This is a genomic window from Pseudomonas sp. GOM6 (assembly GCF_029537485.1).
GTDB lineage: Bacteria > Pseudomonadota > Gammaproteobacteria > Pseudomonadales > Pseudomonadaceae > Aquipseudomonas.
The window spans coordinates 1-57671 of record NZ_JARPUS010000009.1 but is presented as its reverse complement, the minus strand read 5'-3'; the positions used below and the strand labels follow the sequence as shown (position 1 = coordinate 57671).

At 63.2% G+C, this 57671-nt stretch carries 47 protein-coding genes and 2 pseudogenes (1 of these 49 running past the window's edge); 24 read left to right on the top strand and 25 right to left on the bottom strand.

Annotated elements, in window-relative coordinates:
• From P7A97_RS12340 to msrB, 3 genes are all read right to left on the bottom strand, one after another.
• Positions 1-197: the 5' end (the start) of a MarR family transcriptional regulator gene (locus P7A97_RS12340; protein WP_277690250.1), read on the bottom strand. Its footprint begins 271 nt before the window's first position; 197 of the gene's 468 nt are visible here — the first part of the coding sequence; its start codon is at positions 195-197; its stop codon lies off the left edge, out of view.
• Positions 194-679 (bottom strand): glutathione peroxidase, encoded by a 486-nt coding sequence (locus P7A97_RS12335; RefSeq protein ID WP_277690249.1) that lies wholly within the window; start codon positions 677-679, stop codon positions 194-196. Before P7A97_RS12335 ends, P7A97_RS12340 begins: the two co-directional genes overlap by 4 nt.
• A gap of 110 nt (positions 680-789) precedes the next feature.
• Entirely contained in the window at positions 790-1182 is a 393-nt protein-coding gene (msrB, locus tag P7A97_RS12330) for a peptide-methionine (R)-S-oxide reductase MsrB (protein ID WP_277690354.1), read from the bottom strand.
• Between the two features lie 144 nt (positions 1183-1326).
• Between msrB and P7A97_RS12325 the strand changes: the two genes are divergently transcribed.
• The 5 genes from P7A97_RS12325 to P7A97_RS12305 all read left to right on the top strand — a co-directional run bounded on the left by P7A97_RS12325 (position 1327) and on the right by P7A97_RS12305 (position 6154).
• Complete coding sequence (locus P7A97_RS12325) at positions 1327-2538, top strand: pyridoxal phosphate-dependent aminotransferase (RefSeq protein WP_277690248.1); 1212 nt, start codon at positions 1327-1329, stop codon at positions 2536-2538.
• Between the two features lie 4 nt (positions 2539-2542).
• Positions 2543-2995, top strand: a complete 453-nt coding sequence (locus P7A97_RS12320) for a hypothetical protein (protein ID WP_277690247.1) — start codon at positions 2543-2545, stop codon at positions 2993-2995.
• An 88-nt stretch (positions 2996-3083) separates the two neighbouring features.
• A complete protein-coding gene (htpX, locus tag P7A97_RS12315) occupies positions 3084-3956 on the top strand; it encodes a protease HtpX (protein WP_277690246.1) in 873 nt (290 codons plus the stop codon).
• Between the two features lie 112 nt (positions 3957-4068).
• Complete coding sequence (locus P7A97_RS12310) at positions 4069-5289, top strand: hypothetical protein (RefSeq protein WP_277690245.1); 1221 nt, start codon at positions 4069-4071, stop codon at positions 5287-5289.
• Between the two features lie 97 nt (positions 5290-5386).
• Entirely contained in the window at positions 5387-6154 is a 768-nt protein-coding gene (locus P7A97_RS12305) for a class III extradiol ring-cleavage dioxygenase (RefSeq protein ID WP_277690244.1), read from the top strand.
• Positions 6155-6231: 77 nt separating this feature from the next.
• Here P7A97_RS12305 and P7A97_RS12300 read toward each other — a convergent pair.
• From P7A97_RS12300 to P7A97_RS12290, 3 genes and pseudogenes are all read right to left on the bottom strand, one after another.
• A pseudogene (locus P7A97_RS12300) lies at positions 6232-7966 on the bottom strand (DEAD/DEAH box helicase).
• Between the two features lie 242 nt (positions 7967-8208).
• Entirely contained in the window at positions 8209-8964 is a 756-nt protein-coding gene (locus tag P7A97_RS12295; RefSeq protein ID WP_277690243.1) for a spermidine synthase, read from the bottom strand.
• A complete protein-coding gene (locus P7A97_RS12290; RefSeq protein WP_277690242.1) occupies positions 8961-9929 on the bottom strand; it encodes an AraC family transcriptional regulator in 969 nt (322 codons plus the stop codon). Before P7A97_RS12290 ends, P7A97_RS12295 begins: the two co-directional genes overlap by 4 nt.
• A 105-nt stretch (positions 9930-10034) precedes the next feature.
• Here P7A97_RS12290 and P7A97_RS12285 point away from each other — a divergent pair, with 105 nt between their 5' ends.
• From P7A97_RS12285 to P7A97_RS12265, 5 genes are read left to right on the top strand one after another with little or no spacing between them, the layout of a single operon-like run.
• Positions 10035-11378 (top strand): NAD(P)/FAD-dependent oxidoreductase, encoded by a 1344-nt coding sequence (locus P7A97_RS12285; RefSeq protein ID WP_277690241.1) that lies wholly within the window; start codon positions 10035-10037, stop codon positions 11376-11378.
• Between the two features lies 1 nt (position 11379).
• On the top strand, positions 11380-12306 hold the full coding sequence (locus P7A97_RS12280; RefSeq protein WP_277690240.1) for a bile acid:sodium symporter family protein: 927 nt from the start codon (positions 11380-11382) through the stop codon (positions 12304-12306).
• On the top strand, positions 12306-13130 hold the full coding sequence (locus P7A97_RS12275; RefSeq protein WP_277690239.1) for an SDR family NAD(P)-dependent oxidoreductase: 825 nt from the start codon (positions 12306-12308) through the stop codon (positions 13128-13130). Before P7A97_RS12280 ends, P7A97_RS12275 begins: the two co-directional genes overlap by 1 nt.
• On the top strand, positions 13130-13870 hold the full coding sequence (locus P7A97_RS12270; RefSeq protein WP_277690353.1) for a sulfite exporter TauE/SafE family protein: 741 nt from the start codon (positions 13130-13132) through the stop codon (positions 13868-13870). The genes P7A97_RS12275 and P7A97_RS12270 overlap by 1 nt, the downstream gene beginning before the upstream one ends.
• Complete coding sequence (locus P7A97_RS12265; RefSeq protein ID WP_277690237.1) at positions 13867-15657, top strand: amidohydrolase family protein; 1791 nt, start codon at positions 13867-13869, stop codon at positions 15655-15657. The genes P7A97_RS12270 and P7A97_RS12265 overlap by 4 nt, the downstream gene beginning before the upstream one ends.
• Positions 15658-16001: 344 nt before the next feature.
• Here P7A97_RS12265 and P7A97_RS12260 read toward each other — a convergent pair whose 3' ends face one another.
• A complete protein-coding gene (locus P7A97_RS12260; RefSeq protein WP_277690236.1) occupies positions 16002-16967 on the bottom strand; it encodes a sensor domain-containing diguanylate cyclase in 966 nt (321 codons plus the stop codon).
• Between the two features lie 49 nt (positions 16968-17016).
• The gene (arfB, locus tag P7A97_RS12255) at positions 17017-17430 is read right to left on the bottom strand and encodes an alternative ribosome rescue aminoacyl-tRNA hydrolase ArfB (protein WP_277690235.1); all 414 of its coding nucleotides are present in this window, start codon (positions 17428-17430) and stop codon (positions 17017-17019) included.
• A gap of 182 nt (positions 17431-17612) precedes the next feature.
• On the opposite strand from arfB, the gene P7A97_RS12250 reads away from it, so the two are divergent.
• Both P7A97_RS12250 and ggpS read left to right on the top strand, forming a co-directional pair.
• Positions 17613-18860: an MFS transporter gene (locus P7A97_RS12250; RefSeq protein WP_277690234.1), complete on the top strand. Its 1248-nt coding sequence runs from the start codon at positions 17613-17615 to the stop codon at positions 18858-18860.
• An 84-nt stretch (positions 18861-18944) separates the two neighbouring features.
• Positions 18945-21209: a glucosylglycerol-phosphate synthase gene (gene ggpS / locus P7A97_RS12245; RefSeq protein ID WP_277690233.1), complete on the top strand. Its 2265-nt coding sequence runs from the start codon at positions 18945-18947 to the stop codon at positions 21207-21209.
• Between the two features lie 223 nt (positions 21210-21432).
• Here the strand turns inward: ggpS and pgl are convergent, their stop codons facing one another.
• Together pgl and edd are read right to left on the bottom strand one after the other, a co-directional pair.
• Positions 21433-22146: a 6-phosphogluconolactonase gene (gene pgl / locus P7A97_RS12240; RefSeq protein ID WP_277690232.1), complete on the bottom strand. Its 714-nt coding sequence runs from the start codon at positions 22144-22146 to the stop codon at positions 21433-21435.
• Entirely contained in the window at positions 22143-23966 is a 1824-nt protein-coding gene (gene edd / locus P7A97_RS12235; protein ID WP_277690231.1) for a phosphogluconate dehydratase, read from the bottom strand. The genes pgl and edd overlap by 4 nt, the downstream gene beginning before the upstream one ends.
• Before the next feature lie 138 nt (positions 23967-24104).
• Here edd and P7A97_RS12230 point away from each other — a divergent pair, with 138 nt between their 5' ends.
• Entirely contained in the window at positions 24105-25148 is a 1044-nt protein-coding gene (locus P7A97_RS12230; RefSeq protein ID WP_277690230.1) for a metal-dependent hydrolase, read from the top strand.
• Between the two features lie 35 nt (positions 25149-25183).
• Here P7A97_RS12230 and P7A97_RS12225 read toward each other — a convergent pair whose 3' ends face one another.
• Positions 25184-26584, bottom strand: coding sequence for an amino acid permease (locus P7A97_RS12225; protein ID WP_277690352.1), 1401 nt, complete (start codon positions 26582-26584; stop codon positions 25184-25186).
• A 335-nt stretch (positions 26585-26919) separates the two neighbouring features.
• Between P7A97_RS12225 and P7A97_RS12220 the strand changes: the two genes are divergently transcribed.
• Together P7A97_RS12220 and P7A97_RS12215 are read left to right on the top strand one after the other, a co-directional pair.
• A complete protein-coding gene (locus P7A97_RS12220) occupies positions 26920-27132 on the top strand; it encodes a DUF3820 family protein (protein WP_068829778.1) in 213 nt (70 codons plus the stop codon).
• Positions 27133-27222: 90 nt separating this feature from the next.
• Complete coding sequence (locus tag P7A97_RS12215) at positions 27223-27993, top strand: SDR family oxidoreductase (protein ID WP_277690229.1); 771 nt, start codon at positions 27223-27225, stop codon at positions 27991-27993.
• Between the two features lie 50 nt (positions 27994-28043).
• Here the strand turns inward: P7A97_RS12215 and P7A97_RS12210 are convergent, their stop codons facing one another.
• From P7A97_RS12210 to P7A97_RS12195, 4 genes are read right to left on the bottom strand one after another with little or no spacing between them, the layout of a single operon-like run.
• Positions 28044-28571 (bottom strand): SCP2 sterol-binding domain-containing protein, encoded by a 528-nt coding sequence (locus P7A97_RS12210; protein ID WP_277690228.1) that lies wholly within the window; start codon positions 28569-28571, stop codon positions 28044-28046.
• Between the two features lie 2 nt (positions 28572-28573).
• Positions 28574-30115, bottom strand: coding sequence for a long-chain-fatty-acid--CoA ligase (locus P7A97_RS12205; RefSeq protein WP_277690227.1), 1542 nt, complete (start codon positions 30113-30115; stop codon positions 28574-28576).
• Between the two features lie 53 nt (positions 30116-30168).
• Entirely contained in the window at positions 30169-32148 is a 1980-nt protein-coding gene (locus P7A97_RS12200) for an alkyl sulfatase dimerization domain-containing protein (protein ID WP_277690226.1), read from the bottom strand.
• Between the two features lie 34 nt (positions 32149-32182).
• Positions 32183-33766: a choline dehydrogenase gene (locus P7A97_RS12195; protein ID WP_277690225.1), complete on the bottom strand. Its 1584-nt coding sequence runs from the start codon at positions 33764-33766 to the stop codon at positions 32183-32185.
• 104 nt (positions 33767-33870) lie between these two features.
• On the opposite strand from P7A97_RS12195, the gene P7A97_RS12190 reads away from it, so the two are divergent.
• Entirely contained in the window at positions 33871-34872 is a 1002-nt protein-coding gene (locus P7A97_RS12190; protein ID WP_277690224.1) for an AraC family transcriptional regulator, read from the top strand.
• Here P7A97_RS12190 and P7A97_RS12185 read toward each other — a convergent pair.
• From P7A97_RS12185 to P7A97_RS12175, 3 genes are all read right to left on the bottom strand, one after another.
• Positions 34869-37355 (bottom strand): LuxR C-terminal-related transcriptional regulator, encoded by a 2487-nt coding sequence (locus tag P7A97_RS12185; RefSeq protein WP_277690223.1) that lies wholly within the window; start codon positions 37353-37355, stop codon positions 34869-34871. The genes P7A97_RS12190 and P7A97_RS12185 overlap by 4 nt on opposite strands.
• 189 nt (positions 37356-37544) lie before the next feature.
• On the bottom strand, positions 37545-38921 hold the full coding sequence (locus tag P7A97_RS12180) for a DUF1329 domain-containing protein (protein WP_277690222.1): 1377 nt from the start codon (positions 38919-38921) through the stop codon (positions 37545-37547).
• Positions 38922-38952: 31 nt separating this feature from the next.
• Positions 38953-40767 (bottom strand): DUF1302 domain-containing protein, encoded by a 1815-nt coding sequence (locus tag P7A97_RS12175; RefSeq protein ID WP_277690221.1) that lies wholly within the window; start codon positions 40765-40767, stop codon positions 38953-38955.
• Between the two features lie 227 nt (positions 40768-40994).
• On the opposite strand from P7A97_RS12175, the gene P7A97_RS12170 reads away from it, so the two are divergent.
• On the top strand, positions 40995-41786 hold the full coding sequence (locus tag P7A97_RS12170; protein ID WP_277690220.1) for a transporter substrate-binding domain-containing protein: 792 nt from the start codon (positions 40995-40997) through the stop codon (positions 41784-41786).
• Positions 41787-41794: 8 nt separating this feature from the next.
• Here P7A97_RS12170 and P7A97_RS12165 read toward each other — a convergent pair whose 3' ends face one another.
• From P7A97_RS12165 to P7A97_RS12155, 3 genes are all read right to left on the bottom strand, one after another.
• Complete coding sequence (locus tag P7A97_RS12165) at positions 41795-42328, bottom strand: hypothetical protein (protein WP_277690219.1); 534 nt, start codon at positions 42326-42328, stop codon at positions 41795-41797.
• Positions 42329-42538: 210 nt separating this feature from the next.
• On the bottom strand, positions 42539-43852 hold the full coding sequence (locus P7A97_RS12160; protein WP_277690218.1) for an FAD-binding oxidoreductase: 1314 nt from the start codon (positions 43850-43852) through the stop codon (positions 42539-42541).
• Between the two features lie 573 nt (positions 43853-44425).
• Positions 44426-45913 carry a PLP-dependent aminotransferase family protein gene (locus tag P7A97_RS12155; RefSeq protein ID WP_277690217.1) on the bottom strand — a complete coding sequence of 496 codons (1488 nt, stop codon included), beginning with the start codon at positions 45911-45913 and terminating at the stop codon, positions 44426-44428.
• A gap of 90 nt (positions 45914-46003) precedes the next feature.
• Between P7A97_RS12155 and P7A97_RS12150 the strand changes: the two genes are divergently transcribed.
• From P7A97_RS12150 to P7A97_RS12140, 3 genes are all read left to right on the top strand, one after another.
• Entirely contained in the window at positions 46004-46630 is a 627-nt protein-coding gene (locus tag P7A97_RS12150; RefSeq protein ID WP_277690216.1) for an FMN-binding negative transcriptional regulator, read from the top strand.
• Positions 46631-46648: 18 nt separating this feature from the next.
• Positions 46649-47095, top strand: a complete 447-nt coding sequence (locus P7A97_RS12145) for a GNAT family N-acetyltransferase (protein WP_277690215.1) — start codon at positions 46649-46651, stop codon at positions 47093-47095.
• Between the two features lie 197 nt (positions 47096-47292).
• Entirely contained in the window at positions 47293-48615 is a 1323-nt protein-coding gene (locus P7A97_RS12140; protein WP_277690214.1) for a methyl-accepting chemotaxis protein, read from the top strand.
• Between the two features lie 18 nt (positions 48616-48633).
• Here P7A97_RS12140 and P7A97_RS12135 read toward each other — a convergent pair whose 3' ends face one another.
• Genes P7A97_RS12135 through P7A97_RS12125 form a run of 3 tightly spaced genes read right to left on the bottom strand, consistent with a single transcriptional unit; the run spans position 48634 to position 51990 of the window.
• A complete protein-coding gene (locus P7A97_RS12135) occupies positions 48634-49398 on the bottom strand; it encodes a helix-turn-helix transcriptional regulator (protein ID WP_277690213.1) in 765 nt (254 codons plus the stop codon).
• A gap of 12 nt (positions 49399-49410) precedes the next feature.
• Positions 49411-50520 (bottom strand): class II histone deacetylase, encoded by a 1110-nt coding sequence (locus P7A97_RS12130; protein ID WP_277690212.1) that lies wholly within the window; start codon positions 50518-50520, stop codon positions 49411-49413.
• A gap of 9 nt (positions 50521-50529) precedes the next feature.
• On the bottom strand, positions 50530-51990 hold the full coding sequence (locus tag P7A97_RS12125) for a Na+/H+ antiporter NhaC family protein (protein WP_277690211.1): 1461 nt from the start codon (positions 51988-51990) through the stop codon (positions 50530-50532).
• A gap of 210 nt (positions 51991-52200) precedes the next feature.
• Between P7A97_RS12125 and rimO the strand changes: the two genes are divergently transcribed.
• Positions 52201-53523: a 30S ribosomal protein S12 methylthiotransferase RimO gene (gene rimO / locus P7A97_RS12120; RefSeq protein WP_277690210.1), complete on the top strand. Its 1323-nt coding sequence runs from the start codon at positions 52201-52203 to the stop codon at positions 53521-53523.
• Between the two features lie 250 nt (positions 53524-53773).
• On the opposite strand, the pseudogene P7A97_RS20565 reads toward rimO, so the two are convergent.
• Positions 53774-54284, bottom strand: a pseudogene (locus P7A97_RS20565) (phage integrase N-terminal SAM-like domain-containing protein).
• Positions 54285-54439: 155 nt separating this feature from the next.
• Between P7A97_RS20565 and P7A97_RS12105 the strand changes: the two are divergent.
• The 3 genes from P7A97_RS12105 (at position 54440) to P7A97_RS12095 (ending at position 57633) form a co-directional block, all read left to right on the top strand.
• Positions 54440-55570 (top strand): hypothetical protein, encoded by a 1131-nt coding sequence (locus P7A97_RS12105; RefSeq protein ID WP_277690208.1) that lies wholly within the window; start codon positions 54440-54442, stop codon positions 55568-55570.
• Between the two features lie 460 nt (positions 55571-56030).
• Positions 56031-56480, top strand: a complete 450-nt coding sequence (locus tag P7A97_RS12100; RefSeq protein ID WP_277690207.1) for a hypothetical protein — start codon at positions 56031-56033, stop codon at positions 56478-56480.
• A 457-nt stretch (positions 56481-56937) separates the two neighbouring features.
• A complete protein-coding gene (locus P7A97_RS12095) occupies positions 56938-57633 on the top strand; it encodes a hypothetical protein (RefSeq protein WP_277690206.1) in 696 nt (231 codons plus the stop codon).
• Positions 57634-57671: the final 38 nt, after the last annotated feature.

Below are 57671 nucleotides of genomic sequence, written 5' to 3'. Positions count from 1 at the left end.
TTGACGGTAGCCTGCTCGGGCGACTCGGCCTGCCACTCCCAGAGCACCAACATCACCAGGTACTGTGGATAGGTCAGCCCCAACTCATCGAGCATCGGCTTGTAGGCTCGGGTCACTGCACGCGAAGCGGCATAAAGCTTGAAGCACAGCTGATCATCCAGACGCAGTGACACGTCGTTATCAGCAAACAGACTCATTGCAGCAGCGCTTCGATCTCGCTGCTCAGCTCTTCCGGCTTGGTGGTCGGCGCGAAGCGCTTGACCTGACTGCCGTCGGCACTGATCAGGAACTTGGTGAAGTTCCATTTGATGCCCTGGCTACCCAGCAGACCTGGCGCGCGTTTTTTCAGCTGTACATAGAGCGGGTGTGCATCACTACCGTTGACGTCGATCTTCTTGAACAGCGGGAAACTGACACCAAAGTTCAGCTCGCAGAACTCGCTGATAGCCCCCTCATCGCCTGGTTCCTGCTTGCCGAACTGGTTGCAGGGAAAGCCCAGCACCACCAACCCCTTGTCCTTGTACTGCTGCCAGATGCTCTCCAGCCCTTTGTACTGTGGGGTAAAACCACACTTGCTGGCCGTGTTGACCACCAGCACGGCCTTGCCGCCGAAATCGGCCAGCGTCTTCTGCTCGCCCTTGATGGTGGTGACGGGAATATCGAAAAGCTTGTCGCTCATGGCCTGGGGCTCCGCTGTCAGTGAAGGCATAAAAATAGCGAGCAATTAAATTGCATGCAATTTAATTATTTGAAAAAGAGGCTCACCCACCGGCAAGCCTCACTCGATACTCAGCGTGGAACCAGTTTCAGCGACACCGAGTTGATGCAGTACCGCAGCCCGGTCGGCTGCGGGCCATCAGGAAAGACGTGCCCAAGGTGAGCATCGCACTTGGCGCACTTGACCTCGATACGGTGCATACCGTGGCTGAAGTCCTCCTTCTCGGCGATCACCTGATCGTTGACCGGCTGGAAATAACTGGGCCAGCCGCTGCCAGAGTCATACTTGGCATCGGAGTCAAACAACGCCTCACCACAGCAGGCGCAGTGATAAATACCCGGCACCTTGCTGTCGTGATACTCGCCCGTGAAGGCGCGCTCGGTGCCGCCCAGTCGGCAAACATGGTATTGCGCCTCGGAAAGCTCTTCACGCCAGGCTTCCAGAGGTTTGTCGATCTTTTCCACGGCATACTCCTCATCGGCAGAAAAATGCCCGGCCGGCACCTTTTCCGGGCACCGGGCCGCACGTATCATGCGTCCCTCTTTGGACGCCAGTCTGCCCGCAGCGTTACAGGCTGGCGCGCAGCATTCGCATCGGGATACAGGATCATGCAGGTCAGCAAATCGAACAAGCTCGCCAACGTCTGCTATGACATTCGCGGACCTGTGCTCAAGCACGCCAAGCGTCTGGAGGAAGAAGGCCAGCGCATCCTCAAGCTGAACATCGGCAACCCGGCACCGTTCGGCTTCGAGGCGCCGGAGGAAATCCTCCAGGACGTGATCCGCAACCTACCCACCGCGCAAGGTTACTGCGATTCCAAGGGCCTGTTCAGCGCGCGCAAGGCGGTGATGCAGTACTACCAGCAGAAGCAGGTGGAAGGCGTCGGCATCGAAGACATCTACCTCGGCAATGGCGTCTCCGAGCTGATCGTGATGTGCATGCAGGCCCTGCTCAACAATGGCGACGAAGTGCTGATCCCGGCACCGGATTACCCGCTGTGGACCGCCTCTGTCGCTCTCGGTGGCGGCAAGCCGGTGCACTACCTGTGCGATGAGCAGGCCGGCTGGTTCCCGGACATCGCCGATATCAAGGCCAAGATCACCCCGAACACCAAAGCCCTGGTGCTGATCAACCCGAACAACCCCACCGGCGCGGTGTACTCCAAAGAAGTGCTGGAAGAGCTGGTCGAGGTGGCACGCCAGCACAACCTGGTGCTGTTCTCCGACGAGATCTACGACAAGATCCTCTACGACGAAGCGGTGCACATCTCCACCGCCTCGCTGGCCCCGGACGTGCTGTGCCTGACCTTCAACGGCCTGTCCAAGAGCTACCGCGTGGCCGGATTCCGTTCCGGCTGGGTGGCCATCTCCGGGCCCAAGCACAAGGCCACAAGCTACATCGAAGGCCTGGATATCCTGGCCAACATGCGCCTGTGCGCCAACGTGCCGAGCCAGCACGCTATCCAAACCGCCCTCGGCGGCTACCAGAGCATCAATGACCTGGTCCTGCCCAATGGCCGCCTGCTGGAGCAGCGCAACCGCGCCTGGGAGCTGCTCAACGACATTCCTGGCGTCAGCTGCGTCAAGCCGATGGGCGCGCTGTATGCCTTCCCGAAGATCGACCCCAAGGTCTGCCCGATTCACAACGACGAGAAGTTCGTCCTCGACCTGCTGCTCTCCGAGAAGCTGCTGATCGTCCAGGGCACCGCCTTCAACTGGCCGTGGCCAGACCACTTCCGCGTAGTCACCCTGCCCCGCGTCGATGACCTGGAGCAGGCCATCGGGCGCATCGGCAACTTCCTCAAGACCTACCGTCAGTAAGCGCATGGATCTGCAGATCGACGAGTTCTACAAGGATGCCGCCGCCGGCATGCTGATGCTCTACCAGGCCTTCCCACGCAAGGTGGCGCTGTACGTGGAAGACCTGATCGGCCGCGAGGAGCCTGACGAATTCGGCCTGCCCAGCAAACGCCACCAGGCCTGCCTGGGTGCACTGCTGTGGCTGGCCGAGGAAGGTTATATCCGTTACGACTCGACCATCGCCTATGACGCGCTGGACCAAGCCGTGCTGACGGAAAAGGGCTTCATCCGTCTGTCCCGTGGCATTCCCCATGCCCTCCCGGAAGGCGAAGCACAGCCCGCCAGCGTGCGCAGGGTGCGTGCCACGCTGGCCTGGCAACTGCGTGAGGCCCTTGGCCAACACAACAGCGAAAAGGTTGCCCGCCTCACTCGGCTGCTATTCGAAAGCGCTCTAAATACGGCCAGCGACATAGTTTGAAATAGAGCCTTGGTTGAAGCTGGGACGGGCGCCCCCTATATAGCTCGCATACTTAGACCGTCTCTCGCCTGAGGAGAAACTTCCTACCATGATGCGCATCGTATTGTTCCTGGCCACCAACCTGGCGGTTCTGCTGATCGCCAGCGTCACCCTGAAGCTGCTCGGGGTCGACCGTTTTACCGGCCAGAACTACGGCAGCCTGCTGGCCTTCTGCGCCGTATTCGGCTTCGTCGGCTCCTTCATCTCGCTGTTCCTCTCCAAGTGGATGGCCAAGATGAGCACCGGCACCGAAATCATCACCCAGCCGCGCACTCGTCATGAACAGTGGCTGCTGCAGACCGTCGAAGAGCTGTCGCGCGATGCCGGCATCAAGATGCCGGAAGTCGGTATCTTCCCCGCCTACGAGTCCAACGCCTTCGCCACCGGCTGGAACAAGAACGACGCCCTGGTGGCCGTCAGCCAGGGCCTGCTGGAGCGATTCTCGCCGGATGAAGTGAAAGCCGTTCTGGCCCACGAAATCGGTCACGTAGCCAACGGCGACATGGTGACCCTGGCGATGATCCAAGGTGTGGTGAACACCTTCGTCATGTTCTTCGCGCGCATCTTCGGTAACTTCGTCGACAAGGTGATCCTGAAGAACGAAGAAGGTCACGGCATTGGCTATTTCGTCGCCACCATCTTCGCCGAGCTTGTTCTGGGGATACTGGCCAGCATCATCGTCATGTGGTTCTCGCGTAAACGCGAATTCAAGGCCGACGAAGCCGGCGCACGCCTGGCTGGCGCCGGCGCCATGATCGCCGCGCTGGAGCGACTGCGCGCCGAACAAGGCGTACCGGTGCAAATGCCTGACAGCCTGACCGCCTTCGGCATCAACGGCGGCCTGAAAAACGGCCTGGCCGGCCTGCTGATGAGCCACCCGCCGCTGGAAGACCGCATCGCGGCACTGCGCCAGCAGCGCTGATCGCCAGCAAACCACGCAAGGGCGGCCTCCGGGCCGCCCTTGTCGTTTCTGCAGTACGAGACTCTAGCGATTGCCTAGACTGGCTGAAGAACCTCATCCACAAGAGGCCGGCATGCCCAGACTTTCGCGTTTCTGCCTACTACTCCTCAGCCTTTTGCCAGTCACCAGCCAAGCGGCGACCATCCGCCTCGACACCAGCGCCGAAGAGCCCTACCAGGTCGTGGTCGACGGCGAACTGAGCGGCCTATCAGTAACCGTACTGGGCTGCATCTTCGAGCAGTTGCAGCAGCCCTACAGCATCCGCCTCACCTCTTTTAGCCGCGCCCGACAGAATGTCAGCAAACAGGTTGCAGATGGCTTCTTCAGCTCTGCCCCGGACAGCCAGGTCGATGGCTATGCCCAGCTTTCCGCCCCCCTGCTGATCGAGAAATGGTACTGGTATGCACTGGATCCACACGTACTCAACCGCCCCATCTGGGACAGCGAGTTGCGTATCGGCGGCGTCCTCGGCAGCAATAGCCTGACCTGGCTGGAATCCCGCGGGCTGCCGGTCACCCAGAAAGTGCCACGCCTGGAGCAGCTCCTGGCCTTGCTGGAACGCGGCCGCATCGACCTGCTGCTGGCCGACAGCACCGTGATGAGCAACCTCAGCGAAGTCAGCTCACGTGAGAAGCCTTTGCTGCAACGCTTTGTGCGCTACTCCCCGCTGGGCGTGTATTTTTCCCACGACTTTCTCAGTCAGCACCCGGACTTCCTGAAAGCCTTCAACCGCCACGTAGAGAACTGCGCGCCACAGGGCACGCCACTGAGCGCGGCTGAGCAAAGCTACCTGCGCAAACTGGTCAACCGTCACCTGACACGCTGGGGCAAACACCCGGACCTGCTGGCTGCCCTGCGCAGCGATGAGCGCGCCGGCAACAGTGAAGAGCGCATCCGCGAACTGGATCGTCAATGGATGCGCGAACGCCTGCTGGAGGAAAAACCCCTGATCAGACGCCTGCTCAAGGCTCAACCCTCTCGGCTGCTGAACAGCATCGCCTCCCAGTACTCCCCCTTGTTCAACGAAATATTCGTCAGTGACACCAGCGGTCAGCTGGTCGGTATTAGCGAAATCACCAGTGACTACTGGCAGGGAGATGAAGAGGATTTCCAGCAGGCCCTGCGCCTTCACCCTGAACAGGTGTATATCAGCGACATCGAGTACGACGGCTCAGCGCAGAGTTTTCAGAGCAAGGCATCCGCGCCTCTGTACGACCCCGAGGACGGGCGCCTGCTAGGCGTGATCAGCCTGGGGATCAATATTGAAAGCGCCTTCGGCGACAACTTACCCTGACCCGCAACATTGAATTTATCGATTAAAAAAGCGCAAAACATGCGTTATTCATCGAAGGTGTAAAACGAGAAAATGGCGCCATCCACAGGAGAACGCCATGCTACCCAGCCTCTTCATTTCCCACGGCTCCCCCATGCTCGCCCTGCAGCCCGGCGCCAGCGGCCCGGCACTGGCCAGACTGGGGCGCGAGCTGCCACGCCCACGGGCTGTGCTGGTGGTATCCGCGCACTGGGAAAGTGAAGAGCTGCGGATCACGAGTGCCGAGCGCCCCGCCACCTGGCACGATTTCGGCGGTTTTCCCGCCGAGCTCTATGCCGTGCAGTATCCGGCCCCCGGAAACCCTGCCCTGGCCGAACGGACCCGCCAGCTGCTCGTTGACGCCGGGTTCACGGCAAGCCTTGACCCGCAGCGCCCTCTGGACCATGGCGCCTGGGTACCACTGTCCCTGATGTATCCCGCAGCCGATATTCCACTCATCCAGCTCTCGCTCCCCAGCCGCCAGGGCCCTGCCCTGCAGGAGCGCGTTGGCCAGGCCCTGCGCTGCCTGCGCGAGCAGGGCGTGCTGCTGATCGGCTCCGGCAGCATCACCCACAACCTCGGCGAACTGGACTGGCGCGCCGGGCCCGAGGTCATCGAGCCGTGGGCCGGCGAGTTCCGCGACTGGATGGTGGCGAAGCTGCAGGCCGGCGACGATGCCGCCCTGCTCGATTACCGCACCCAGGCGCCCCATGCGCGGCGCAGCCACCCGAGCGACGAACACCTGCTGCCGCTGTACTTCGCCCGAGGTGCCGGCGAAGCCTTCCGCGTCGAGCACAGCGGCTTCACCTACGGCGCGCTAGGCATGGATATCTACAGCTTCGCCTGAATCCCAGTACAGCCGCAGGCCATCCGCGCACCCACAAAAAAGCCCCGCATCTGCGGGGCTTTTGCTCGTGCCGAGGATCAATCCTCGCGGTAGCGGCGCAGCTTCAAAGCCTTGCCGGCGACGCGGGTGTCCTTGAGCTTGCCGAGCAGGCGATCGATGCCGTCTTCCGGTAGTTCGATCAGACTGAAGGTCTCGCGGATCTGAATGCGGCCGATGGCGTCACGCTGCAGGCCACCTTCGTTGAGGATGGCGCCCAGCAGGTTCTTCGCAGCGATGCCGTCGCGGTTGCCCAGGGCAGTGCGGCAACGCACCTTGCCTTCGCTCGGCGCGGCCATCGGGCGACGCTCGCGGACTTCACCACGCTCGCCACGATCATAGGAACGCTCCGGACGATCGCCATCACGCTCACGGCGCTCACGCGGTTCGCGTACGGTCGGCACCAGCGGCTGCTCGCGCTCGACGCTAGCCAGATCCAGGGACTGGCCCTTGGTCAGCTTCTTCAGCAGCGCAGCCGCCAGGGCGCGCGGGCTGCAACCGATGTCGGCGATCAGCTGGTCGAGCAGCGCGCCATGGCTGGCTTCGGCCTCGGCGGTCAGCGGCGCCAGGCCAGTGGTGAGTTTCTTGATCCGGGCATCCAGCACCTGCTGCGGGCTGGGCAGCTTGACCTCGCCCACTTTCTGCCCGGTGACACGCTCGATGACTTGCAGCATGCGGCGCTCGCGTGGCGTCACCAGCAGCAGGGCACGGCCATCGCGACCGGCACGGCCGGTACGGCCGATACGGTGCACGTAGGACTCTGGGTCATACGGCATGTCGACGTTGAGCACGTGGGTGATGCGCGGCACGTCGATACCACGGGCGGCCACGTCGGTGGCGACCACGATGTCCAGGCGACCGTCCTTGAGCGAGTCGATCACGCGCTCACGCTGGTTCTGCGCGATATCGCCGTTCAGCGCCGCAGCCTTGTAGCCTTTGGCTTCCAGGGCAGCAGCCAGATCCAGGGTGGCTTGCTTGGTACGTACGAAGGCGATCAGCGCGTCGAATTCCTCGACTTCCAGCAGGCGGGTCACGGCGTTGATCTTCTGATCGGCGTGGATCATCAGGTGCGCCTGCTCGATGCGCGAGACGGTCTGGGTCTTGGCAGCGATCTTGACGTGCTTGGGTTCGCGCAGGTGCTTCTCGGCGATGGCGCGAATGGAATGCGGCAGGGTGGCGGAGAACAGCACGCTCTGGCGGCTTTCCGGCATGGCCTGGAAGATCACTTCCAGGTCGTCCATGAAGCCGAGCTTGAGCATCTCGTCGGCCTCGTCCAGCACCAGGTGGCGGATGGTCTTGAGCAGCTGGTCGTTGCGGCTCAGGTGGTCGACCAGGCGGCCGGGAGTCGCCACGATGATTTGCGCACCCATGCGCAGGGACTTCAGCTGCGGGCCCATGGGCGCGCCGCCATACACAGCCACCACGGAGACCCCGGTCAGCTGCTTGGAATAGGTTTCGAACGCGGTGGCCACCTGCAGGGCCAGCTCGCGGGTCGGCGCCAGGATCAGCGCCTGCGGCTCGCGCTTAGCCGGGTCGATCTTGGACAGGATCGGCAGGGCGAAGGCGGCGGTCTTGCCGGTACCGGTCTGGGCCTGGCCGATCATGTCGTGGCCGGCGAGGATCATCGGGATCGCCTGGGCCTGAATGGGGGACGGCTCTTCGTAACCCACTGCGGTCAGCGCAGCGAGAATGGAAGGATGAAGGCCGAGATCGGCGAAAGTGCCGGTTACTTCCTGAGTCATGGGACTGCCTCTATGTGCATCCGCAAAGACCCAGGAACAATGGCTGCGCGTGCCGTTGAAGGACCTTTTGGGTCACCCTGGCAGCCGATAGACGGGTAATTGCGAAAACGTGATGAATGAAACGTCAAGGGTAGTTCGCAGAGCGAACCCGCAGCGAAGCAAAGCTTTGTAAAAGTTGACGAGGCCGTTTTGGCCGGGCGCGGATCATACAGGAAAAAGCTGACGAAATGGCAGGATTTTTGCCGATGGCGGCTATGTAACCGACGACAGGCAGCCTCAACTGGCCGGTCGCAGCACCTCCAGCAGAGGCTGCAGCGAATAGCGCAGACGCGGTGCCAGTGCCGCGGCACGCGCCTGCAGCCCAGCCAAATCAAGCTCCTGATCGAGATCGGCCGGCACCAGCAGAATGACGTTGCCCTCCTTCACCGGGATTTCCCAGTAATGGCGATGGAACAGGCCGCGCAGCAGCGCCGCCCCCAGCGGCTTGCCGTCGTCATTGCCCCACTGGTTGATCACCAGCCAGCCGCCCGGGTTGAGGCGCTGCTGGCAGGCTTCGAGAAACTTCCAGGCCAGGTGCGCGGCAGCCGGGCCGGTGTCGGTGTAGAGATCGACAAACAGCAGGTCGCAGGTTTCCGCCGTACTCACCAGTTCCAGGGCATCGCCAATGCGGATGGTCAGGCGCGGATCATCCGCCAGGCCCAGGTGATCGATGGCCAGGCGCGGGACCTCGGGCCGCAGCTCGATCACCTCGACATCATCGAGTTCGAGAAACTCCAGGCAGGCCTGGGTCAACGTACCGCCTCCCAGGCCGAGAAACAGCGCGGATTCCGGTGCCGCATGGCACAGCGCGCCAACCAGCATGGCGCGGGTGTAGTCATATTCCAGCCAGCTGGGATCACGGGTATAGGTGCAACTCTGCTCGATGGCCTCGCCGAATTCGAGGAAGCGGTAGTCGCCCACCTCCAGCACGCGAATTACCCCCCAGGCGTCGCGCACTTCCTCCAGCAGCACTTCTTCCAGTTCCGGATTCATGCGCCCAGGCCCTGGCGGAACTGCCCTGGCGTGATGCCCGTCCAGCGGCGGAAGGCCTTGGCGAAGGCGCTCTCGTCGGAGAAGCCCAGCGCCTCGGCCACTTCGGCCAAACGCGACGAATCACGCAGCAACTGCTCGGCCATCTGGTGCAGTACCTGGTCGCGCAGCAGCTTGAAGCTGGTGCCTTCCTCGGCCAACTTGCGGTTGAGATGGCGACCGCTGAGGTCGAGCTGTTCGGCAATGCGCTCCTTGCCCCAGCGCGGCTGCTGGCGCAGCTGCTGCTGTACCTGCGCCGCCAGGCTCTGCTGGCCAAGCCGTTGCAACAGATCATCGGCCAGGCCGCGCAAATGCTCGCGCATCAGCGCGTTGGCCTGGATCAGCGGCGTGTTGAGCTCATCCCGCTCGAAGGCCAGGAAGTTCTCGCCGCAGGCAAACTGCAACGGGCAACCCAGCAACTCGATGTAGCGCGCCTCATCGGCCCGCGCCGGGTGGGCGAAATGCAGTTCCAGTGGCTGGGCACGCTCGCCGGTAATCCAGCGGGTCATGTGCGCCAGGCTGGCCAGGACTGCCTCGACCCGCTCCTCGCGGCGCACCGCATAACGCGGCTGATACACCAGGCGCAGCGCGTCACCCTCCTCATGCAGGCTGAACTCGCCCCCCTCGCCGACGATGGGGTAGTACTCCAGCAGGGCTTCCAGTGCTTCACCCAGGGTTTCGCAGCTCATCAGCAGCGCGCCGACCATGTCCAGATGCCCAACCTGCAGGGCATTACCCAGGCGCAGGCCGATCAGAGGATCGGCGGCAGCGACGCAGAAGGCTTCCCACAGTTCGTCCTGACGAACCAGGGGGATACGTCCCTCGCGTGCCAGATCGCGCAGCGTCTCGGGCAACGGCAGGGCCAGGCGCTCGGCGGCCTGGAGGATGGCCTGGGCGTAATGAACGGTGACAGAAGGCGTGTTGCTCATGAGGTCCTAAATTAACCGGGAAGCGTCCTGATTGAGCCGTTACGACCCGGACGGAGCTGCATATGCTTGCGGAACAACTATAGAAACACAATCGAGACGCCTTGCATGCATGCCATTATCGGAGCCGGACCCATGGGTCTGGCAGCTGCCCGCCAGCTACAACGCTACGGTATCCCCTTCGTCGGCTTTGAGCTGAACGCCGATGTCGGTGGCCTGTGGGACATCAACAATCCACACAGCACCATGTATGAGTCGGCTCACCTGATTTCCTCCAAGGGCACCACGGCCTTTGCCGAGTTCCCCATGGCCGATTCAGTGCCGCCCTACCCACACCATAGCCAGATCGGCCAGTACTTTCGCGACTACGCCGAGCACTTCGGTCTGCGCCAGCATTATCAATTCAACACCCGCGTAGTTCGGGTCGAGCGCCTCGACCGCGGCTGGCGGCTGGTCAGCGAGCATGAAGGACGCCAGCGCGAGTGGCAGTTCGATGGCGTACTGATCGCCAACGGTACCCTGCATCGTCCCAACCAGCCAGAATTACCTGGCCAGTTCGCTGGCGAACTGATGCACTCCAGCGCCTACAAGAGCGCCGATATCTTTGCCGGCAAGCGCGTGCTGGTGGTCGGCTGCGGCAACTCGGCCTGCGACATCGCCGTCGATGCCGTGCACCGTGCCAAGTCGGTAGACCTCTCGGTCCGTCGTGGCTACCACTTCCTGCCCAAATTTATCCTCGGCAAGCCCACCGACACCTTCGGCGGAGCGGTGAAACTGCCGCGCAAACTCAAGCAGCTGGTCGACGGCCTGCTGGTCCGCGTACTGGTCGGCAAACCCTCGCAATACGGCCTCCCCGATCCGGACTACAAGCTGTACGAGTCGCACCCGGTACTCAATTCGCTGGTCCTGCATCACCTCGGCCATGGCGACATCCAGCCGCGCGGCGATATCCAGGCGGTCAACGGCCATACCGTGACCTTTGCCAACGGCAGCAAGGCCGACTACGACCTGATCCTGCAGGCCACCGGCTACAAACTCGACTACCCCTTCATCGAGCGCGCCGAACTGAACTGGCCGCAAGGCGCAGGTGCGCCGCAGCTCTACCTCAACGTGTTCCACCCGCAGCACGACGACCTGTTCATGCTCGGCATGGTCGAGGCTTCCGGCCTCGGTTGGCAGGGTCGCGCCGAGCAGGCCGAGCTGGTGGCACTGGCCATCCGTCACCAGCAGTGCGCCAGCCTGGCGGCCAAGCGCTTCCGCGACACCGTGCTGACCCAGACCGGTCAGCGTCTGGACGGTGGCTTCGCCTACCTCAAGCTCGACCGCATGGCCTACTACGTGCACAAGGACAGCTACCGCAGCGCCATCAAACGCCATATCCAGGAGCTGCGTGGGGCGCTCGACGACGTACCGGCAAGCCCGGCGTCGAGCCAACTGGCGCGGGAGTCCTGAAATGGAAGCGGTACACCTGCAGTTCGATCCCTCCAGCCTGGTGCTGATCAACCTGATCGTGGCGCTGATGATGTTCGGCGTCTCGCTGGAGCTGCGCGCCGACGACTTCCGCCGCGTGCTGCGCGAGCCCAAGGCACCGGTAATCGGCCTGCTGGCGCAGTTCGTCCTGCTGCCGGCGCTGACCTGCCTGGCCACCTGGGCGCTGGACATCGAACCGCAGCTGGCCCTGGGCATGCTGCTGGTGGCGTCCTGCCCGGGCGGCAGCTTCTCCAACATCATGACCTGGATGGCGCGCGGCAACGTCGCCGTGTCGGTGAGCATGACCGCCGTCTCCAGCCTCGCGGCCAGCGTGATGACGCCGCTCAACTTCGGCCTGTACGCCTGGCTCAACCCACAGACCCGTCCGCTGCTCACCGAGATCGCCATGGATCCACTGAGCCTGCTGCTGATGGTTTTGCTGGTGCTGGGCGTACCGCTGGTGCTGGGCATGTTCGTCGGTCGGCGCTTCCCGCAGCTGACTCTGAAGGTGGAGAAGCCGCTGCGCGTCTTTGCCCTGCTGGTGATGCTGGCCTTCGTCGGCCTGGCCTTCGGCCGCAACTGGCAGCAGTTCCTGGAGTACTTCCACCTGTTCTTCTGGCTGGTGGTTGCGCACAACGCTCTGGCCCTGGGCTGCGGCTATTTCAGCGGGCGTCTGGCCGGCCTGCCGGTGGCCGATCGCCGCGCCGTGACCCTGGAAGTCGGTATCCAGAACTCGGCGCTGGGCCTGGTCATCGTCTTCACCTTCTTCCCCCAGGCCAGCGGCATGTTGTTGATCGCTGCGTTCTGGGGCTGCTGGCATCTGGTCAGCGGCCTGTCCCTGGCGCTGCTGTGGTCGCGCCGTCCGACTGATATCCCGGCCAGCAAGCTGGCCGCCGTGGGAGACAAATAATGCGCACCGTACTGATCACTGGCGCCGCCAGTGGCCTCGGCTGGGAACTGGCCAAGGCCTGCCACGCCCGTGGCGACGCCCTGCTGCTGACCGACATCGACGCCAGCGGCCTCGCTGCACGGGCGGCCGAACTGAACAGCGACCGGGTCGAGGCGCTCCCCGGCGACATCACGGACCCGGCACTGCACCAGCAGTTGATCGATCACTGCCGCAACGTATTCGGCCGCCTCGACCTGCTGCTCAACAACGCCGGCATCACCCACCGCTCGCCCACCGTACAGACCGACCCGACGGTATTTCGCAAGGTGATGGCCGTGGACTATCACGCACCGCTGGAGCTGACCCTCACCGCCCTGCCGCTGCTGCGCGCCAGCCGCGGCCAGGTCGCCGCCATCGGCTCCATGGCCGGCTGGATGCCCGTGCTCGGGCGCGCCGGCTACTGCGCGGCCAAGGCCGCGCTGAGCCAGTCCTTCGAAGTCCTGCGCGCCGAACTGGCGCAGGACGGCATCGGCACGCTGATGGTCTACCCGAGCTTTCTCGACACCCCCATCGACCGCAACGCCCTGGGTGCCGATGGCAAGCCGGCCGGCCATGCACGCTCGACCATCGGCAAGATCCGTGGCGCCGACTGGATGGCCAGTGAAATCATCAAAGGCCTGGACGAGCGCCGCGAGCGCCTGTTCCCGGATCGCGGCAGCTGGCTGGCCAGCCTGCTCTGGCGCGCCGCGCCGAGCCTGTACTACCGCAAGATGAGCCAGCGTTTCGCCGGTGAACTGCCGGCGCCCGCCGCCCTGGCGCTGGGTGACGCAGAGGCCCGCTCGTGATGGCATTCGCTCCCTACGCCCTCGGCGGCTTCATCCTGCTGGCCTACACCCTGGAAGCCATCACCGGCTTCGGCAGCATCGTGATCGCCCTGTCGCTGGGTGCCTTGCTGTTGCCGATCGACCAGTTGCTGCCGGTACTGGTGCCGCTGAACATCTGCATGACCGGCTACCTGGTCAGCCGCCACTGGCGCATGATCGACCGCCGCCTGCTACTCGGCACCATCCTGCCCGGCATGGTCGCCGGCACCCTGCTCGGCTACTGGCTGCTGCCGCACCTGGACACCCAGGCGCTCAAGGTCGGCTTCGGCGCGCTGGTGCTGTGGTTCGCCGGACGCGAGCTGTGGCGCCTGCGCAATGCCAGCGCACTGCCGGTACGGCCAGCCTGGCTGACCCGCATCATCACCCTGGGCGCCGGTCTCAGCCACGGCCTGTTCGCCTCCGGCGGCCCGCTGCTGGTCTACGGCCTGGCCGGCACCGCGCTGGACAAGGCGCGCCTGCGCGCCACCCTGGTGACGGTGTGGTTCACCCTCAACAGCCTGCTGACCATCGCTTTTCTGCTCGACGGCCGTCTGCTGCCGGCCCTGCCCCAGGTCGCGACCTACGCCCCGCTGCTGCTGCTCGGCGTCTGGCTGGGCGAGCGCCTGCACCGGCGTTTCGACGAGCGCCATTTCCGTATCGCCATCTACATCCTGCTGCTGGTCACCGGCACCCTGCTGCTGGCCCCCTGGAGACTCGTATGAGCTACGACATCATCATCAAGAACGGCCTGTACTTCGACGGCACTGGCGCCCCCGGCAGCCTGCGCCATGTTGGTATCAAGGACGGCCGCATCGACGTACTCAGCCTCAGCCCGCTGGACGAGAGCGGCTGCCCCGAGGTGATCGACGCTGCCGGCAAGTGGGTGACTCCAGGCTTTCTGGAGATCCACTCGCACTACGACGCCGAAGTGATCGCCGCGCCGGCGCTGAAGGAATCGGTGCGCCACGGCGTCACCAGCGTGACCATCGGCTCCTGCTCGATCAGCATGGTGCTGGCCGACGCCGAGGACTGCTCGGATCTGTTCACCCGTGTCGAAGCCGTGCCGCGCGAATACGTACTGCCGATCCTGCAGGAGAAGAAAACCTGGCGCGACGCCGCCGGTTACCGCGCCTTCTACGACCAGCTGGCGCTGGGCCCCAACGTCAGCTCCTTCCTCGGCCACTCCGAGTTGCGCGTGGCGGTGATGGGACTGGAGCGTGCCACCAGCAAGATCAAACCGACCGAAGCGGAGCTGCAGCGCATGGAGCAGCTGCTGGAAGAGGCGCTGGACGCCGGCTGCATCGGCCTGTCGGTGATGACCACGCGTCTGGACAAGATGGACGGCGACCGTGCCTGGTCCAGCCCGCTGCCCTCGACCTTCGCCAGCTGGAAGGAGTTCTCGCGCCTGTTCGCCATCCTCCGCCGCCGTGGCGCGGTGCTGCAGGGCGCGCCCAACGCGGTGACCAAGGTCAACGTATTCGCCTTCCTCTGGCAGGCCCACGGCTGGTTCCGCAAACCGCTCAAGTGCACCATGCTCACGGCGCTGGACCTGAAGTCGCAGCCGCTGCTGCACCGCTTCACCCGCCTCTCCGGCTGGCTGGCGAACACCGTGCTGCGCGGGCACTTCCGCTGGCAGACCCTGCCGGCACCGTTCACCCTGCGCCTGGAAGGGCTCAATGTGAACGCCTTCGAGGAGTTCGGCGCCGGCGAGATCCTGCGCGACATCAAGGATCCGGACGAGCTCTACGCCAAGGTCAAGGAGCCGGAATTCCGTGCCCTGTTCAAGAAACAGGTCAAGGCCATCCTCACCAAGGGCCTGTGGCATCGCGACTTTTCCGACTGTTGGGTGACCGAGTGCCCGGACGCTTCGATGGTCGGCAAGAACTTCAAACAGCTCGGCCAGGCCCGCGGCCTGGACGCGGTGGACGCTTACTTCGAGCTGGCCTGCCAGTACCGCGAGGCGCTGAAGTGGAGCACCTGCTACGGCAACCAGCGCCTGCCGGTGATGCACAAGCTGCTGTCCAGCCCGTGGACCCATCCCGGCTTCGCCGACTCCGGGGCGCACCTGCGCTCCATCGCCCAGTACAACTTCCCGCTGCGCTTTCTCAAGTACGTGCGTGATGCAGAGATTGCCGGCACACCGTTCATGGAGCCGGGCCAGGCCGTGCGCCGCTGCAGCGGCGAGCTGGCAGACTTCATCGGCGTAGACGCCGGCTATATCCGCGTCGGCGACCGCGCCGACCTGGTGCTGATCAACCCCGAGGGACTCACCGACGAACTGGACGAGATCAGCGAGGCGCCCATGGAAGTGCTCGGCCTGGAGCGGGTGGTCAAGCGTAACGACGCGGCGGTCGAGGCGACGCTGATCAACGGTCGCATCGCCTACCGCCGCGGCCAGGAGTACCCGGACGATCTGGGCAAAGTCCAGAGCTACGGCCGTTTCCTCGAAGGCCGCGATGTACTACCCCGCGCCGAAGCTGCTCGCGCTTTCCAGCCAGTCACCGCCTGACTGCGGATACGCGGCGCGCACCCGCACTACAACAACGTAGCCCGGATGCAATCCGGGCTACGACAAGTGCAGATCAACCGGGGAAAACCCTTCCCCGGTTGCACACGGAAGAATCAAGGCTCCGCAGAAGAGTTGAGCTGTTCCTGGGAGGGAACCATCAAGGCGCCGCCAAGAGCGCCGCAGCTATGCCTGGCGTGAATCTTCCAGCCGAGTTTTCGGGAGACCCACGCCACGTTAAGTATCCGCTCGGGGCCTGCCTGCCAGCAGCCAAGCATTCGCTGGCAGCCAGGCCCCGCGGATACTCCATTATGCGTACCCGCTGATCTGTCAGAGGGAACACCGCTCTACGCCTGACAGGCCCCTTCCTCCCCAGTACTGCAGTGCCCCTGCAACAGACGGTCGCGCCCCTGCTGCTTGGCCTGATAGAGCAGGCGATCGACCGCCTCGATGAAGTCCAGTGGTGAGTCGTGCGCTTCGGGAATGATGGTGCCGACACCCAGACTCAGGGTCAGCAACTGGGCCACCTTCGACTGTTCGTGAGGGATACGCAGGTGGCCGACCAGCTTGCGACAGCGTTCGGCGATCTGCTTGGCCGACTCGGCATCCGTCTCCGGCAGCACCAGCACGAACTCCTCGCCACCGAAACGCGCCACGCAGTCGCGCGGACGGACGGCCGCCGCCTCCAGCGCCTCGGCGACCCGTCGCAGGCAATCGTCACCCTGGATATGGCCATAGTGGTCATTGAACTGCTTGAAGAAGTCGATATCCAGCAGGATCAGTGACAACGGGCGTCGGCTACGCTGGGCGCTGGCCCATTCCACGTCCAGTACCGAGTCGAACATGCGCCGGTTGTTGATGCCGGTCAGGCCGTCCTTGTAGGAGTACTCCTCGAGCTGCTTTTGCAGCGCCAGCAACTGCTCCTCGGTTTTCTTGCGCTCGCTGATATCGAACATGAAGCCGACCAGTGCCTCCGTCTCGCCGGCGGCGTTGCGCAACACATGCACCACGTCACGAATCCACACGTAGCGGCCGTCGGCGGTCAGCGCGCGGTAGTCGGCCTCGTGGTCGATACCGCTCTGCGATTGGGCGATGCAGAAATTCACGACCCGCTCGCGATCTTCTTCGTGAATGCGCTCGGCCCAGTCATTGGCGCTGATCCAGCTTTGCTGGGTCCAGCCCAGCAAGGGTTCGATCTGCGGACCGATATAGGCGAAGGTCATGCTGGCCCAGTCGATTTTCCAGGGAATGGCCTTGGTCGACTCCAGCAGGGTCTTGTACACGGCGCTGTCGGCCTGGAAGGGATCGTTCATGCCAGCGGTTCCACAGGAGAGTGATGGCCAGAGGCTATGCCGGTGCCTTTTAGAAGTCCACCTTGCCGCGCCCGGCCTTGATCGCACCACGCTTGGCCTTGCCCTCCAAGCGGCGCTTTTTCGAGCCCAGCGTCGGTTTGGTCGGGCGCCGCGCTTTCTCGGTCTTGCCGGCCGCACGGATCAGCTCGGCCAGACGCTCCAGCGCATCGGCACGATTCTGCTCCTGGGTGCGGTATTGCTGGGCCTTGATGATGACTACGCCGCCCTCGGTGATGCGGCTGTCACGCATCGCCAACAGGCGCTCCTTGTAGAACGGAGGCAGGGACGAGGCCTGGCTTTCGAAACGCAGATGCACGGCGCTGGAGACCTTGTTGACGTTCTGCCCACCGGCACCCTGGGCCCGAATGGCCGTCAACTCGACCTCGGCATCCGGCAAATGAACGCTGTTGGATATCACCAGCATGGCAAAGACCTCAAATACACCCCGCTCAGCATAACGCCGATCATGCGTACCTCGACCCGCCACCCCGGCAAAAACAATCGAAAGCTAAGCAATTAATTTAGTTCATTGAAATCAGCCAATTAGGTTGAACCATCCGGCACCCAGGGTTGCCATAAAGGCTCACTTTCCCTAGGGTAAAAAGCATGTGGCCTCATATCGCACCCATCAGCTCTCTGCTGAGCGGAGTCGCACTGCTTCTGCTCGGCAATGGCCTGCTCAATACGTTGCTCACCTTGAAGGGGGCGGCGGAAGGGTACTCGACGACCCTGCTCGGGCTGATGATGTCCGGCTACTTTACCGGCTACTTCATCGGTAACTGGGTCGGCAGCCCGCTGATCCGCCGCGTCGGCCATATCCGCGCCTTCGCCTTCTGCGCCGCACTAGCGTGCATCTGCGCCCTGCTCCACGTCCTGATCGTCCATCCCTGGGTCTGGGTGGTGCTGCGCGTGCTCTACGGCGTAGCGTTGATCTGCCTGTACATGGTCATCGAGAGCTGGCTCAACGCCCGCGCCAGCAGCGAAAACCGGGGGGGCATCTTCGCCCTGTACATGGCCGTCAACCTCGGTGCCCTGGCCCTCGGCCAGCAGCTGCTGCGCTTCGACCCCACCCTCGGCTTCGCCCTGTTTGCCGTGGCCGGCATGTTCATCGTCTCGGCACTGATGCCGGTGACCCTGACCCGCCAGATGCAGCCCAGCCTGCCGGAAACGCCGAACAGCAACCTGCGTCAGCTGTTCGGCATCGCGCCACTGGCGTTGACCGCCTCGGCACTGTCCGGCCTGGCGCTCAGCGGCTTCTGGGGCATGGCGCCGGCCTATGCCGACATGGTCGGCTTCGATGCCGCCGGCGTGGGGTTATTGATGACCATGACCATTCTCGGCGGCGCCCTGCTGCAATGGCCGATTGGCTGGCTGTCGGACCGCCTCGACCGGCGCTGGATTCTGTTCTGGGTAGTGAGCGCGGCCGTGGTCACCGCAGCCGCGATCAGCCTGCTCGCCCCCGGCCAACTGCTGATCAGCCTGTTCTTCCTGTTTGGCGGCCTGTCGTTCGCCATCTACCCCCTGGGCGTGGCGCTGCTGATCGACCAACTGCAACCCGACGAGATCCTCTCCGGCTCGGCCAGCCTGCTGCTGGTCAACGGTATTGGCGCGGCCTGTGGGCCGCTGTTGGCCGGGGCGTTGATGCAGCATTTTGGCGCGCCGGCATTGCCCATGTATTTCGCCCTGTCCCTCGCCCCCCTGGCCGCCTATGCCCTGTACCGCATGCGTCATGTCAGCGACCTGGTCAGCGGTGAACAGGCCCACTTCATGCCCATGCTACGCACCAGCCCGACCGTACTCGAGCTGATGCCCGATGCCCCACCACAGGAGCACCCCGAAAACACGTCTCCCTGACGTCCTAAGGCTGCTTCGGCAAGGCCCGGAGCCTATCCCAAGCAGCCAGAACCTGGCCCACCGGCCACTCTGGAGAAACATGCCATGCTACTCGCCACCGATCTGGACGGAACCTTTCTCGCCGGGGCCCCGGAAGACCGGCTCAGCCTCTACCAGACCATCGTCGCCCATCCGGAAATCCGCCTCGCCTACGTCACCGGGCGCAGCCTGGAAGCGGTGCTGCCGCTGCTGGCCGACCCGACGCTGCCACAACCTGATTTCATCATTGCCGACGTCGGCGCCAGCCTCTACGACGGCCACACCCTGCAGCCCCTGCAACCGCTACAAGGGCAGATCGACTTGCGCTGGCCCGGTGAGTCGCAGGTGGCCCAGGCCCTGGCCGACTTCCCTGATCTGGAACGCCAGGACGTCCCCCAGGCCCGCCGCTGCTCCTATTTCTGTACCCCGCAGCGCGCCGCCGACCCGGCCCTGCGCGCCATCGCCGACGAACTGGACTGCGACCTGCTGTATTCCGCCGACCTTTACCTCGACTTCCTCCCGCGCGGCGTGAACAAAGGCTCTAGCCTGCAGGCACTGGCCGACTGGCTGGGCCTGGAGCACGACCAGGTACTGGCCGCCGGCGACACCCTGAATGACCTGTCCATGCTCAGCGCCACCTTCAAAGGCGTTTGCGTCGGCGCCTCCGAACCCGGACTGCTGCAAGCCACCCGTCATCATTCGCGCACCCTGCACGCGACTCGCACGGGTTGCGGCGGCATTCTCGAAGCCTTCGCCCACTTCGGCTTCCTTGGCGAGCACGGCATCGCCGCCGAACGACGCCAGGCCGCACAGCCCGGCAAAGCCGACCTGGTGATCGTCTACCATCGCCTGCCCTACGAGGAATACCGTGGCAAGGACGGCAAGCTGCAGCGCCGTCGCCCAACTTCGCCCAACGGCATCATCCCGACCCTGCTGAGTTTCTTCGCCGACGGCCGAAAAGGTTCCTGGGTGGCCTGGGCCGTCCATGAAGAGGACAACCAGGAAACCTTCGACACCCATACCACGGTGGATGCCGAGCGCTACCCGAAGCTGACCGCTGCACGGGTGCCGCTGAGCAAGGAAAAGGTCGACATCTTCTACAAACGCTTCTCCAAGGAAGCCTTCTGGCCGACCCTGCACACCTTCTGGGAGCGCGCCAGCTTCAACGAGGACGACTGGCAGGTTTTCTGCGAGGTCAACCGCGCCTTCGCCGAACGTACCGCCCTGGAAGCCGCCGAAGGTGCCGTGGTCTGGCTGCACGACTACAACCTGTGGATGGTGCCGGCCTACCTGCGTGAACTGCGGCCGGACCTGCGCATCGCCTTCTTCCACCACACCTACTTCCCGTCTGCCGATGTCTTCAACGTGGTGCCCTGGCGCCGGCAGATCGTTGGCAGCCTGCTGCAGTGCGACTACATCGGCTTCCATATTCCACGCCAGGTGGAGAACTTCGTCGATGTGGCGCGCGGCGTATTCCCGCTCAAGACCCTCGACCGGCAGAACTGCGCGCCCCGCTTTCTTACCTACGGCTGCGCCGTGGGCCTGGAACGCATGACCACCGCCCTGGACACCGGCACACGCACGGTCAAGCTCGGCGCCCACCCGGTCGGTCTGGATATCGAGCGGGTAAGCAGTGCCCTGCAGGCGCCGAAGATTCAGGAACTGATGGCACGTCTGCGCGAGGAGCTCAGCGGGGTCAAGCTGATCCTTTCGGTAGAGCGCCTCGACTACACCAAGGGCATCCTGGAGAAGCTCAACGCCTATGAGCGCCTGCTGGCGGACAATCCCGAGCTGCTCGGCAAGGTCACCCTGGTGACGGTGTGCGTGCCGGCGGCCAAGGAAATGACCATCTATGACGAGCTGCAGAGCCAGATCGAGCAGGCCGTGGGCCGCATCAACGGGCGCTTCGCCCGCATCGGCTGGACGCCGTTGCAGTTCTTCTTCCGCAGCCTGCCCTTCGAGGAGGTCAGCGCCTGGTATGCCATGGCCGACGTGATGTGGATCACTCCGCTGCGCGACGGCCTCAACCTGGTGGCCAAGGAATTTGTCGCCGCCCAGGGCCTGCTCGGCGGCAGTGGCGTGCTGGTGCTGTCGGAATTCGCCGGTGCAGCCGCCGAGCTCAAGGGTGCGCTGCTGACCAACCCACACGACCCGGTGGACCTGACCCAGACCTGCTACCTGGCTCTCAACCTGCCCAAGGCCGAAGCCCAGGCGCGGCTACGCGAACTGTTCGACATCGTCACCTTCAACGACATCCGCCGCTGGGGCGACGACTTCCTCGGCGCCGTCGGCCTCAACGAAGCCGCGACAGCACTGGAGCTGGTCAGCTGATCAGGCTTGGCAGTCGCCTGCGAATCGGCAGTGACCTTGAGTTGTTCTCCCGGGTTCGACGCCCGCCACAGCAGCGGGTTTGTCCATGGGTCGAACGACAGTCAAGCGGATCGACAGGGGGAATTTTTATTCGCTCGGTCAGCCGTTCTCGTATTGCGCCCGGGTAGCGCGCTGGCCGGAATATCCCCTCACCCGTTTACGGGAGAGGGTTAGGGAGAGGGGGCTACGGGCACCAGTGAATCTGTAGCGGCGCCTTGAGTAATGCGCGGATCGGCAGCTCACGGGCCTCCCCCGCTTGCAGCGCAAGGCTCAGCGTCGCCAGCTTGGCCGGCCCCTGGATCGCCAGCAGGCTCAGACGAGCCGCAGACAAAATCGGCAGGGTCAGCGACAGGCGCTCATGCGGAGCGACAGGAGCCCACATGGGCATCACCGCGCACGGGCAGTCCGGACGCAGTGCCTCGTCCAGCAATGGACTATCGGGAAACAGCGAGGCGGTGTGGCCATCATCCCCCATGCCCAGCACCAGCACATCGATGGCCGGCAGGCCGGCGATGGCCCGATCCGCCAATTCGGCAGCCTGCTCCAGGCTGGCCGCCGGGTGGTAAAGGCCAATCATGCGGGCCTCGGCTGCCGCGTCCTGCAGCAGATGCCGACGCACCAGCGCCTCGTTGCTGTTGGCATCCTCCAGCGCGACCCAGCGCTCGTCGGCCAGGCCGACCTGCACCTGCTGCCACGCTAGTGGCTCCTGCGCCAGACGCTCGAAGAACGCCACCGGGCTGCGACCGCCGGAGACCACCAGCAGCGCGCGGCCACGCGCCTGGATGGCCGCACGCAAGGCCTCTGCCACCTGCTGCGCCAGTGCCTCGGCCAGCGCCGACGCATCGGCGTGCTGCCGCCCCACCACATCGGCAGGCAATCGCAACTCGTTCAGTGTCATCGCAAGGCACTCAGGCTGGCCGTGAAGGTGCTGGCACCCTGCTCCGCCGTGCTGAAGCTGGCGCGCATGAACGCAAACAACTCGCGGCCGCTACCGATCGCCGCAGGCGGTGGCGCGACAAGCTCGCGGGCGGCGAACTCGGCGGCGTCGACCAGCACACGAAGCTCTCCGCTACGGCCGTCGACACGGATCAGGTCGCCATCGCGCACCCGCGCCAGCGGCCCGCCATCGAAAGCCTCGGGACAGACATGAATCGCCGCGGGCACCTTGCCGGAAGCACCGGACATGCGCCCGTCGGTGACCAACGCCACGTTGTAGCCACGGTCCTGCAATACACCAAGAAACGGCGTGAGCTTGTGCAGTTCGGGCATGCCATTGCAGCGCGGCCCCTGGAAGCGCACCACGGCGACGAAGTCGCAGTCCAGCTCGCCAGCCTGGAAGGCCTCGGCCAACGCGGCCTGGTCATGGAACACCCGTGCCGGGGCCTCGACCACATAGCGCTCCGGCGCCACAGCCGAAAGCTTCATCACCCCGCGGCCAAGATTGCCGTCGAGCAGGCGCAGGCCGCCCTCGGCCGAGAATGGCCGCGCCACCGGGCGCAGGATGCTCTCGTCCAGGCTGGCCGTCGCGCCCTCGCGCCAGACCAGGCGCTCGCCATCGAGAAACGGCTCTTCGGTGTAGCGGCGCAACCCCTGGCCGGCGACGGTGGCGACATCCTCGTGCAGCAAACCAGCATCGAGCAGCTCGCGGATCAGTAAGGCGGTGCCGCCGGCGGCGTGGAAGTGATTGATGTCGGCCTTGCCGTTGGGGTAGACGTGGGCCAGGGTTGGCACCACGTCGGACAGCTCGGCCATGTCCTGCCAGGTCAACTGGATGCCGGCAGCCTGGGCGATGGCCGGCAGGTGCAGGGTGTGGTTGGTCGAGCCGCCGGTGGCGTGAAGGGCCACCACGGCGTTGACCAGGCAACGCTCGTCGACGATCTGCCCGAGGGGCCGATAGTGCCCGCTCTGCCGGGTCAGGCGCGTCACCTGCTGGGCCGCCTCACGGGTCAGGGCATCGCGTAGCGGCGTGTTCGGGTTGACGAAGGAGGCGCCGGGCAGATGCAGGCCCATCACTTCCATCAGCATCTGATTGGTGTTGGCGGTGCCGTAGAAGGTGCAGGTGCCGGGGCTATGGTAGGCCTTCATCTCCGATTCCAGCAGCTCGTCACGGCTGGCCTTGCCTTCGGCGAAGCGCTCGCGCACCTCGGCCTTCTCCTTGTTCGACAAGCCAGAAGGCATCGGCCCGGCCGGCACGAACAGCATCGGCAGGTGACCGAAGCGCAGCGCGCCGATCAGCAGGCCTGGGACGATCTTGTCGCACACGCCCAGGCACAGGGCGGCATCGAACATGTTGTGCGACAGCGCCACAGCGGTGCCCATGGCGATCACCTCGCGGCTCGCCAGGCTGAGTTCCATGCCCGGCTCGCCCTGGGTCACACCATCGCACATCGCCGGCACACCGCCGGCCACCTGGCCGACCGAGCCGACTTCGTGCAACGCAGCCTTGATCCGCTGCGGGTACTCCGCATACGGCTGGTGCGCCGAGAGCATGTCGTTGTAGGCGGTGACGATGGCTACGTTGGCCGCATCCGGCAGGCGCAGGGTCTGCTTGTCCGCGCCACTGCAGCCAGCCACGCCGTGGGCGAAGTTGGCGCACTGCAGCTTGCCGCGCTGCGGGCCCTGATCAGCAGCCGCGGCAATCATCGCCAGGTAGCGCTGGCGAGTGGCGCGGCTGCGCTCGATCAGGCGCTCGGTGACTTCGAGAACGCGGGGATGCATGAATCGGCTCCTCAGGCTGTGCTATTGCGACACTGTAACTCCGCACGCGATTGAAATCTTTCGTCGGAATTTAGCGGCTGCCGCTGCACCGCCGCTGGCGCTAACGTAGCCGCCTGGAATTTTCTCGCGAGCTCCATCATGGATTCGATTACCCAGGCAGTCCTCGGCGCCAGCATTCAGGGCGCTTTGCTCGGTCGCTGGCAAGGTCGTCGCGCCCTGCTCTACGGCGCCATGCTCGGCACCCTGCCCGACCTCGACGTGGTCATCGACTACGGCGATGCCGTGGCCGACATGACCTTCCACCGTGGATTCAGCCACTCGCTGCTGGTACTCAGCCTGCTCGCCGTGGCAATCACCCTGCTGGCGCGTCGGTTGCAGCCCAACCCGGCCTACTCGACGCGACGATTATTTTTCGCGGTATGGCTGGTCTTGATCACCCATCCGCTGCTGGACAGCTTCACCAGTTATGGCACCCAGCTGCTGTGGCCCTTGCAGACACCGCCAATCGCCTGGTCGTCGGTGTTCATCATCGACCCGCTGTACAGCGTGCCGCTGCTGGTGGCGGTGCTGGTCGGTCTGGTGCGCGGCCTGCGCGAGCGCCCGCAGTGGCTGGCGATCTCGGCGCTATGCCTGTCCAGCGTCTACCTGGCCAGCACCCTGGCCGGCAAATGGATGGCCGAGCAGCGTGTGCAGGACGTGCTGGCCGCACGCGGCCTCCAGGCCGACAGCCTGTTCAGCACGCCAACGCCGTTCAACAGCCTGCTCTGGCGGGTGATCGTGGTGGACGGCGACGACTATCACGAAGCCCTGGTCGGCTGGTTCGACCAGCAACAGCCACAGCTGGTACGCATCGCCCGTGGCACGGCGCTGGCCGAGGCCTTGCGCGACTCGCCGCAACATCAGCGCCTGCAATGGTTCACCCACAACGTGCTGCGTTACGACCGGGTGGGCGATCAGCTGATCGTGACCGACCTGCGCCTGGGCATGACCGGTTTCCATCCGTTCCGCTTCGTCATGGCGGAATGGCGTGATGGCGCCTGGTATGCCCTGCCCTGGGTCGAACGCCTGCCGTTCAACCGCGGCGAGCCCGCCCAGCTGCTGACCCTCTGGCAGCGCATCTGGGATCAGCGAGAAGAAGTGCCACTCCTGGCCTGGGCCAACACCCTGAGCCAGCGCCCCTGAAACGAAGAGCCCGGCAGTCGCCGGGCTCTTCATTCTTACGCCTGAGTCATCTGCGCGGTGCGCGCCGTCTTGATGCGGAAGCAGACCCAGATGAACAGCACCCACACCGGAATGGCGTACACCGACGCCTGGATGCCCGGGATCATCAGCATCACGCCGAGAATGAACAGCACGAAGGCCAGGCACAGGTAGTTGGCGAAGGGGAACCAGAACGCCTTGAAGCTTGGCTCCGTGCCCTTGGCGACCATGGCCTTGCGGAACTTCAGATGGGCCAGGCTGATCATCGCCCAGTTGATCACCAGGGCAGCGACCACCAGCGACATCAACAGCTCCAGCGCGCTCTGCGGCACCACGTAGTTGACCACCACGCAGAGCAGCGTCACCGCCGCCGACAGGGCGATGGCCAGCACCGGTACGCCGCGATCATTCACCTTCATCAGCGCCTTCGGCGCGTCGCCCTGCTCGGCCAGGCCGTAGAGCATACGGCTGTTGCAGTACACGCCGCTGTTGTAGACCGATAGCGCGGCGGTCAGCACCACGAAGTTGAGCACGTGCGCAGCGGTGCCTTCGCCGATCAGCGAGAAGATCTGCACGAAGGGGCTGCTGGCGTAGGCGTCGCCACCGCTGGTCAGGGTCTTGACCATGTCGTCCCAGGGGTGCAGCGACAGCAGGATGGTCAGCGCGCCGATGTAGAAGATCAGGATGCGCCAGACCACCTGGTTGATCGCCTTGGGGATCACCGTCTTCGGCTGATCGGCCTCGGCGGCGGTGATGCCGACCAGCTCCAGGCCACCGAAGCTGAACATGATGATCGCCATCATCATCACCAGCCCGGACACACCATTGGGGAAGAAACCGCCGTGGCTCCACAGGTTGCTGATGCTGGCCTGCTCGCCACCGGTGCCGCTGACCAGCAGATAGCCGCCGAGCAGGATCATGCCGATGATCGCCACCACCTTGATGATGGCGAACCAGAACTCGGTCTCGCCGAACGCCTTCACGTTGACCAGGTTGATCAGGTTGATCAGTACGAAGAACGCCGCCGCCGTGGCCCAGGTGGGGATTTCCGGCCACCAGTACTGCACGTACTTGCCCACGGCCGTGAGTTCGGCCATGCCGACCAGCACGTAGAGCACCCAGTAGTTCCAGCCGGACAGGAAACCGGCGAACGGCCCCCAGTAGCTATGCGCGAAGTGGCTGAAGGAGCCGGCGACCGGCTCCTCGACGATCATCTCGCCGAGCTGGCGCATGATCAGGAAGGCGATGAAACCACCGATGGCGTAACCGAGGATCATCGACGGGCCGGCGCTCTGCATCACCCCGGCGGAGCCGAGGAACAGGCCGGTGCCGATGGCGCCACCGAGGGCGATCAGCTGGATATGGCGGTTCTTCAGGCCGCGCTTGAGCGGGCCGGTGTGCAAGTGTTCGGACATCAGCGGGCGCTCCGAATCGGACGCGGGGCGAGGCAAGTGCGAGGCATGGGTTCACCTGTCTGTCGGAAAATCCGCCGGGCTCGTGGTCCGGCGGCATCGTCTGGGCCTGTCGGCCGCGGCTCGCCTGGCGACGAGCGCCGCGCAGTATAACCGAGCCGCCGCGTCGACGGCTTGGCGGAAAGCCGCCACAAGCCGGCCTTTCATCGATTCACCGCGGCCGCCGAGCAGCTGAACACTTTTTCGTGTGCGCGGGATAACCGGCCCGCGAGCCTGCAACGGTCTTTTGTCCGAACAAGGCAGCGGGCACACTGTGCCTTTCTCAGTGCCCGATTTCCCCCATGAACCCCGAAGACCTGCTGCTCCTCGTCACCCGCACCATGCCCTACGGCAAGTACAAGGGCCGCCTGCTCGCTGACCTGCCCGGCCACTACCTCAACTGGTTCGCCCGCGAAGGCTTTCCCAAGGGCGAGATCGGTCGCCTGCTCATGCTGATGCAGGAGATCGATCACAACGGCCTCAAGCCCTTGCTGGAGCCGCTGCGCAAACGCTGATGCCGGTGCATTTGCACGCGCAATAACGCAGCCGCCAGCGCCCCGCCTCGTTTAGCTTTAGCGCCACAACCACGACGAGGATTTGCCAGCATGCATCGCTATTTCAGTCTCGCCGGGCGTACCGCCCTGGTCACCGGTGGCAGCCGCGGTATCGGCCGCATGATTGCCCAGGGTCTGCTCGAAGCCGGCGCGCGGGTGTTCATCTGCGGGCGCGATGGTGCAGCCTGTGAAACGACCGCCGCCGAACTCAGCCAGTTTGGCGAGTGCATCGGCCTGGCGGCGGACCTGTCCGGCGAGGAAGGCGCCCGCGCCCTGGCCGCCGAACTGGGCCAGCGCATCGACCGGCTCGACATCCTGGTCAACAACGCCGGCACCAGTTGGGGCGCGCCGCTGGAGAGCTACCCGGTCAAGGGCTGGGAAAAGGTCATGCAACTCAACGTCACCGCCGTGTTCAGCTGCATCCAGCAGCTGCTGCCGCTGCTGCGCAAGGCCGGCAACGCGCAGAACCCGGCGCGGGTGATCAATATCGGTTCGGTGGCCGGTATCAGCTCGATGAGTGAAGAGGCCTATGCCTATGGCCCGAGCAAGGCCGCACTGCACCAGCTGTCGCGCAACCTGGCCCGCGAGCTGGTCGACGAGCACATCAACGTCAACGTCATCGCCCCCGGCCGCTTCCCGAGCAAGATGACCCGCTTCATCTCCAACGACGAGGCCGCACTGGCCGCCGACGTGGCGCTGATCCCGATGAAGCGCTGGGGCCGCGAGGAAGAGATGTCGGCGCTGGCCATCACCCTGTGCAGCGCGGCGGGTGCCTACATGACCGGCGCCATCATTCCCATCGACGGCGGCTTCACCCTGTAAGAAGGCTGCTCAAGCCGAAGGCAGGCTCCGGCGCCAGGAGCCTGTCGCGCTCAGTCGATGCTGGCTTGAGTGGTCTGCGGATAGGCCTTGAGCCAACTCGCGACCACGGCATCTCGCGTATTGCCCTCGATATGCAGCAGGCCATCACGCAGAGCCTGGTGAACGTCGAGCTTGCCATTGCGCAGGGCCAGCAGGACGCCCTCCCCCGTGACGACAACAGCCTCACCCGGCCCCGGCGGCGGCGCATGCAGCGTAACGCCCTGGGCGCTGAAACGGACCCACAGGCCAGGCTCTACCAGCAGCAAGCTGAAATCCTCAGCCCCCAACGCAGGATGGCTGCGCAAAGACTCCAGCTGGTGCAGGGTCCGGCGCATGCCAAAGCCCCCCGGCAGCGGCAATGGCCGCGCCAGATGCTTGTTCAGGTAGGCCTGCTGCAATGCCAGGGAGACGCCCAGCGACGCCGGATGGGCGAGACTCAAGTCGACGGCCAGGCCATCGTAGCTGCAGGCGTTGGCCGTGCCGGCCATCAGCAACCCGCTGAGCACCAGTGCCAGACAGCCCCGATAGCAGGCCCTCACGCTCAACGGCCCGCCCAGAAGGGCTCGCGCAGGTCACGCTTGAGGATCTTGCCGGCTGCCGAAAGCGGCAGCGCCTCGCGGAACTCCACGCTCTTCGGGCATTTGTAGCCGGCGATCTGCGTGCGGCAGTGCGTGCGCAGCTCCTCCTCAGTGGCACTGGCACCGGGCTTGAGCATGACCACAGCATGCACAGTCTCCCCCCAGGCATCGTGGGGAATGCCGATCACCGCGCACAGCGCCACCGCCGGATGGGTGGCCAGGACGTTCTCGACCTCGGCGGAATACACATTCTCGCCGCCGGTGATGATCATGTCCTTGACCCGATCGACGATGAACAGGTGGCCATCCTCGTCCATATAGGCGGCATCGCCGGTGTATAGCCAGCCGTCTTTGAGCACCTTGGCGGTTTCCTCCGGCTTGCCCCAGTAGCCCTGCATCACGGTCGGGCCGCTGACCAGCAGCTCGCCGATGGCACGCCGCGGCACTTCCGCCCCCTGGCCATCGATGATCTTCACCCACTGACCGAACATGGGCCGCCCCACCGAGCGGTGCAGCCCGACGGCACGCGCCTCGGGGCCGTGGTTGGCCGGGGGGTTGAAGGACACCAGACCGGTGTTCTCGGTAAGGCCGTAAACCTGCATGAACGCGGCCTGCGGCAGCAGATCCATAGCCTTTTCCAGCAGCGCCTCGCTGATCGGCGAGGCGCCGTAGAGGATGCGTTGCAGGCAACCGAGATCGAACTCGGCAAAGCGCGGATGGGCCAGCAGCGCCTGCAGCATGGTCGGCACCAGCAGCGTCTCGTTGGCCTGCTCGCGGCACAGGGTCTGCAGCAGCTCGACAGGCTCGAATCCGGGGATGTAGACGTTGCTGTCGCCGCTCACCACCCGCGCGTAGGCGGCGGCCAGGCCGGCGATGTGGAACAGCGGAGCCACATTGAGGCCGACCAGATTGGCCAGCGGCGCCTGCTCGGCCAGGCGCAGCAGCACGGTGGTCAGCAGCGCGGCATGCGAGAGCATCACGCCCTTGGGCCGGCCGGTGGTGCCGCCGGTGTACATGATCACCGCCAGGTCCTCGCCACCGGAACGGCTGTCCGCGACAGGTTCGGCGGACTCGATCAGGCGCTCCATGCTCAACGTGCCGGAGGGCGCTCGCGCCTCGCCGGCATGCATCAGCATGGGACGTTGGGTGACGCTGGCCAGGATCTCCGGCAGCAACGGCAGGTGATGGTCGTCGACCAGCAGCAGCGCGGCGCCGCAGTCGTCCAGCGAATAGGCGATCTCGGCGGCGCTCCAGCGGGTGTTGACCGGATTGAGCACGGCGCCCAGCCACCAGCAGGCCAGCATGATTTCCTGATAATGATCGGAGTTCACCGCCAGCACGGACACGCGCTCGCCCTTGGCGACGCCCAGCTTGTGCAGGCAGCCGGCCAGACGGGCGATACGCTCGGCGGATTCGCGGTAGCTGCGCCGGCGTTCGCGAAAGACTGTGGCTGTACGCGTGGGATAGAGCTGCGCTGCGCGATGAAGTGCGTGAGTCAACTGCATGGAAAAATGCCTCAACAAAAACGCCGCCCGGTAAGGGGCGGCGTGCGCATGGTTCAGGGAGTGGCGATGTTGAACCAGAAGTCAAAGGTGTCGAGCAGCCCCATGAATTCACCAAAGGCCGCCGGACGACCGTCGAATGTCAGCTCGCCGGAGGCAACCTTCTGCTCCAGGGTGGCGCGACCGAGCTGGATATCTTCCAGGGTGGTCTTGTTCATGGTCAGACCGACATCGGCCTTGTCGCTGGCCTTGGGCTCGTAGGTCAGCACACCGTTTTCCACGGTCAGGGCGTAGCTCTTGCCCAGGTCGCTGAAGGTGTAATTGAGCACCAGCTTCTTGCCCGCGGCACGTTCGCCGTTGAGACGTACAGCCAGGTAGTCGAAGAGCATTTCCGGGGTCATGGCGCGGATCACATCCGGGCTGGCGGTCATGGTGCCACCGGCACTCGGCTTGCCATTGCGCAGCTCGAAGGCGCCTTGCAGGTAGATCGAGCGCCACGGGCCGGACTCGGCCTGGTAGCCCAGCTGTTCATAGCTGTCGGCCAGCAGGTTCTTGGCTTCGGTATTGTCCGGCTCGGCAAACACCACCTGCTTGGCTACTTCGGCCACCCAGCGGTACTGCCCCTTGGCGAAGTCGGCCTTGGCCTTCTCCAGCACGGCGGCGGCGCCGCCCATGTATTCGACATACTTCTGCGCAGCCGGCTGTGGCGGCAGATTGTCGAGGTTGGCCGGGTTACCGTCGTACCAGCCCATGTAGCGCTGGTAGACCGCCTTGGCGTTGTGCTTGAGCGTGCCGTAGTAGCCACGGGTCGGCCAGTTTTGCTCCAGCTCCGGCGGCAGCTTGATGGCTTCGGCGATCTCCTCGCCAGTCATGCCCTGGTTCATCATGCGCACGGTCTGGTCGTGGATGAACTTGTAGATGGCACGCTGTTTCTTCAGGTAATCGTCGAACTGTGCCTGCCCCCACTGCGGCCAGTGGTGGCTCTGGAAACGCACCTCGGTCTTGTCGCCGAACAGGGCCAGGGTCTCGCCAATGTACTTCGACCACTGCAGCGCATCGCGCACCTGGGCGCCGCGCAGGGTGAGGATGTTGTGCATCACGGCGGTGGTGTTCTCCGCCATCCACATGGCCTTGCTGTCCGGGAAGTAGGTGTTCATCTCCACCGGCGCCTCGGTGCCGGGGGTGATCTGGAACTGCATGCGCACGCCGTCGACCGTCAGCTCGTCGCCGGTCTTGTGCACGAACTCGGTGGGCTGGATCAGGGTGATGGTGCCATTGGAGGCGGTCAGGCCCAGGCCGGAGCCCACGCTGCCCTGCTCACCACGCGGCAGCAGCGCACCGAACATGTAGATGGCGCGACGGGCCATGGCGTTGCCGGCGATCACGTTCTCGCTGATGGCATGCTCGTCGAAGCCCTCGGGCGCGATGATGCGCACCTTGCCGGCCTTGACGTCGGCCTCGTCGACGATGCCGCGGATACCGCCAAAGTGGTCGATATGCGAGTGGCTGTAGACCACGGCAACCACGGGCTTCTTGCCCAGGTGCTCGCTCACCAGTTCGTAGGCGGCCTTGGCCGGCTCGGCGCTGACCAGCGGATCGAATACGATCCAGCCGGTCTTGCCCTCGATAAAGGTGATGTTGGACAGGTCATAGCCACGCACCTGGTAGATGCCGTCAGTGACCTTGAACAGGCCGTACTGGACATTCAGTTGCGCGTTACGCCACAGGCTGGGGTTGACGCTGTCCGGCGCGGGCAGATCGGCCTTGATGAAGCGCTTGTAGCTCTCCAGATCCCACACCACCTTGCCGCTGGCGTCCTTGAGGGTCAGGGTATCGGGTTTGGCAATGAAGCCACGCTGGGCATCTTCGAAATCGCGCTTGTCGGCGAACGGCAGCTGCTCCAGCACGGCCTGGTTGGCCGCGACGGTCGCCGCGCTGGCCGGCTTGCTCGGCTGCGGCTCGGCCTGGGCGATGGCGGAGGCCAGCAGCGCGACAGCCACGCCGCTGCTGGTCAGGCATTTCAGGTATCGATTCATCGATGACTCCTCGTTTTTATTGTCTTGGCCCCGTTTAGGCCTGGGCGATCCACTCGGCGGCGCGTTCGGCCAGCATGATGGTCGGCGCGTTGGTGTTGCCGCCGATCAGGGTCGGCATGACCGAGGCGTCGACCACGCGCAGCTTGTCGATGCCATGCACGCGGAGCTGCTGGTCGACCACGGCCATCTCGTCGCTGCCCATCTTGCAGGTACCGATGGGGTGGTAAATGGTGTCGGTTCTACGGCGCAGCACCTCGATCAGCTGTTCATCCTGGTACAGGCCTTCGCTGTAGATGTCGCGCAGGCCGTACCGGGCCAGCGGCTGCTGGGCGACGATCTCCTGGGTCATGCGGTAACCCTTGAGCAGCGTCTGCACATCGTCGTCATGGCTCAGCAGCTTCGGGTCGATGCGCGGTGCAGCGCTGGGGTCGGCACTGGCCAGACCGACACTGCCAGTACTCTTGGGGCGCAGTACGCAGACGTGGCAGCTGTAGCCGTGCCCCCAATGCAGGGTGCGGTTGTGGTTGTCCACGATGGTGAACACCGAGTGGAGCTGGATATCCGGCCGTGCCAGGCTCGGGTCGGTCTTGAGGAAGGCTCCGCCCTCGCCGATGTTGCTGGCCAGCGGGCCACTGCGCTTGGCCAGGTACTGCACCAGGGCCGAGCCCATCTTCACACTGCCGCGCAGGGAGTAGCCCATGAACGAGGTGTCGTCGCTCTTGTAGCAGAGCACCACATCCGGGTGATCCTTGAGGTTCTGGCCCACGCCCGGCAGCTCATGCAGCACACCAATGCCGTGCGGCTTGAGTTCAGCCTCCGCGCCTATGCCGGACAGCATCAGTAGCTGCGGGCTGCCGAAGGCACCGGCACAGAGCAGCACTTCCTTATTCGCCAGAATCGAGGTTGACTGGCCTTTGATCCGTACCTGCACACCGCTGGCCTGCTTGCCCTGCAGCAGAATGCGCTCGACCAGGGCGCCAGTGATGACGGTGAGATTCTTACGGCTGTTACGGATCGGTTTGAGGAAAGCAGTCGCGGTGCTCCAGCGGCGACCGTCGCGGATGGTCACATCGTACTGGCCGATACCTTCCTGCTCCGCGCCATTGAAATCCTGATTGAAGCGATGACCGGCCTTCTGCCCGGCGCTGATGAACGCCTCGGTCGCGACATGGGCCTCTGGGCGGCCCACATACAGCTCACCGTCACCACCGTGGAATTCATTGGCGCCCCGGTAATGCATTTCGCTTTTGCGGAAATACGGCAGTACGTCCTGAAAGCCCCAGCCCTGGTTGCCCAAGGCAGCCCAGTCATCGTAGTCACTGTGATGGCCACGGATGTAGATCATGCCGTTGATCGAACTGCTGCCGCCCAGCGTCTTGCCACGCGGCTGATAGCCCTTGCGCCCTCCCAGGCCAGGCTGCGGCACGGTATCGAAGGCCCAGTTCACATGTTTGGTTGGCAGAATGGCGGCAACGCCGGCAGGTGCATGAATCAGCGGCGAACTGTCTTCCGGGCCTGCCTCCAGCAGGCATACGGAAACCGCCGGATCGGCACTCAGGCGATTGGCCAGCACACAACCGGCGGAGCCGGCACCCACGATCACGTAGTCGAACTGCATGGCACCCTCCAACAAACAGTGAATTTGGATTCAGAAATTCATTGTTGGCGAGGCACGGCCAGTTTAGATTGATCTTTGACGACACAGATTTGATTCTTGACGACATGGAACCTTTCATCCGCACCACCTCTTTTGCCGGCTTCCGTGAGCTGGTCAGCCAGCTCGGCGCCGATCCCCTGCTCTATCTGGAACGTTTCCGGGTGCGTCCCGAGCTGCTCGACGACGAGGATGCGCGCGTGCCCTTCCGTTCACTGGTCGGGATGTTGGAGGCGGCGGCCGAGGAGCTGGACTGCCCGGACTTCGGCTTGCGCATGAGCGAATATCAGCACCTGCATGTGCTCGGCCCGATCGCCCTGATCGCCTGCAATGCCAGCAGCGTCGGCCATACCCTGGCGGAAATCGTGCGTTTCATCGGTTACCACAGCTCAGGGATAGTGCTGGATCTCGATCTCAGCGAAGCGCAGGCGCCCTGCCTGGTCATCGAGCTGCGTCTGCCGGGTGCGCAGCGGCAGATGGCGGAACTGGCCATGGGCGTGACCCTGAAGACCATGAAGCTGCTGTGCGGCTCGACCTTTACACCACAAGCCGTGCAGCTGGCCAGCGCCAGCCCGGTGCCAGCGGCACGCTACCGCCGCCATTTCGGCAGCGAGGTCTACCTGGGCCAGGCGCGCAATGCCCTGGTGTTCGCCGAGCGCCAGGTCGGCCAGCGTATCGAACGCCAGGATCCGGCCCTGCACCGTACCCTGGTGCAGTACCTCAGCCAGATACATCTGCTCGGCGCACCGGACCTGCTGGAGCAGGTGCGCCGCCTGGTGCTGCGCCTGTTACCGGTACAGCAGTGCCGCCTGCCGCTGGTGGCCGAGCAACTCGGCCTGCACGAACGCAACCTGCAGCGCCAGCTGGCCGAGCTGGGCCACCGATTCGACGAGCTGGTCGAGGGCATTCGCCGTGAGCGCGCGGACTTCTACCTGGCCGAGCGCGACATCCCCATGTCGCAGATCGCCGGCATGCTCGGCTACAGCGAGCAGAGCGTGTTCAATCGCGCCTGCCGGCGCTGGTTCGCCATGACGCCCAGTGCACGCCGGCGCCTGCTGTTGGGCCGCTAGTCGGTCAACCCCAGTTCCTTGGCCCGCGCCACCGCCTGGGTGCGGCGCTCCACGCCCAGCTTGAAGTTGATGCGCTGGGCATGGGTCTTCACCGTGTGCAGCGAGATAAATAGCTGCTCGGCGATCTGCTGGTTGGACAGGCCCCGAGCAATCAGCTTGAGCACATCCAGCTCACGTTTGCTCAGCAGCGCCAGTTGCGCATTCAGCGTGCCGGTACTCTCCACCGCCCAGCGCATCATCGCCGGGTTACGCTGGGCCAGGCCCTGTTCGACACTGACCAGGCCCATTTGCCGGGCCAGCGCCAGCGCATCGAGGAAGGCCTGCTTGGCCTGCGGGTAACGCCCCTCGGCATGCAGCCCCTCGGCCAGGCTGAAGCCGATCTCGCAAGCCAGGGGTCGCCGCCCGGCGGCGAGTGCATCGGCATGCATCTGCTCCAAAACACACAGGGCCTCGGCACGTCCCTCGCTGTGCAGACGCGCCAGGTTGAGCAACAGGTTCAGGCGCAGATCCAGATCCGGCACACCGAAGGGGGCTAGATGGCAAGGCGCTTCATGGCTCGGCTGCAGGCTTTTCTGCACCGGTTCATGCTGCCCCTGGGCCAGCCAGAGCCTCACTTTAGCCGCCAGCAGGACCCCCCGGTAATGCTGTGGGTCGACGTGCTGGTACTGCAGCTCGCGCTCGGCATCGGCAATACGGGCAAAGGCCGAAGCGTAGTCGCCATGCAACGCGTCCAGCTCGACCAGGCCCAGGCAGCCCCAGACCAAGGCCGGATCGGAGCAAACCCGGGACTCCTCGATGCCCGCCAGGAGGGTGGCCTCGGCCTCCTGATAATGACCGCGCTGCAACAACAGGCTGCCCCACAGCAGTTGCGTACGCCCGCGCATCGGGCTCGGCTCCGTACCCCAGGCCTGGGTGAGCTCGACATGCAGGCGGCGCAACAAACTCTCGGCCCTTAGCAACTCGCCACGCATTTCCAGCAGCTTGGCGTGCTCCAGAGTGAGCAGGCTTTCATAGGCCAGGCTGCCATGCTCACGGGCCAGCCTGATGGACTCGCGGTTGAGCTCCTGGGCCTGTTCGAACTGCCCCTTGAACAAAGCGTGCTCGACCAGCATCAGGCGGCACAGCAGGCGTTGACTCCAGGCCCGTTCCGGCAGCTCGTCGATGGCCTCGCTCAGCAGCACCATAGCGGCATCGATCTGCCCGGAGTGGAAGTACAGCTTGCCCGTCAGCGCCTTGAGCTGGGCGATCAGCTCGTACTGACGCCGGGCATTGGGTTGCGGCAGGAAGCGCTCGAGCGCCTGGATAAAGCGCTGAGTCTCCTCAAGGCGCCCACTGAGCACCGTGGCCCAGGCGTTGAGCAGGGTCAGGCGCACAGTGCTGACCAGCATGTCCTCGGGCAGCTCGCTCTGCCACTCCAGCAATAGGGCAATGCCGCGCCCCTGCAGCAGGCGATCCTCGGTGTAACGTTCCATCAGGCTGGCCGCCACTTCCGGCTGACCGGCCTGCAGGGCGAACTCTACGGCAGGTCTGACCTGCTCCTGGGCCAGGTAATGCTGGCAGGCCTTGCGAAACAGCGCCTTGGCCATGCTGGCGGGCAATTGCTCGGCCAACAAGGGCGCCACCGCCGGGTGGATGCGCAGCCATTGGCCGTCCTGATCCACAGGCACCACGAACAGGGCACAGGTCTTGAGCTGCTCAAGCAAATTGGCGCCTTCCCCCGCTCCCAACAACTGCTCGCACAGCTGCGCTTCGAACTGCGGAAAGTGGGCCAGGGAAAACAGCGCAAGCTGCCAGTCGCCGGGCAACTCGTCGAGGACTTCGCGCCGCAGGTAATCAAGCAGCAAAGAGGTGTTGCCCTCGGCCTGCAGCGGCAGACCTGGCCGGCTACCGATCAGGCGCAACCGGACACCTGCACACCAGCCATGCGAGCGTTGATGCAGCTCCAACAGCTCCTGCCGCGCTAACTCATAACCGGCCAGCCGCAGCCAATCGCCCAGCTCATCGACAGTGAACGCCAACTCACGCCCGTCGAGCTCGAACAACTCACCGCCGAGCAGCAAGCGAGTCAACTGCAATTGCGGCCGACGTCGGCTGGCAATCCACCAGCGCAGACAGGACGATGACTCCTGTATCAACTCATTGAGTGCCAGATCCAGCGCATCGTTGGGAAAACGCGGGTAATCATCCAGCACCAGCCACAGCGGCTGGTTAAACGAAACCAGGGCTTCGTGCACCTGAGCAGGCTCTTCGACCGGCAGAGCCAACGCCCGAGCCAGCTTGACCAGCAACGCTTCGGCGCTCAGCGGCTGCCCGCGCAGGTCCACACGCACCATGCGGGTGCCGGCCGGGCAACGAGCCAGGCACTCGTCAAGCAATGCACTCTTGCCGCTGCCCGCCGGCGCCCAGAGCAGGCGTAGCCGGCAATCGGCCTCGAGCAGGGCATCGCTCAGGCGAGGACGAAGGAGGTTACGCAGGACTGCCATGTTGTAAGTGCTCGATTCTTGTTTGTATGCCGTCATCCTTACAGAGCCTCCTGTGACGAGCAAATGCTGCAGCCAAAAAAGTCGAGGGGCAGCGCTTCGTGCGCCGCCTGAAATGAAAGCGGTGCAGGCCCAAGGCCTAAAAAAAAAGCGGCCCGAAGGCCGCTCAAGACTTGGAGTAGCGCGTTTGGATCAGCGAACGCCGGCCTGGCGCAGGGCCGCCGGGGTGTACTGCGAGGCGGTAGCCTTGGCACCGAACTCGTAGGCCTGCTTCTCTTCGTTCTTCAGACCGAGTACCGAGTAGCGACCGGAAATCAGGTCGTACAGGCCTTCGGCGGTATAGCCCGGCACCTGCTTGTGGTAGTACTGCTGGGCATAGCCCTCGCCCACCCGCCACAGCTGACCACGACCGTCGTAGTGATCGACCAGCGCCAGCTGCCAGGTGTCTTCATCGAAGTACATGTGGCGAGTGGCATAGATGTGGCGCTCACCCGGCTTGACCTTGGCCACCACTTCCCACACGCGGTGCAGCTCGTAACGCACCAGGTTCTGATCGATGTGGCCAGGCTTGAGGATGTCCTCGTACTTCAGGCTAGGCGAGTCCAGCTTGTAGTTGTTGTAGGGGATGTACATCTCCTTCTTGCCCACCAGCTGCCAGTCGTAGCGATCCGGTGCGCCGTTGAACATGTCGTAGTTGTCCGAGGTGGCCAGACCGTCGGCAGCGGTAGCCGGGCCGTCGTAAGCCACCTGCGGAGCACGGCGTACGCGGCGCTGGCCGGCGTTGTACAGCCAGGCCATGCGCGGCTCTTTCACCTGGTCGATGGTTTCGTGCACCAGCAGCACGTTACCGGCCAGACGCGACGGCGCGGTTACGCTCTGGATGAAGTAGAACAGGATGTTCTCGGCTTTATTCGGATCGAGATCCGGCAGATCGCTCGGGTAGGACACCTCGTCATGGAACTGCACCATGCTGAAGGCGCCGTTGACCTGCGGCTGCACGCGGGTCATGTAACGCTTGACGTTACCGCCGCGGTAACGGGTGGTGTGGTTCCACACCACTTCCACGCCACTCTTCGGAATCGGGAAGGCGTAATAGCGGCTGTCACCGAAGTTCTTCAGACCGTTACCGCCATCGATGCTCTCGGTTTTTTCCGCGCTGACCTTGATTGCGCTGTAGATGTTTTCCGGCAGCGCGGCAGTACGGTGGGTCGGGTAGACCTGGATCTTGTAGGTGTCCGGGTAGCGCTTGAGCATGGCCAGCTGGCCGGCGGACAGCTTGTCCTTGTACTGCTCGGCATTGGCCGGAGTAATGGTCAGCAGCGGTTGCTCACCGGCAAACGGGTCGGCCAGAAAGCCCTTGGCATCCACCGCACCAGCGTTGGTCGGCAGGCCGCCGGTCCAGGCGGGGATACTGCCGTCGGCGTTACCAGCCTTCTCGGCGCCCATCGGCGTCAGGCTGGTGCCGAGCTTGGCGGCTTCTTCCGGGGACACCTTGGCCATGGCCACACTGGTGGCCAGCAGGCTCAGAACCAGGGCGCCAGCTTGGAACAGGGTATTTTTCGCTTTCATCTGCATAGTCATCCTAAAGTCCGCTCTGTACTTAGAAGCTCACGCCGAAGCTGAGCGCGACGAAATCGCGATCGGTCTGAGTGTTGTAATCGCCATCGAAGAAGTCGGTGTAGCTCAGGCTGGCGGTGTAAGTGTTCTGGTACTCGGCATCCAGACCGACACTGATGGCCTTGGAGCCTTCGTTGAACACTGGACCATAGCCGTCGACGTCATGGGACCAGGCCATGTTGGGCTTGAGGTTGATCCCGGCGAATACGTTGCTGTATTCGAGGATGCCGCGCGCACGGTAGCCCCAGGAGGTGTTGGTGTAGAAGCCGTGGGTGCCGTACTCGTCGCGAGCCAGAGCGCTGGTGGGGGAGCCGTAGATCGAATCACGACCGTAGCGAACCTCGTCGCGGCTTTCCAGGCCGCCGATGCTTGTGATGGCAGCTTCGCCCACCAGGGTCAGGCGCGAGGCGCCCAGCACTTGGTCGAAGAAGTGAGTGAAGGTGGTCTGTGCCTGGGTCACTTCCTTGCGGTTGTAACCCTGCAAGTACTGATCAGCTTGACCCACCGCAGCTCGAACACCAGCCATTCCAGCGCCCGCAGCGGCAAAAGCACCCGCAGGAACAGTGGCCAACTTGGCAGTCATGTCGGTACCGTTGATCGCGAGCGGCATGTTCGGACGGTAGCTGATTTCACCAGACCAGGCGGTGCCACTAGGCAACGTGGTAGAGAAGCTCAGGCCATACAGACGAATATCCTCAGGGTATTCGAGGTAATACTCACCAGTACCAAGCAGGATCGGCTGAGCCAGTGAGCCATTTGCCGTAGTAAACGCACTCTGAATTTGCGCAGCACTACCCGTCATATAAGCCGCATTGGGAGTGCGGCTGTGATAGTTCATAAAGTAGGCGCCATATTCGGTATCGTCACCGAGCCAACGCAATGCGACACCCCACTGACCGGAGTCACGCGCGTCTCGGTCACCGCCACGAGGCACAACCAACCCTTCCGGCGTTACCGTAACACCTCTGCTGGCAAGTAGCGCAGAGGTACTGGGGGCGTTAAGTGTTCTGAGGGTGCCTGCGTCCAGAATGGTGTAGTTAGTGTCACAACCGTCAGCAGCTACATCACTAGAGGCAAAGAAGGTACCGCAGTTATCAGCGACAGTCTGATCCCACTCCAGCTGGTAAAAGGCCTCTGCCGAAAGCTGGTCGGTGATCGACTGGGAGACATAGAACATGTTGACTGGAATCAGGCCTTCCTTGACTTCTGCGCCGGGGCGACGGAAAGCAGCGGCGTCGACCGGGTTGATCGAGTTGATCGAGTTCTGGATGAAGGTGCTCTCGCCCCAGCTCACCACCTGCTTACCGAGACGCACGGTGCCGGGCTGCTCGGCGATGTCGTAGTTGTGGTAGACGAAGGCGTCGAGGATTTCTGCGCCCGAGGACTGAGCGGCCTGCTTGCGGTTGTGGTCGTCGATGTCCTTGAACAGACGGCTCTCGTCCTTCAGCTCGAAGTCGTACCAGTACTTGCCACGCACAAATACGCCGGTGTCGCCGTACTTCAGCTCGAGGTCGTGAATGCCTTTGAAGATTTTCGAGAAGGTCTCGCCCTTCTTGAAGTTGAGCCGTCCGTCGTCGCCGGTCTGGGTGAAGCCGGTGCCACCGTTGGCGGTACCGATCAGATCCTTGTCCGGGCTGGCGGTCGACCAACTGGCACCGACGGACAGGGACGAGTCCAGCTGCCCCTCGATCTCACCGATATCGAAACTCACCGCCTGAACATTGGCGGCGCTGCTCAGTGCTACGGCTGCGGCCAATGCCTGCAGTCGGAAACCTGTGCGCCCTATTGTTGTTTTCATGTGGCTCTCCCCGTTGGGTGTGTCGGACAGCCGCAGAAACTAATGAAACATCCTCTAATAGGTAACGGATGAAAGAGTGATCCGCTCAATCACTACAAAGAGTGAGTCCATGCTCAACGGCGGCACTCAGCGACCACAAACCACGGAAACTCGACAAAGACCAACGGGCACACCACACTCAACTGCGCTCCGACAGCCCGTGACTGGCCAGTAGTAAGGAACCAGGCATGCCCTACTTCGCCCCGCTATTGCACTGTTCGACCCTGCTGCTGGTGGCCCTCCTGTTGCCAAGCGCCGGTGCTAGCCCCAGGCAGGTTCAGGCCTTCAACACCTACGAAACCTCGCCCTACCTCAACGATGACGGCCAGGGCCTGGTGCCAGCACTGGTCGCCCACCTGAACCGGGTACTGCAAGGACAACTGCACTTGCAGCTGCGAAATCTGCCACGTGCCCGCCTACTGCAGTCCCAGCTCAAACAGCCGGATGGCTTCGCCGGCATTGCCTTGCTGCTGCACCCAACTTTTATCGGCGATGACAAGCGCAACACCTACCTGTGGAGCCAGCCGCTGTTCGACGACTACAACGTGCTGGTACTGCCAGTGGACACAGTGCCGACGGAGATGACCCAGGCCTGGATGAAGGGTAAGCGCCTGATTGCCGTGCGCGGCCAGCGCCTACAGCTGCTGGACCCCTTGGTCGCCGCCGGACACCTGACCCGCAGCGACTTCAACAGCGAGCAACAGACCATCCAGATGATCGCCGCCGGGCGCGGCGACTTCACCCAGATGAACCGCCTGATGTTCCAGCACCTGGTCCACGAACTCGGCCTGGGCGACCGCCTGGTGGCCATCCCGGAGCCCGGCGTCGTGCACTTCCAACGGCATATCCTGGTCGGCAAGGCCGCCGGCGACCTGCTGGCGCCACTGAACGCCGCCATCGACGCCCTGCACTGCCTGCCCGAGTGGCGGCAGACGGCAGCCCATTACGGTTTCGCCGCCATGCCCTGCCGGAGCCGCTGAAGGCACACTCAACCCTCGGAGAGAGCGGCCTTGAGTGCCTCATAGGCCGGCGCGGCGTAGATACCAACCTCAACAGCCAGCTCCAGCACCCGCGGCAGGTCGCTGGTGTAGACGAGCACGCACTGCAGCTCATCATCCAGCGGCTCGCTGAAGTCCACCAGCACGTAGCCGCCCTTCTCCTTGTACAGCGCCGAGAGTTGCACCTGGATGCGGTTGAGTGCCTTGAGTGGCTCCACCTTCTGCAGCTGCTTGGGCTTGATGTTGAAGCTCACCTGCGGGCCGAAGGAATCGATGATCTGCTGCAGCAACTGCTCGTAGCTGTCGGCCTGGAACAGCACGGTATCCGGCAGGCTGCCGACCACCACCCATTCGCCCAGGGGGATGGGGAAATCATCGTCGTAATTGATGTCCGGGTTGGCAGCGAGAAAGGCATCGGCGTCGGCATAGGCCTGGTCGGCCTCGTCGGCGATGCGAGCGATTTCCTCGTCGGTCATGCAGCCGGAGCTGATCAGGGTGATAAGTTCGAGGAGCTGGGCTTTCATCGCTAGGTATCCTGGGCGCCATGGGGGCGCCTAGGATAACTCACCGCCTTGCTGCGACCGTAGGGTGGCGGAAGACCTGGGCTCGACGTACCTCGCCCGACAGACTTGCAACAGCGTCGCCGTAGCCCGGATGCAATCCGGCAGCGGCGTTGCCGACATCCCGGATTACATCCGGGCTACGACTAGGGTCGACGCCCAGCCCGCTTGCGCTTAGCGCAGCTTTTCCATCATCTGGTAGTACCACATGCCGGCCGCCAGCATCGGGTTGCCGAACACGTCGCCCATCGGCACCTTGATGTGCTTGCAGGCGGCGAAGGTGTCGTAGTGGCCCAAGGTGCCGGTCAGGGCGTTGGCCATGATCTCGCCCATGATGTGGGTGGTGGCGATGCCGTGGCCGGAGTAGCCCTGGCAGTACCAAACGTTGTCCGACAGCTTGCCCAGCTGCGGGATACGGTTCATCACGATGCCCATGGCACAGCTCCACTGGAAGTCGATCTTGACGCCCTTGAGCTGCGGGAAAGTGGCCTCGATGCACGGGCGCAGTTCGCCGGCGATATCGCGCGAATCGCGTCCCGAGTAGTTGGCGCCGCCGCCAAACAGCAGGCGACCGTCGGCGGTCATGCGGTAGTAGTCGAGCACGAAGCGGCAGTCGTACACGGCCAGGGTCTGCGGGTTGAGCTCCTTGGCCAGCTCACCCAGCGGTTCGGTGGTGACGATGCCGCCCATGGCCGGGAAGATCATGCCCTTGAGCTGCTTGCGCGCCAGCTTGTGGTAGACGTCGCCGGCCAGCAGCACCTGCTTGGCGTCGATGCGACCGCCTGCGGTGATCACCGCAGGCTTGGCGCCCTGGACGATATCCAGCACCTCGGAATGCTCGAAGATCAGCGCGCCCAGGCTCTCGGCCGCCTTGGCCTCGCCGATGCACAGGTTGAGCGGGTGCAGGTGCATGTTGCGGGTGTTCTTGATCGCGCCCATGTAAATGTCGGTCGCCAGGTGGCTGCGCACACCCTCGGCGTCGAGCAGGCTCACATCGTCGCCCATGCCGCGCTCGATGGCCTCGGCATAGGACGCCTGCAGCTCGTCCATATGCGAGGACTTCATCGCGGCATGCAGGTGGCCATGGCGCAGGTCGCACTGGATGCCGTACTTGGCCACACGGTTCTTGATGATCTCGTGACCACGCCAGCGCAGGTGCCAGATGAAGTCATCGACCTCCTCGCCCAGGGTGTTGCGCATCTGCTTGCGCATGGCCGCATCGCCCGACAGGCTGCCGGTGACCTGACCGCCATTGCGCCCGGTGGCGCCCCAACCGATCTTGTGGGTCTCGACAATGGCCACCTTGAGGCCACGCTCGGCCAGCTCCACCGCCGTGGCGACGCCGGTGAAGCCGCCGCCGATGATCGCCACATCGACGCTGACCTGACCCTGCAGGGTCGGGTAGTTGGTTTCCTCGTTCAGCGTGGCGCTGTAGTAGGACTTGGCGCGCTCGGCGGCGGCGATCACGGGCTGGGTAGCGGCGTTCATCAGGGTGTTCCTTATTAGAGAGTCGGGACATTGTCCCGAGGTAGCCCGGATGCGGTCCGGGGCGCGACTGGCGCGGGCTCAGCCGTAGTTGTTAGCAAACGAAGGCGAACACCACATCCGGTGGCCGGGCATGCCGGCAGTGCCACAGCGCCCAGAAGGCCAGCGGTTGTGCCGTAGCAGAACCCGGGCTGGCCTGTAGGCAGGGCGAAAGAGGAAGAGATGCACTCATGAGCGCAGAGACTCGCACGCCCTCTAGCGCCAGTTAAATCGCATTTTTTACACGTTCAGTTGCAGCATGGCTAAACATTGAATTTCGCTTGCTGAGCATTGGTGAAGAGGCCGGCATTTAATCGCGGCCAAGGCCCCTCCTACGGCCAGGTGCTGTATGGGGTAATCGCGGCTAAAGCCGCTCCCACAGAAGTCCAGACATACTCGCGTGGGAGCGGCTTCAGCCGCGATGCTCTGGCACGGCTCCTATTGACCCTGCGACGCTAATGGCGCGCAACCACACTGATGGGCAGTGCCTGCCTAACCGCAACTTGAGCCGCAAAGGCATGGCGGCCAAGGCCCCTCCTACGGCTGGGTGTTGCCCGGCGTTGTCGCCCAGGCGCGGTGCAGTGCCTGCAGCGCCTCGCCGATGGCCGCCTCCGGCACGGCGGCGAAACCCAGCACCAGGCCCGCCCGGTCATCCTCGGCCATGGCACTGTCGGGCAACCAGTAGCTGCTTAGCGCATTCAACTCTACACCTGCTCTTGCGGCGCTGTTGATCAGCTCGCGCTCGCGGGCCAGGCTCTCGACGCGCAGGCTCAGGTGCAGGCCGGCATCCACCGCCGGCAGCGGCGCACATCCAGGCACCGCGCTTGGCCAGCCGGCCAGCAGAGCATCACGGCGGTTGCGTGCAGCGCTACGCATGCGGCGGATGTGCCGCTGGAAGTGCCCAGCAGCGATGAACTCGGCCATCACCGCCTGGGTGCCGATTTCCGAATGACGCATGTCCACTGCGCGGCGCCGGGCAAAAGCCTCGGCCAGATGCGGCGGCAGCACCAGATAGCCCAGGCGCAGGGCAGGAAAGGCGATCTTGCAGAAGGTGCCGACATACAGCACCCGCCCCTGGCGATCCAGCGCGGCCAGCGGCGCCAGGGGCGTGCCGTTGTAGCGATACTCGCCGTCGTAGTCGTCCTCGACGATCCAGGCATCCTCGCGCTCGGCCCAGTCCAGCAACTCCAGGCGCCGCGCCAGCGACAGGGTGACGCCAGTGGGGTACTGGTGCGAAGGCGTGACATAGACCAGCCGGCAACGCCCTGCCCGCTCCAGCTCGGTGGTGTCCAGCCCGTCGCCGTCCACGGAAATGCCCTGCAACGCGGCGCCGGCCACGGCGAAGGCATGCCCGGCAGCGCGATAACCGGGGTTCTCCACTGCCACCCGGTCGCCGGGCTGCACCAGCAGCTGCGCGCACAGGCTGATGCCCTGCTGGGCGCCGCAGGTGACCACGATCTGCGCCGGGTCGCAGTGCAGGCCACGGCTGTTGCGCAGGTACGCGGCGATCAGCTCGCGCAGTTGCATGTCGCCAGCCGGGTCGCCATAGCCCAGGCGCGCCGGCGACGGCTTGCGCCAGAAGCGCGCCGACAGCCGCGCCCAGGTCTCGAAGGGGAACAGGTCGAAGGCCGGCACACCGACACGAAAGGCGCGCGGCGCACCCTCCAGTGGTGCGGCCAGGTGGTGCTGCTGCAGCCGCTGCAAGGCCGCGCCAGGTGCCGGGCCTTGGCTCGCCAGCGACTGCGTCCGCGTTACCCCGGCCAGTTCCACCACGTAGGTGCCATCGCCCACCCGGCCCTGCACATAACCCTCGGCATACAGCTGGTCGAGCGCCCTGCCCACCGTGTTGCGCGAAACGCCCAGCACCTTGGCCAGGTCGCGACTGGCCGGCAAGCGCACACCACCCGCCAGACGCCCATCGAGCATACGCTCGCGCAGCGCCTGGTAAAGCTGGCGGGCCAGCCCCTGCTCAGGGTCGAGACGGATACCGGAGAGGTCGACCGGTAACGGGGCTGGCATGCTCATGAATTGGCTCCATCAAAGTCACGAAAAATGGATCTTCTTGAAGGCCAATATCCTGCCTAGCATGGCGCCACCACGCCAGAGGACCACCGCATGTACCGGCCTTCCGCCTTTTGCCAGAACGACCTCACCGAGCTGCACCGGCAGATCGCCGCTTGCCGCCTGGCCACCCTGGTCAGCCACGGCCCGAGCGGCCTGCAGGCCAGCCATCTGCCCCTGCTGCTGGTTGAGGAAGAAGGCGAGTTCGGCACGCTCTACGGCCACCTGGCCAGGGCCAACCCACACTGGCGCGAGCTGGCGCTGGGCACAGAAGTGCTGGTGATCTGCCAGGGCCCGGATGCCTATGTCAGCCCCGGCTGGTATCCGGCCAAGGCCGAGCACGGCAAGGTAGTGCCGACCTGGAACTACATCGCCGTTCACGCCTACGGCCAGGCGGAAATATTCGATGATGAGCAGCGCCTGCTGAACCTGGTCAGCCGCCTCAGCGACCGCCACGAAGCCAGCCAGCCCAAACCCTGGTCGGTGGACGACGCGCCGCGCGAATACCTCGACAGCATGCTGCGCGCCATCGTCGGCTTCGCCCTGCCGATCCGCCGCCTGGAAGGCAAGTGGAAGCTCGGCCAGAACCGCAGCGCCGCCGACCAGCAAGGCGTACAGCAAGCCCTGCTCAACAGCACCGACGCGCGCGACCGCGAGCTGGCCGCCCGCATGCACACCTGACCGATCAAGGACGCCACCATGAGCACACTCGATATCCGCGCCGTCGAGGCAGAAGACCACGCCGCCTGGCTGCCGCTCTGGCAGGGCTACCAGCGCTTCTACAAGACCGAGATCGCCAGCGAGACCAGCGCGCTGACCTGGCAACGGTTCCTCGACCCCGCCGAGCCTATGCACGCCTCTCTGGCCTGGCAGAACGGTCGCGCCGTGGCCCTGGTGCACTGGATTTTCCACCGCTCCTGCTGGACCACCGGCGACTACTGCTACCTGCAGGACCTGTACGTCGATGAGAACCTGCGCGGCAGCGGCATCGGCCGGCGGATGATCGAACACGTCTACGCCCAGGCCCGTGCCGCTGGCGCCTCGCGGGTGCACTGGCTGACCCAGGAAGACAACTACCGCGGCCGCCAGCTATATGACCGCATCGCCGAACGCTCCGGCTTCATCCAGTACCGCACGCAGCTCTGAGCGGGCACCGGCTCTGCGCCAGGCCAACACGCTCGAATGACAACCTGCGGCTGCCCCGGTGGGCGCTTTAAGCGCACACGGCACGACTGAGCAGCATGGCAAAGCACTGCTAGGCTAAATTTCCAGGTAGTCCTTCAGAAACGCACAACTGCGCCGAAAAAGCTGGAACACGCAGTCATTCCCCAGTGGTGGCCCACATGCTCGGATTCAATTCACGTCTCAAGGAAGAGTTGGAATGCCTGCGCGAAGAGTTCGCGCGCACGCGCCAGATCAAAGAGTCACTGCTGGAAGAAATGCTGGTTCTGGACCTCGACGCCAAAGGGTATATCACGAACGTGAACGCCCTGTTCCTGGCCGAGATGGGTTACCGCCGCGAAGACCTGATCGGCCGCGACGTACGCAGCCTGATCCCCGAGTCCTTCAAACGCGACCCCAACTTCAGACCGCTAATGGAAGCGCTGGAACAGGGCAGGCACATCAGTGGCGCGTTTCACCTCAACCGGGCCAATGGCGATGACGCCTGGCTGCGCACCATCTGGCAACCCTCGCACAACAGCCGCAAGGAGCTAATCGGCTTTACCGTGTGCTCCAAGGACCTGACCCGCACCATCGAAACCGCCAAGGAGCACCAGGGCATCATCAGCGCCCTGCTGCGCTCGACCGCGGTCATCGAATTCAACCTGGCCGGCGAGGTGATCACCGCCAACGAGCGCTTCCTCGACGGCATGGGCTATCGCCTGGAGCAAATCCAGGGCAAGCACCACCGCCTCTTCTGCGAACCCGAGGAGTACAACTCCCAGGCCTACCGCGAGTTCTGGGCCAAGCTCAACCGTGGCGAATTCGTCGCTGGCCGCTTCAAGCGCGTCGACAGCCATGGTCGCGTGGTCTGGCTGGAGGCGTCCTACAACCCGGTGCACGACGCCCACGACCAGCTGTACAAGATCGTCAAATTCGCCACGGTGATCACCGACCAGGTCAACCAGGAAGAAGCTGTCGCCGAGGCGGCGACCATCGCCTACAGCACTTCCCAGCAAACCGACGCCACGGCGCAAAAAGGCACGACGGTGGTCAGCCAGACCGTCGAAGTCATGCGCCAGATCACCGAGCAAGTGCAGGAAGCCGCAGCCGGCATCGAGGCACTGGACAAGCAGTCGCAGCTGATCAGCTCGATCATCAAGACCATCAGCGGCATTGCCGACCAGACCAACCTGCTCGCCCTGAACGCGGCCATTGAAGCCGCCCGCGCTGGCGAGCAAGGGCGCGGCTTCGCCGTGGTCGCCGATGAAGTGCGCAACCTGGCCGCGCGTACCAGCCAGGCGGCCAAGGAGATCGTCGACGTAGTACAACAGAACCAGGCCCTGGCCCAGACCGCGGTGGAAAGCATGGCCAGCAGCCGCCAGCAGGCCGAGCAGGGCCTGAGCCTAGCCAACCAGGCCGGCGCGGTGATCGTCGAGATTCAGGATGGCGCCCAGCGTGTGGTCGACGCCGTGGGGCAGTTTGCCAACCAGTTGAAGGGCTGACACCGCACGCTGCGGGTGCTAGCGCTCAAGCCCCCGGCTATGCAGGAAACGGCTGAACAACTCAGCCTGCGAAGCCACGCCCAGCTTGCGATACAGATGACGGCGATGAATCTTCACCGTCTCCGGGCTGATGCCCAGTTGTCGGGCAATCGCCTTGCCGGCGAAGCCGCGCAGGATCAACTGCGCCACCTGCTGCTCGCGCGGGCTCAGCGCTTCGCTACCCTCCAGGTCACCCAGTAACTCCGGCGCGGCGCCCTGCTCCCCGGCCAGGTTGAGGTTGCCCAGGCCTTCGACCAGAAAGGCCGTCAGCAGCGGCTGCAGGCTCTCCAGCCGGGTGCGCAGGCGACGCGGACCTGGCCTCTCATAACAGCCCATCGACAGCACCAGCACCGCCTCCGGCAGGTTGCAACAGAGCATCAACTCGTCATGCAGGGCGATGCCCTTGTAGTACTGACGGTGATAGTCGGATTGGCGAAAGCCCTCGGGCATGATCTCGCTGAGCGACACCACACCCTCGCGCGGCTGGCGGCTGGCATGGTGGTAGAGCGGATCGAGCAGGTACATGCCGTCCAGGTAAGGGTCGAGCACCTGGGTGCGCCGCGTTTCGGCCAGGTTGTCCAGCAGACAGCTCGGCGGACAGCCCGGGCGGAACAGGAACAGCGCGTAGCCGACGCCGGGAAACAGGGCCTGCAGCGCGGGGTCGAGCATTTCGAGCAAACGCCCCTGGCGCACGGCGGCGACCAGGGGCGCAAGCGGGGACAGATCGGGGAGCACACTCATCATGCGACGAGCATGTCAGCCCGCCTTGATCGCGTCCAGATGTGGCACCAGCGAGTCGATCAGGGCTTTCTGATGCAGCTGCAGGTCCTGGCCACCCCAGCGCTGCAGATCCTCCAGCACCGGATCGCGCACCTCGGTGCTGATACCTGAAAGGGTTTCCAGCACGGCCTGGGCGCAGAACGGCACATAGCCTTCGGAATAACCGCCTTCGTGAGTCATCACCAGGCGCCCGCCGCACAGGCGATCCGCCGCCGCCATTAGCTGGCCGGTCATCCAGGCGTAGTCGGCGCTGCTCAGCAGCATGGTGCCCAGCGGATCGAAGGCCGCCGCATCGAAACCGCAGGCGACCAGGATCAGCTCTGGCTGGAAGCGCTCCAGCGCCGGCAGTACCAGGCGCTCGAACACCTCACGGTAGGCGCCGCCGCCACAGCCCGGCGGTAGCGGCACGTTGAGGTTGTAGCCAAAACCAGCACCCTCGCCGCGATCACTGGCATCGCCGGAGTCGACCGGGTAGTTGTTGGCGTGGTGCAGGGAGATGGTCAGCACCTCGCCGTTGTCGTAGAACGCCTGCTCGGTGCCATTGCCGTGGTGCACGTCCCAGTCGACCACCGCCACGCGACGCACCAGGCCTTCGGCCCGCGCCGTTTCGATCGCCACCGGGATATTGCCGATCAGACAGAAGCCGCGGCCACGATCACGCTCGGCGTGGTGGCTTGGCGGGCGGGTCAGCGCATAGGCGTTGTCGGCCTCGCCCTTGAGCACCGCGCGCACCGCATCGATGGCCAGGCCGGCCGAGTGACAGGCGATCTGGTAGGCATCCTGGCGGAACGGCGCGCATTCGCCACCATCGCCAAAGCCCTTGGCGCTCTCGGCCTCCAGCCAGTCGAGGTAGCGCGTGGTGTGGAAACGCTCCAGGTCTTCGCGCCGCGCCGGGGTGCTGCGCGGTTGCTGCAGCTGCTCCAGCAGGCCGCTGACATCCAGCAGGTTGCGGATGCGGCGCTTGGTTTCCGGGTGCTCCGCAGCCGGCAGCGGCTGGATGAAGCCACCCGGCTTGTCGAACGGGCCGCAGGGGCCCGGATCGTGCCAGAAGCAGATTTCCTTGCTGAAAAACGCAGTACGACGCATACCAACTCCTTAGGCGAGAACGACGAACAGAACGGTGCTCAGCGCGGCAGCGATCAGCACATAGGGCAATTGGGTCAGGGCATGCTCCAGCGGCGTGCAGCCACTGCCCTTGGCCGACAACACGGTGGCGTCGCCATAGAAGCAGGCATGGCTACCGAAAGCACCGGCCGACACCACGGCACCGATGGTCAGCGGCAGGCTGGCATCCAGCGCGGCGGCCAGCGGCAGCACGATGGGGAACGCCACGGCGAAGGTGCCCCAGAACGAGCCGGTGCTGAAGGTGATCAGGCTCAGGGTGATGAAGGCCACGGCCGGCAGCCAGTTGCCGGTCATCAGGGGTTTCAGCGAGTCGATCACATAGGGCGTCAGACCGAGCTTGTCGTTGATGTCCTGCAGCACGAAGGAGGTCACCACGATGCCCAGCGGCATCAGCATGCTCTGGAAGCCCTTCTGCACCGACTCGAAGATTTCGTGCAGGCTCGCCAGACGCTGGGCGGCGTACAGCAGAATGGTCAGCAGCAGCGCGCAAACCGTGCCCTTGAAGGCATCGACCTCGAAATACAGGGTGAAGCCAATCAGCGCCGCCAGCGGCAGCAGGAAGTTGATCAGACGCGGGCGGGCCTGGGTGGAAGGCTGGTCCAGATCGCCGTCCTCGATCACCGCCGTGCCATCGAGGGTACGCTGCTCGGCCTTGCGCATCGGGCCCAGTGGCGGAATCAGACCCGAGCCCACCAGCGGCACCAGCAGCAGCGCGATCCAGGCATAGAACATATAAGGTACGGCCTGCAGGTACAGGCTCAGGCCTTCACCCTGCGCGGCCGCGCCGTTACCTTCGAGCAGGCCGGCGCTGTAGATCGCCCAGGTCGACATCGGCACAAGCACGCACATCGGCGCGGCGGTGGAGTCCACTACGTAGGCCAGCATCGGCCGGGAAATCTTGAAGCGGTCGCACAGCTTGCGCATCGAGGCACTGACCGCCAGGGCGTTGAGGTAATCGTCGATGAAGATCACCAGGCCCAGCGCCCAGGCGCTGAGCAGCGTGCCACGCCGCCCCTTGACGCGGGAACCCAGCCATTCGCTGAACGCCTGGGTGGCGCCGGACAGGCCGAGCAGCGCAATCAGGCTGCCGAGGAAGCCGCACACCAGAATGATCCAGCCGATGGTGGGGTTGCCCATGACCTTCAGGCCACTGTCGGCGAAAGCGATGAGAAAACCCGGGCCATCGAGCATCAGGTAACCGAACAGGCAACCGCCGACCAGGGCTTCCAGGGTGCGGTGCAGACTCAGCGCCAGCATCAATACCGCCAGCGTCGGCAACAGGCTGATCCAGCCCAGATGCGGAGCATCACCGCGCTCCACCGGCCCCATCCACAGGGCTAAAACCACCGCCAGAGCCAGCAGGCCCCAACCGATGAGCGTGCGGGGATGTGTGGGCGGCGCCGATGCGCCCTGCTCTGCCAGCTCGGCCATGAGTCAGTACCTTTTACTTGTGATTATCGTTAGGCACCCGAGCCTACGGGCAAGCGTCAGACCGACCAATAACCCTTGAGGGTTAGCCAGCAGCGACCACACTGCTTTCTATCGTGTCGCCAGGCTGTTCAAGCGCACGACTCGCCGCTAGAATTGCGCACTTTTTGATCAGAGGCGCCCCCCCCAGCGCCCGTTTGAGGTTAGCCGCCGATGTCCACCGCCACACCGAAAGTCGGATTCGTTTCCCTGGGTTGCCCGAAGGCGACCGTCGACTCCGAACGCATCCTCACCCAGCTGCGCATGGAAGGCTACGAGATCGTGCCGACCTACGAGGACGCCGACGTCGTGGTGGTCAACACCTGCGGTTTCATCGACAGCGCCAAGGCCGAGTCGCTGGACACCATCGGCGAAGCCATCGCCGAGAACGGCAAGGTGATCGTCACCGGCTGCATGGGCGTGTCCGAGAACGCCATCCGCGACGTACACCCGAGCGTGCTGGCCGTCACCGGCCCGCAGCAGTACGAGCAGGTGGTCAACGCCGTGCACGAGGTGATCCCGCCCAAGGCCGACCACAACCCCTATGTCGACCTGGTGCCGCCGCAGGGCATCAAGCTCACCCCGCGCCACTACGCCTACCTGAAGATTTCCGAAGGCTGCAACCACAGCTGCGCCTTCTGCATCATCCCCTCCATGCGCGGCAAGCTGGTCAGCCGCCCGGTCGGCGACGTGCTCTCCGAGGCCCAGCGCCTGGTCAAGGCCGGCGTCAAGGAAATCCTGGTGATCAGTCAGGACACCAGCGCCTACGGCGTCGACCTCAAGTACAAGACCGACTTCTGGGAAGGCCAGCCGGTCAAGACGCGCATGAAGGAGCTGTGCGAGGCGCTCTCCAGCATGGGCGTGTGGGTGCGCCTGCACTACGTCTACCCCTACCCGAACGTGGACGACGTGATCCCGCTGATGGCCGAAGGCAAGCTGCTGCCCTATCTGGACATCCCCTTCCAGCACGCCAGCCCGAAAGTGCTCAAGGCCATGAAGCGTCCGGCCTTCGAGGACAAGACCCTGGCCCGCATCAAGGCCTGGCGCGAGATCTGCCCGGAGCTGACCATCCGCTCCACCTTTATCGTCGGCTTCCCTGGCGAAACCGAAGAAGACTTCCAGTACCTGCTCGATTGGCTGACCGAAGCCCAGCTCGACCGCGTCGGCTGCTTCCAGTACAGCCCGGTGGATGGCGCCCCGGCCAACGACCTGGGCCTGGAGCCGGTGCCGGACGATGTGAAACAGGATCGCTGGGATCGCTTCATGGCCCATCAGCAGGCCATCAGCGCCGCACGCCTGCAGCGCAAAGTCGGCACCGAGATCGAAGTGCTGATCGATGAAGTCGACCACGAAGGCGCCGTCGCCCGCTCCTGGGCCGACGCCCCGGAAATCGACGGCAGCGTGTTCATCGACTCCACCGCCGTACAGCCCGGCGACAAGGTGCGCGTGCGCATCGTCGACGCCGACGAGTACGACCTCTGGGCCGAACTGATCTAACCGCTGCCGCTATAAAGAAGCCCCGCACTTGCGGGGCTTTTTCATGTTGCACAGCCAAACCTGAGTACCAAACAACTCTTCCCGATCTTCGTAGGAGGGGCCTTGGCCGCGACAACAATGTCCGAGGCACCACCAACCTCAACAAATCCTCACTACCCGTCGCGGCCAAGGCCCCTCCTACACAATCTCCACGCATGCACCGCCTCCGTGGGAGTGGCTTCAGCCACGATAACGCCCCTACAGCCACAGCTCATCCCCGATCCAGAGGACTCAGCACCCCCATGCCGCCACGGTTGAGCACATGGGTATAGATCTGCGTCGTCTTCACATCCGAATGCCCCAGGAGTTCCTGCACGGTGCGGATGTCCTGCCCGCTTTCCAATAAATGCGTGGCAAAGGAATGACGCAACGTATGCGGCGTGGCCGGTTTATGCAGCCCGACCCGGCGTACCGCGTTGCGGCCGTCGCGCCCTAATCACCCCGTCCATCCAGGGCAACTCAATCTGCAGCACCTGTTTATAAAGGAAGAGAATCGCCTACAGCGCCTGATTCTGTGTGGACGCCGCCACATCCCACCGCACAGCTAGATGACTCAAAAAAGCCTCAACTTCCGCAGCCCCCATCTCCTGCGGATGGCGGTACTTGTGGAAGCGGATGAAGCGCTTCACCCACTCCAGATAGACTTTTTCGGTACGAATCGAATAGTGTCGAAGGCGAATTTGCTCGCGCACCTGATCGAGCAGCTTGGGCTTGTCATCCATGTCGCTATTGCTCCCTGACTGTTGTCGCATCTCCTGATGCGATTTGCAGGCTAGACAAGGACTTGCCGGACGACAAGGAACGTTATGCGACACAAGTGGCGTAATAAATTACGCCACTTGTGTCGTCTACTTATAGTTAGAGCTCAAAGAAAATCGTGAAGCCATCTAAATATTGTGTGTTTTGCGGGCAAAAGCCTAACAGCAAAACAAAAGAACATGTAATACCGCACTGGCTTATTTCCTTAACAGGAAAGCCACAAAGAAAAGTCAATCTTGGAATGATTAAAACTGCGGATGAAAAAGCCTTTACCCAAAGACAATATTCATTTGATGCCTTCACTTTTCCAGCTTGTGATAAATGCAATCAAACATATTCAGAGCTGGAGGGTAAGACCAAAAACATAGTTGAGAAAATTCTTAGCGATGACCATTTAACAGCTAACGAAGTTAGCATTCTTCTTGATTGGTTTGACAAAGTCAGGGTTGGCCTATGGCTGGGTTACCATCAGCTAGATAAAAATATCGCCAACATTAGCCCGACATTCCATATTTCCACACGAATCGGCCAGTATGATAGGGCGCTTTTTGTTGCAAAGTCAGACTCTTCCACTCCAAAACTTAATTTTGGTGGATCGGACACTTTATCTTTCGCCTTTACCCCAAGCGCTTTCACTCTGATTATAAATAACTACTATTTTACTAATATTTCTTTTCATTTTCTTTTTTCTAGGCGCATTGGATTCCCATACCCCAAAACTATTAAGGCTATCCCTGAGGAAGAGTCGGATAGTCGAGTGGAGGCTGACATATCTAAAGGCCAAGAGAGAATAATGCACCCATTAATTCGATTCCCGACTGGGCTTAGGTGCATAGAAATATATCAACCTATGTTTAAAGGCGGCCTTATTGAAGGCCAGATTGAGGACTATAATTGTGATTATGTTCGATCCAACAGCCTAGATTTCGAAACCGGCGCAGGAGCAATATTTAAAGTTGAAGACGGAGCCTTTACAAGGCACTTACATAATGAGGAAATAAAATTATCCCCATTACACACCTACAGAGATGAGATCATCTTCTTCAAATCGGCAATTAATGTTTTAAAGTGGCAAAATCACCTAAACACCTTACAGCCAGATACTAGCCTTTTAGCCAAAGATCAAAAAAAATACCGCAAAACGATATTCAGCAAAGTCAGCAATATCAACAACTACTTAATAAGAACGCAAGAAAATCATCTTAAAAAATATAAGGATGGTCTGAAAAATGCTTCCCCCGAATCTTGAATGATGCAGCGTGGACTGAAATACCACTTGATACGTAGCGCTCTAACAATTGGTTCAAGCCGTTCGCTTCGCTCACTCGGGACCGGCTAAAGCCGGCCCCTTAACCAAACGTTAGCCGTCGTTGGATTTCCGGTTCTTTTTAGTTCGGCAAGGATGCACAAATGGTTTTGTTCTTACGCTCCGTTGAAAGCAGTTTTTGGCGCTTATTTGCGCTGCCCTCTTCCGTTTTGCTTGGGCTTTTCCGGCCCATCGGCGGCGCTGGCGGTAAGGCATTTTCCAGCTCCAAGGCTGGCAACATTTCGCACGTTGGCCAACGGCTTTCACTCGGTTACATTCAGCGGCGCTTGTTCGGTTGCATTCATCCAATGCCACTCCCGCTAACTAGCGGTTCAAGTCGCTCGCTGTGCTCGCTGGGACTGGCTAAAGCCAGCCCCTTAACCTGAACGTTAGCGGAACTCAAATGGAATCTGCACTGATCGCTCTTCTTTCAGCAGTAATAGGGGCCCTTCTTGGGCACTATCTATCTGAACGAAAGAGCCGAAATGATGAGCTGGCCAAAATGAGGCTCGACTCTTACAAGGACTTTATAACTGCCACATCTCTCTTGTTCTCAGCTCGCCGCAGCGGCAGAACTCAAGATGAAGCCGCAGAGCTTGGTGCACTCAACGATGCAAAAACCAGAGTCTGCATTTGCGCAAGCACAAAAGTAGTTGAGTGTTTAGAGGAGTTTTGGCTTCAAGGTGGAACACTTGAAAAAGAGCAGGAAATACTAGCATTCACCCGCCTATGCACAGCAATGCGTGAAAGCTTAGGCCCTGAGAAACTAAAATTCGACATAAAACTATCCAATGTGTTGTTCAAGTTAGAGCCCTCAACATATTCCTATAAAGCATCGCGGGAGCCCCGCTAACAATGCGCTCAACTGTCGCTCACTTCGTTCGCTGGACTCGCAAAAGCTGCGCTTTTGCTCGCCCGTTAGCTTAATCGTTAGGCTGCAAGTTAGATAAAGGAATTGTGCGGGCATGGAAGCATTGAAAAGTTCACGCAATACGCATCGTGCAAACGGCAATCTACTACCGCATATACAACAGTCCGCAGCCACTATCCACTTCATAGCTGCTCGCCAGGCATCAAGTCAGGGCCAAAACCCCGTATCGCGCCTGAAAGTCCGCGGGGCGCAGCTCCCGGCCAATACCGAAGCACGGCTTGCCATCCCTTCCCCGCTCCGCCATCGTGCGGGCATTCAGCTACGTGCACGGAAGGCCTAACAATTGGTTCAAGTCGTTCGCTGCGCTCACTCCTGGACGTCCGCAAGCTACGCTCGCGGCCGCCCCTTAACCAAACGTTATGCACAAGCTGAGTAACCAATGGACGCCTTGATTAACGCACTCAAAGAGCTAGCTAAAGAGCTATCACTTTCGAAATTTGAATGGGACATTCCAAACAATTGCCCAATCAGCATCCCAGCAGAACTCAAAGACGGCCACTCAAAGAATATTTTCCTTAAGGAAAATTTTTATAAAATCATACTAAACGACAGCACCTTGACCAGCCACTATTGGGCCATCCAAGAATGGGGTCGAATTGGCTCTTTCAAAAAGAACGACAAAAATGATCGCCGGATAATAAACTTCCTCACAGAGCTGAACAAAAAATCACTAACCAGGCATTCTTTTGAATGTATCTCATCCCTATCAAAAGTCGCGTCATTCATCAATCCCAACGAATACGCCATATATGACTCGCGCGCCATCTACACGTTAAACTGGCTAATCTTTAATCACTCAAAGCAAAAAGAATTGTTTCCACAGCCAATTGGTCGAAGCAGTGAATTGGCGAAATACGATATGCAAACAATATTCCGCCTAACCAAAGCAGAGTTCAGCTACAAAACTCACAAGGTTGCCTTTCATCACTACTGCGAACTCTTAAAGAAACTAGCGCACGAAATTTTTGGCATAAACAGCAAGCCCTACCAAATTGAGATGCTACTTTTTATGGCTGCACCAACATCAATCATTAGCCAGATCGAGTCTTCGGTCGCGCTATCCATAAGCGCATAACAATGCGCTCAACTGTCGCTCACTTCGTTCGCTGGACT

Coding starts and splice junctions, on each gene's coding strand:
- P7A97_RS12335 (WP_277690249.1), bottom strand. CDS start 679: ATGAGCGACAAGCTTTTCGATATTCCCGTCACCACCATCAAGGGCGAG.
- P7A97_RS12325 (WP_277690248.1), top strand. CDS start 1,327: ATGCAGGTCAGCAAATCGAACAAGCTCGCCAACGTCTGCTATGACATT.
- P7A97_RS12320 (WP_277690247.1), top strand. CDS start 2,543: ATGGATCTGCAGATCGACGAGTTCTACAAGGATGCCGCCGCCGGCATG.
- htpX (WP_277690246.1), top strand. CDS start 3,084: ATGATGCGCATCGTATTGTTCCTGGCCACCAACCTGGCGGTTCTGCTG.
- P7A97_RS12310 (WP_277690245.1), top strand. CDS start 4,069: ATGCCCAGACTTTCGCGTTTCTGCCTACTACTCCTCAGCCTTTTGCCA.
- P7A97_RS12305 (WP_277690244.1), top strand. CDS start 5,387: ATGCTACCCAGCCTCTTCATTTCCCACGGCTCCCCCATGCTCGCCCTG.
- P7A97_RS12295 (WP_277690243.1), bottom strand. CDS start 8,964: ATGAATCCGGAACTGGAAGAAGTGCTGCTGGAGGAAGTGCGCGACGCC.
- P7A97_RS12290 (WP_277690242.1), bottom strand. CDS start 9,929: ATGAGCAACACGCCTTCTGTCACCGTTCATTACGCCCAGGCCATCCTC.
- P7A97_RS12285 (WP_277690241.1), top strand. CDS start 10,035: ATGCATGCCATTATCGGAGCCGGACCCATGGGTCTGGCAGCTGCCCGC.
- P7A97_RS12280 (WP_277690240.1), top strand. CDS start 11,380: ATGGAAGCGGTACACCTGCAGTTCGATCCCTCCAGCCTGGTGCTGATC.
- P7A97_RS12275 (WP_277690239.1), top strand. CDS start 12,306: ATGCGCACCGTACTGATCACTGGCGCCGCCAGTGGCCTCGGCTGGGAA.
- P7A97_RS12270 (WP_277690353.1), top strand. CDS start 13,130: ATGGCATTCGCTCCCTACGCCCTCGGCGGCTTCATCCTGCTGGCCTAC.
- P7A97_RS12265 (WP_277690237.1), top strand. CDS start 13,867: ATGAGCTACGACATCATCATCAAGAACGGCCTGTACTTCGACGGCACT.
- P7A97_RS12260 (WP_277690236.1), bottom strand. CDS start 16,967: ATGAACGATCCCTTCCAGGCCGACAGCGCCGTGTACAAGACCCTGCTG.
- arfB (WP_277690235.1), bottom strand. CDS start 17,430: ATGCTGGTGATATCCAACAGCGTTCATTTGCCGGATGCCGAGGTCGAG.
- P7A97_RS12250 (WP_277690234.1), top strand. CDS start 17,613: ATGTGGCCTCATATCGCACCCATCAGCTCTCTGCTGAGCGGAGTCGCA.
- ggpS (WP_277690233.1), top strand. CDS start 18,945: ATGCTACTCGCCACCGATCTGGACGGAACCTTTCTCGCCGGGGCCCCG.
- pgl (WP_277690232.1), bottom strand. CDS start 22,146: ATGACACTGAACGAGTTGCGATTGCCTGCCGATGTGGTGGGGCGGCAG.
- edd (WP_277690231.1), bottom strand. CDS start 23,966: ATGCATCCCCGCGTTCTCGAAGTCACCGAGCGCCTGATCGAGCGCAGC.
- P7A97_RS12230 (WP_277690230.1), top strand. CDS start 24,105: ATGGATTCGATTACCCAGGCAGTCCTCGGCGCCAGCATTCAGGGCGCT.
- P7A97_RS12220 (WP_068829778.1), top strand. CDS start 26,920: ATGAACCCCGAAGACCTGCTGCTCCTCGTCACCCGCACCATGCCCTAC.
- P7A97_RS12215 (WP_277690229.1), top strand. CDS start 27,223: ATGCATCGCTATTTCAGTCTCGCCGGGCGTACCGCCCTGGTCACCGGT.
- P7A97_RS12205 (WP_277690227.1), bottom strand. CDS start 30,115: ATGCAGTTGACTCACGCACTTCATCGCGCAGCGCAGCTCTATCCCACG.
- P7A97_RS12200 (WP_277690226.1), bottom strand. CDS start 32,148: ATGAATCGATACCTGAAATGCCTGACCAGCAGCGGCGTGGCTGTCGCG.
- P7A97_RS12195 (WP_277690225.1), bottom strand. CDS start 33,766: ATGCAGTTCGACTACGTGATCGTGGGTGCCGGCTCCGCCGGTTGTGTG.
- P7A97_RS12190 (WP_277690224.1), top strand. CDS start 33,871: ATGGAACCTTTCATCCGCACCACCTCTTTTGCCGGCTTCCGTGAGCTG.
- P7A97_RS12185 (WP_277690223.1), bottom strand. CDS start 37,355: ATGGCAGTCCTGCGTAACCTCCTTCGTCCTCGCCTGAGCGATGCCCTG.
- P7A97_RS12180 (WP_277690222.1), bottom strand. CDS start 38,921: ATGAAAGCGAAAAATACCCTGTTCCAAGCTGGCGCCCTGGTTCTGAGC.
- P7A97_RS12175 (WP_277690221.1), bottom strand. CDS start 40,767: ATGAAAACAACAATAGGGCGCACAGGTTTCCGACTGCAGGCATTGGCC.
- P7A97_RS12170 (WP_277690220.1), top strand. CDS start 40,995: ATGCCCTACTTCGCCCCGCTATTGCACTGTTCGACCCTGCTGCTGGTG.
- P7A97_RS12165 (WP_277690219.1), bottom strand. CDS start 42,328: ATGAAAGCCCAGCTCCTCGAACTTATCACCCTGATCAGCTCCGGCTGC.
- P7A97_RS12160 (WP_277690218.1), bottom strand. CDS start 43,852: ATGAACGCCGCTACCCAGCCCGTGATCGCCGCCGCCGAGCGCGCCAAG.
- P7A97_RS12155 (WP_277690217.1), bottom strand. CDS start 45,913: ATGAGCATGCCAGCCCCGTTACCGGTCGACCTCTCCGGTATCCGTCTC.
- P7A97_RS12150 (WP_277690216.1), top strand. CDS start 46,004: ATGTACCGGCCTTCCGCCTTTTGCCAGAACGACCTCACCGAGCTGCAC.
- P7A97_RS12145 (WP_277690215.1), top strand. CDS start 46,649: ATGAGCACACTCGATATCCGCGCCGTCGAGGCAGAAGACCACGCCGCC.
- P7A97_RS12140 (WP_277690214.1), top strand. CDS start 47,293: ATGCTCGGATTCAATTCACGTCTCAAGGAAGAGTTGGAATGCCTGCGC.
- P7A97_RS12135 (WP_277690213.1), bottom strand. CDS start 49,398: ATGATGAGTGTGCTCCCCGATCTGTCCCCGCTTGCGCCCCTGGTCGCC.
- P7A97_RS12130 (WP_277690212.1), bottom strand. CDS start 50,520: ATGCGTCGTACTGCGTTTTTCAGCAAGGAAATCTGCTTCTGGCACGAT.
- P7A97_RS12125 (WP_277690211.1), bottom strand. CDS start 51,990: ATGGCCGAGCTGGCAGAGCAGGGCGCATCGGCGCCGCCCACACATCCC.
- rimO (WP_277690210.1), top strand. CDS start 52,201: ATGTCCACCGCCACACCGAAAGTCGGATTCGTTTCCCTGGGTTGCCCG.
- P7A97_RS12100 (WP_277690207.1), top strand. CDS start 56,031: ATGGAATCTGCACTGATCGCTCTTCTTTCAGCAGTAATAGGGGCCCTT.
- P7A97_RS12095 (WP_277690206.1), top strand. CDS start 56,938: ATGGACGCCTTGATTAACGCACTCAAAGAGCTAGCTAAAGAGCTATCA.